At 59.2% G+C, this 52,005-nt stretch carries 66 protein-coding genes (1 of these 66 only partly in view); 27 read left to right on the plus strand and 39 right to left on the minus strand.

Translation table 11 applies throughout. The annotated features are described in order from the left end of the window. The 4 genes in view from ccmB to HY29_RS04510 are tightly spaced (at most 21 nt apart) and all read left to right on the plus strand, a layout consistent with a single transcriptional unit that may run on beyond the window. Positions 1-4 carry the end of a heme exporter protein CcmB gene (gene ccmB / locus HY29_RS04500; RefSeq protein WP_034793056.1) on the plus strand. The gene continues 662 nt to the left of window position 1, outside the view, so only the last 4 of its 666 coding nucleotides appear in the window; the start codon falls outside the window, past its left edge; the stop codon is at positions 2-4. A 21-nt stretch (positions 5-25) separates the two neighbouring features. Further along, positions 26-757 (plus strand): heme ABC transporter permease CcmC, encoded by a 732-nt coding sequence (gene ccmC / locus HY29_RS04505; protein WP_034793059.1) that lies wholly within the window; start codon positions 26-28, stop codon positions 755-757. A gap of 4 nt (positions 758-761) precedes the next feature. Then, the gene (gene ccmD, locus HY29_RS18795; protein ID WP_081811222.1) at positions 762-926 is read left to right on the plus strand and encodes a heme exporter protein CcmD; all 165 of its coding nucleotides are present in this window, start codon (positions 762-764) and stop codon (positions 924-926) included. Continuing rightward, positions 923-1,447: a redoxin family protein gene (locus HY29_RS04510; protein WP_034793061.1), complete on the plus strand. Its 525-nt coding sequence runs from the start codon at positions 923-925 to the stop codon at positions 1,445-1,447. Before ccmD ends, HY29_RS04510 begins: the two co-directional genes overlap by 4 nt. Positions 1,448-1,463: 16 nt before the next feature. Here HY29_RS04510 and HY29_RS19570 read toward each other — a convergent pair whose 3' ends face one another. Then, positions 1,464-2,156 (minus strand): MarR family winged helix-turn-helix transcriptional regulator, encoded by a 693-nt coding sequence (locus HY29_RS19570; RefSeq protein WP_051601129.1) that lies wholly within the window; start codon positions 2,154-2,156, stop codon positions 1,464-1,466. 128 nt (positions 2,157-2,284) lie between these two features. Here HY29_RS19570 and HY29_RS04525 point away from each other — a divergent pair, with 128 nt between their 5' ends. Further along, a complete protein-coding gene (locus tag HY29_RS04525) occupies positions 2,285-2,836 on the plus strand; it encodes an NUDIX hydrolase (RefSeq protein WP_051601130.1) in 552 nt (183 codons plus the stop codon). On the opposite strand, the gene HY29_RS04530 is transcribed toward HY29_RS04525, so the two are convergent. Beyond that, on the minus strand, positions 2,833-3,474 hold the full coding sequence (locus tag HY29_RS04530) for an inner membrane-spanning protein YciB (protein ID WP_034793063.1): 642 nt from the start codon (positions 3,472-3,474) through the stop codon (positions 2,833-2,835). The genes HY29_RS04525 and HY29_RS04530 overlap by 4 nt on opposite strands. Positions 3,475-3,589: 115 nt before the next feature. After that, entirely contained in the window at positions 3,590-4,450 is an 861-nt protein-coding gene (locus HY29_RS04535; protein ID WP_034793064.1) for a DMT family transporter, read from the minus strand. A 104-nt stretch (positions 4,451-4,554) separates the two neighbouring features. Between HY29_RS04535 and HY29_RS04540 the strand changes: the two genes are divergently transcribed. The 3 genes from HY29_RS04540 to HY29_RS04550 all read left to right on the plus strand — a co-directional run bounded on the left by HY29_RS04540 (position 4,555) and on the right by HY29_RS04550 (position 7,000). Further along, a complete protein-coding gene (locus tag HY29_RS04540; RefSeq protein WP_034793066.1) occupies positions 4,555-6,294 on the plus strand; it encodes an N-acyl-D-amino-acid deacylase family protein in 1,740 nt (579 codons plus the stop codon). Between the two features lie 80 nt (positions 6,295-6,374). Beyond that, positions 6,375-6,779 (plus strand): hypothetical protein, encoded by a 405-nt coding sequence (locus HY29_RS18275; RefSeq protein ID WP_051601131.1) that lies wholly within the window; start codon positions 6,375-6,377, stop codon positions 6,777-6,779. Positions 6,780-6,784: 5 nt separating this feature from the next. Continuing rightward, the gene (locus tag HY29_RS04550; protein WP_034793068.1) at positions 6,785-7,000 is read left to right on the plus strand and encodes a helix-turn-helix transcriptional regulator; all 216 of its coding nucleotides are present in this window, start codon (positions 6,785-6,787) and stop codon (positions 6,998-7,000) included. A 50-nt stretch (positions 7,001-7,050) separates the two neighbouring features. On the opposite strand, the gene ftsY is transcribed toward HY29_RS04550, so the two are convergent. Continuing rightward, a complete protein-coding gene (gene ftsY / locus HY29_RS04555; protein WP_034793071.1) occupies positions 7,051-8,436 on the minus strand; it encodes a signal recognition particle-docking protein FtsY in 1,386 nt (461 codons plus the stop codon). Next, the gene (gene mtaB / locus HY29_RS04560) at positions 8,433-9,710 is read right to left on the minus strand and encodes a tRNA (N(6)-L-threonylcarbamoyladenosine(37)-C(2))-methylthiotransferase MtaB (protein ID WP_034793074.1); all 1,278 of its coding nucleotides are present in this window, start codon (positions 9,708-9,710) and stop codon (positions 8,433-8,435) included. The genes ftsY and mtaB overlap by 4 nt, the downstream gene beginning before the upstream one ends. A 162-nt stretch (positions 9,711-9,872) precedes the next feature. Here mtaB and HY29_RS04565 point away from each other — a divergent pair, with 162 nt between their 5' ends. Continuing rightward, positions 9,873-10,217 (plus strand): hypothetical protein, encoded by a 345-nt coding sequence (locus HY29_RS04565; protein ID WP_155838202.1) that lies wholly within the window; start codon positions 9,873-9,875, stop codon positions 10,215-10,217. Here HY29_RS04565 and dapF read toward each other — a convergent pair. The 6 genes from dapF to HY29_RS04595 form a co-directional block, all read right to left on the minus strand. Beyond that, positions 10,214-11,023 (minus strand): diaminopimelate epimerase, encoded by an 810-nt coding sequence (dapF, locus tag HY29_RS04570; protein WP_034793080.1) that lies wholly within the window; start codon positions 11,021-11,023, stop codon positions 10,214-10,216. The two genes, HY29_RS04565 and dapF, sit on opposite strands and share 4 nt — an antisense overlap. A 54-nt stretch (positions 11,024-11,077) precedes the next feature. Then, the gene (locus HY29_RS04575; protein ID WP_034793083.1) at positions 11,078-11,494 is read right to left on the minus strand and encodes a hypothetical protein; all 417 of its coding nucleotides are present in this window, start codon (positions 11,492-11,494) and stop codon (positions 11,078-11,080) included. 41 nt (positions 11,495-11,535) lie between these two features. Continuing rightward, positions 11,536-12,588, minus strand: coding sequence for a MaoC family dehydratase (locus tag HY29_RS04580; RefSeq protein ID WP_034793086.1), 1,053 nt, complete (start codon positions 12,586-12,588; stop codon positions 11,536-11,538). A gap of 37 nt (positions 12,589-12,625) precedes the next feature. After that, entirely contained in the window at positions 12,626-12,883 is a 258-nt protein-coding gene (locus HY29_RS04585) for a hypothetical protein (protein ID WP_034793089.1), read from the minus strand. Between the two features lie 105 nt (positions 12,884-12,988). Next, the gene (locus HY29_RS04590) at positions 12,989-13,336 is read right to left on the minus strand and encodes an ArsC/Spx/MgsR family protein (protein ID WP_034793277.1); all 348 of its coding nucleotides are present in this window, start codon (positions 13,334-13,336) and stop codon (positions 12,989-12,991) included. Positions 13,337-13,377: 41 nt separating this feature from the next. Further along, entirely contained in the window at positions 13,378-14,262 is an 885-nt protein-coding gene (locus tag HY29_RS04595; protein ID WP_034793093.1) for an HpcH/HpaI aldolase/citrate lyase family protein, read from the minus strand. Positions 14,263-14,352: 90 nt separating this feature from the next. Here HY29_RS04595 and HY29_RS04600 point away from each other — a divergent pair, with 90 nt between their 5' ends. Both HY29_RS04600 and HY29_RS04605 read left to right on the plus strand, forming a co-directional pair. Beyond that, on the plus strand, positions 14,353-15,456 hold the full coding sequence (locus HY29_RS04600) for a serine hydrolase domain-containing protein (RefSeq protein WP_034793097.1): 1,104 nt from the start codon (positions 14,353-14,355) through the stop codon (positions 15,454-15,456). A gap of 4 nt (positions 15,457-15,460) precedes the next feature. Further along, entirely contained in the window at positions 15,461-16,081 is a 621-nt protein-coding gene (locus HY29_RS04605) for a LysE family translocator (protein ID WP_034793100.1), read from the plus strand. Positions 16,082-16,175: 94 nt separating this feature from the next. Here the strand turns inward: HY29_RS04605 and rarD are convergent, their stop codons facing one another. Next, positions 16,176-17,084 carry an EamA family transporter RarD gene (gene rarD / locus HY29_RS04610; protein ID WP_034793104.1) on the minus strand — a complete coding sequence of 303 codons (909 nt, stop codon included), beginning with the start codon at positions 17,082-17,084 and terminating at the stop codon, positions 16,176-16,178. 134 nt (positions 17,085-17,218) lie between these two features. Further along, positions 17,219-18,262: an aspartate-semialdehyde dehydrogenase gene (locus tag HY29_RS04615; RefSeq protein WP_034793112.1), complete on the minus strand. Its 1,044-nt coding sequence runs from the start codon at positions 18,260-18,262 to the stop codon at positions 17,219-17,221. 123 nt (positions 18,263-18,385) lie between these two features. On the opposite strand from HY29_RS04615, the gene HY29_RS04620 reads away from it, so the two are divergent. Both HY29_RS04620 and HY29_RS04625 read left to right on the plus strand, forming a co-directional pair. Further along, a complete protein-coding gene (locus HY29_RS04620; RefSeq protein WP_034793115.1) occupies positions 18,386-18,757 on the plus strand; it encodes a nuclear transport factor 2 family protein in 372 nt (123 codons plus the stop codon). A gap of 5 nt (positions 18,758-18,762) precedes the next feature. Further along, positions 18,763-19,563 carry a TIGR03084 family metal-binding protein gene (locus tag HY29_RS04625; protein ID WP_034793117.1) on the plus strand — a complete coding sequence of 267 codons (801 nt, stop codon included), beginning with the start codon at positions 18,763-18,765 and terminating at the stop codon, positions 19,561-19,563. On the opposite strand, the gene leuB is transcribed toward HY29_RS04625, so the two are convergent. The 11 genes from leuB to HY29_RS04675 all read right to left on the minus strand — a co-directional run bounded on the left by leuB (position 19,560) and on the right by HY29_RS04675 (position 27,401). Then, on the minus strand, positions 19,560-20,612 hold the full coding sequence (leuB, locus tag HY29_RS04630; protein WP_034793120.1) for a 3-isopropylmalate dehydrogenase: 1,053 nt from the start codon (positions 20,610-20,612) through the stop codon (positions 19,560-19,562). The two genes, HY29_RS04625 and leuB, sit on opposite strands and share 4 nt — an antisense overlap. 113 nt (positions 20,613-20,725) lie before the next feature. Then, a complete protein-coding gene (locus tag HY29_RS04635) occupies positions 20,726-21,022 on the minus strand; it encodes a putative quinol monooxygenase (protein WP_034793123.1) in 297 nt (98 codons plus the stop codon). After that, positions 21,019-21,192, minus strand: coding sequence for a hypothetical protein (locus tag HY29_RS19150; RefSeq protein WP_155838203.1), 174 nt, complete (start codon positions 21,190-21,192; stop codon positions 21,019-21,021). Before HY29_RS19150 ends, HY29_RS04635 begins: the two co-directional genes overlap by 4 nt. A 22-nt stretch (positions 21,193-21,214) precedes the next feature. Next, positions 21,215-21,844 carry a 3-isopropylmalate dehydratase small subunit gene (gene leuD / locus HY29_RS04640; protein WP_034793134.1) on the minus strand — a complete coding sequence of 210 codons (630 nt, stop codon included), beginning with the start codon at positions 21,842-21,844 and terminating at the stop codon, positions 21,215-21,217. 11 nt (positions 21,845-21,855) lie between these two features. Continuing rightward, complete coding sequence (locus HY29_RS04645; RefSeq protein WP_034793136.1) at positions 21,856-22,698, minus strand: VOC family protein; 843 nt, start codon at positions 22,696-22,698, stop codon at positions 21,856-21,858. 9 nt (positions 22,699-22,707) lie between these two features. Continuing rightward, complete coding sequence (gene cysK, locus HY29_RS04650; RefSeq protein WP_034793280.1) at positions 22,708-23,691, minus strand: cysteine synthase A; 984 nt, start codon at positions 23,689-23,691, stop codon at positions 22,708-22,710. Positions 23,692-23,768: 77 nt separating this feature from the next. Further along, positions 23,769-25,166, minus strand: a complete 1,398-nt coding sequence (leuC, locus tag HY29_RS04655; RefSeq protein WP_034793138.1) for a 3-isopropylmalate dehydratase large subunit — start codon at positions 25,164-25,166, stop codon at positions 23,769-23,771. A 69-nt stretch (positions 25,167-25,235) separates the two neighbouring features. Then, positions 25,236-25,661, minus strand: coding sequence for a SecDF P1 head subdomain-containing protein (locus tag HY29_RS04660; protein WP_034793140.1), 426 nt, complete (start codon positions 25,659-25,661; stop codon positions 25,236-25,238). A gap of 96 nt (positions 25,662-25,757) precedes the next feature. After that, positions 25,758-26,315 carry a 50S ribosomal protein L19 gene (rplS, locus tag HY29_RS19860; RefSeq protein WP_034793142.1) on the minus strand — a complete coding sequence of 186 codons (558 nt, stop codon included), beginning with the start codon at positions 26,313-26,315 and terminating at the stop codon, positions 25,758-25,760. Next, entirely contained in the window at positions 26,302-27,027 is a 726-nt protein-coding gene (trmD, locus tag HY29_RS04670) for a tRNA (guanosine(37)-N1)-methyltransferase TrmD (RefSeq protein ID WP_034793143.1), read from the minus strand. Before trmD ends, rplS begins: the two co-directional genes overlap by 14 nt. A gap of 47 nt (positions 27,028-27,074) precedes the next feature. Then, on the minus strand, positions 27,075-27,401 hold the full coding sequence (locus tag HY29_RS04675; RefSeq protein WP_034793283.1) for a DUF6614 family protein: 327 nt from the start codon (positions 27,399-27,401) through the stop codon (positions 27,075-27,077). Between the two features lie 91 nt (positions 27,402-27,492). Between HY29_RS04675 and HY29_RS04680 the strand changes: the two genes are divergently transcribed. Both HY29_RS04680 and HY29_RS04685 read left to right on the plus strand, forming a co-directional pair. Next, positions 27,493-27,672: a hypothetical protein gene (locus HY29_RS04680; RefSeq protein WP_034793145.1), complete on the plus strand. Its 180-nt coding sequence runs from the start codon at positions 27,493-27,495 to the stop codon at positions 27,670-27,672. A gap of 39 nt (positions 27,673-27,711) precedes the next feature. After that, positions 27,712-28,458 carry a glycosyltransferase family 2 protein gene (locus HY29_RS04685; RefSeq protein WP_034793148.1) on the plus strand — a complete coding sequence of 249 codons (747 nt, stop codon included), beginning with the start codon at positions 27,712-27,714 and terminating at the stop codon, positions 28,456-28,458. A 14-nt stretch (positions 28,459-28,472) separates the two neighbouring features. Here the strand turns inward: HY29_RS04685 and HY29_RS19575 are convergent, their stop codons facing one another. The 9 genes from HY29_RS19575 to HY29_RS04735 form a co-directional block, all read right to left on the minus strand. Then, on the minus strand, positions 28,473-30,077 hold the full coding sequence (locus HY29_RS19575; RefSeq protein ID WP_051601132.1) for a beta/gamma crystallin-related protein: 1,605 nt from the start codon (positions 30,075-30,077) through the stop codon (positions 28,473-28,475). Positions 30,078-30,160: 83 nt separating this feature from the next. Further along, positions 30,161-30,694 (minus strand): ribosome maturation factor RimM, encoded by a 534-nt coding sequence (rimM, locus tag HY29_RS04695; protein ID WP_034793152.1) that lies wholly within the window; start codon positions 30,692-30,694, stop codon positions 30,161-30,163. Between the two features lie 48 nt (positions 30,695-30,742). Beyond that, the gene (locus HY29_RS18285) at positions 30,743-31,438 is read right to left on the minus strand and encodes a beta/gamma crystallin-related protein (RefSeq protein WP_051601133.1); all 696 of its coding nucleotides are present in this window, start codon (positions 31,436-31,438) and stop codon (positions 30,743-30,745) included. A gap of 202 nt (positions 31,439-31,640) precedes the next feature. Continuing rightward, positions 31,641-32,075 (minus strand): 30S ribosomal protein S16, encoded by a 435-nt coding sequence (rpsP, locus tag HY29_RS19865; RefSeq protein WP_034793155.1) that lies wholly within the window; start codon positions 32,073-32,075, stop codon positions 31,641-31,643. Between the two features lie 40 nt (positions 32,076-32,115). Beyond that, positions 32,116-32,430: a chorismate mutase gene (locus HY29_RS04715; protein ID WP_034793158.1), complete on the minus strand. Its 315-nt coding sequence runs from the start codon at positions 32,428-32,430 to the stop codon at positions 32,116-32,118. Continuing rightward, positions 32,427-33,896, minus strand: a complete 1,470-nt coding sequence (gene ffh / locus HY29_RS04720) for a signal recognition particle protein (protein ID WP_034793161.1) — start codon at positions 33,894-33,896, stop codon at positions 32,427-32,429. Before ffh ends, HY29_RS04715 begins: the two co-directional genes overlap by 4 nt. A 190-nt stretch (positions 33,897-34,086) precedes the next feature. After that, the gene (locus HY29_RS04725; protein ID WP_155838204.1) at positions 34,087-34,689 is read right to left on the minus strand and encodes a GNAT family N-acetyltransferase; all 603 of its coding nucleotides are present in this window, start codon (positions 34,687-34,689) and stop codon (positions 34,087-34,089) included. Between the two features lie 92 nt (positions 34,690-34,781). Further along, positions 34,782-36,890 carry a prolyl oligopeptidase family serine peptidase gene (locus HY29_RS04730; RefSeq protein ID WP_241765132.1) on the minus strand — a complete coding sequence of 703 codons (2,109 nt, stop codon included), beginning with the start codon at positions 36,888-36,890 and terminating at the stop codon, positions 34,782-34,784. Positions 36,891-37,083: 193 nt separating this feature from the next. Then, positions 37,084-37,674, minus strand: a complete 591-nt coding sequence (locus HY29_RS04735) for a hypothetical protein (protein WP_034793168.1) — start codon at positions 37,672-37,674, stop codon at positions 37,084-37,086. 136 nt (positions 37,675-37,810) lie between these two features. Between HY29_RS04735 and HY29_RS04740 the strand changes: the two genes are divergently transcribed. The 3 genes from HY29_RS04740 to HY29_RS04750 all read left to right on the plus strand — a co-directional run bounded on the left by HY29_RS04740 (position 37,811) and on the right by HY29_RS04750 (position 40,186). Continuing rightward, the gene (locus HY29_RS04740) at positions 37,811-38,953 is read left to right on the plus strand and encodes an AGE family epimerase/isomerase (RefSeq protein WP_034793171.1); all 1,143 of its coding nucleotides are present in this window, start codon (positions 37,811-37,813) and stop codon (positions 38,951-38,953) included. Between the two features lie 67 nt (positions 38,954-39,020). Next, a complete protein-coding gene (gene gpmA, locus HY29_RS04745; RefSeq protein ID WP_034793173.1) occupies positions 39,021-39,734 on the plus strand; it encodes a 2,3-diphosphoglycerate-dependent phosphoglycerate mutase in 714 nt (237 codons plus the stop codon). After that, entirely contained in the window at positions 39,731-40,186 is a 456-nt protein-coding gene (locus HY29_RS04750; protein ID WP_199285820.1) for a bifunctional diaminohydroxyphosphoribosylaminopyrimidine deaminase/5-amino-6-(5-phosphoribosylamino)uracil reductase RibD, read from the plus strand. Before gpmA ends, HY29_RS04750 begins: the two co-directional genes overlap by 4 nt. Here HY29_RS04750 and HY29_RS04755 read toward each other — a convergent pair. Continuing rightward, positions 40,183-41,232, minus strand: a complete 1,050-nt coding sequence (locus tag HY29_RS04755) for a glycosyltransferase (protein ID WP_034793294.1) — start codon at positions 41,230-41,232, stop codon at positions 40,183-40,185. The two genes, HY29_RS04750 and HY29_RS04755, sit on opposite strands and share 4 nt — an antisense overlap. Before the next feature lie 112 nt (positions 41,233-41,344). Here HY29_RS04755 and HY29_RS04760 point away from each other — a divergent pair, with 112 nt between their 5' ends. Further along, on the plus strand, positions 41,345-42,355 hold the full coding sequence (locus HY29_RS04760) for a glutathione S-transferase family protein (RefSeq protein ID WP_241765133.1): 1,011 nt from the start codon (positions 41,345-41,347) through the stop codon (positions 42,353-42,355). Between the two features lie 76 nt (positions 42,356-42,431). Here HY29_RS04760 and HY29_RS04765 read toward each other — a convergent pair whose 3' ends face one another. Beyond that, positions 42,432-42,911, minus strand: a complete 480-nt coding sequence (locus tag HY29_RS04765; RefSeq protein ID WP_034793176.1) for an Hsp20 family protein — start codon at positions 42,909-42,911, stop codon at positions 42,432-42,434. 204 nt (positions 42,912-43,115) lie between these two features. On the opposite strand from HY29_RS04765, the gene HY29_RS04770 reads away from it, so the two are divergent. Both HY29_RS04770 and HY29_RS04775 read left to right on the plus strand, forming a co-directional pair. Then, on the plus strand, positions 43,116-44,051 hold the full coding sequence (locus tag HY29_RS04770) for a class I SAM-dependent methyltransferase (protein WP_241765134.1): 936 nt from the start codon (positions 43,116-43,118) through the stop codon (positions 44,049-44,051). 95 nt (positions 44,052-44,146) lie between these two features. Next, positions 44,147-44,764 (plus strand): TIGR02466 family protein, encoded by a 618-nt coding sequence (locus HY29_RS04775; RefSeq protein ID WP_034793182.1) that lies wholly within the window; start codon positions 44,147-44,149, stop codon positions 44,762-44,764. Between the two features lie 4 nt (positions 44,765-44,768). Here HY29_RS04775 and HY29_RS04780 read toward each other — a convergent pair whose 3' ends face one another. Then, positions 44,769-45,179 carry an MAPEG family protein gene (locus HY29_RS04780; RefSeq protein ID WP_034793183.1) on the minus strand — a complete coding sequence of 137 codons (411 nt, stop codon included), beginning with the start codon at positions 45,177-45,179 and terminating at the stop codon, positions 44,769-44,771. 171 nt (positions 45,180-45,350) lie between these two features. On the opposite strand from HY29_RS04780, the gene ppa reads away from it, so the two are divergent. Beyond that, on the plus strand, positions 45,351-45,878 hold the full coding sequence (gene ppa / locus HY29_RS04785) for an inorganic diphosphatase (protein ID WP_034793185.1): 528 nt from the start codon (positions 45,351-45,353) through the stop codon (positions 45,876-45,878). A gap of 83 nt (positions 45,879-45,961) precedes the next feature. Then, the gene (locus HY29_RS04790) at positions 45,962-46,585 is read left to right on the plus strand and encodes a LysE family translocator (protein WP_034793187.1); all 624 of its coding nucleotides are present in this window, start codon (positions 45,962-45,964) and stop codon (positions 46,583-46,585) included. A 13-nt stretch (positions 46,586-46,598) separates the two neighbouring features. Here the strand turns inward: HY29_RS04790 and HY29_RS04795 are convergent, their stop codons facing one another. Continuing rightward, positions 46,599-47,222: a carbonic anhydrase gene (locus HY29_RS04795; RefSeq protein WP_034793215.1), complete on the minus strand. Its 624-nt coding sequence runs from the start codon at positions 47,220-47,222 to the stop codon at positions 46,599-46,601. A gap of 149 nt (positions 47,223-47,371) precedes the next feature. On the opposite strand from HY29_RS04795, the gene HY29_RS04800 reads away from it, so the two are divergent. Then, positions 47,372-47,971 (plus strand): TetR/AcrR family transcriptional regulator, encoded by a 600-nt coding sequence (locus HY29_RS04800; protein ID WP_034793218.1) that lies wholly within the window; start codon positions 47,372-47,374, stop codon positions 47,969-47,971. A 57-nt stretch (positions 47,972-48,028) separates the two neighbouring features. Then, positions 48,029-49,093 (plus strand): acyltransferase family protein, encoded by a 1,065-nt coding sequence (locus tag HY29_RS04805; protein WP_034793221.1) that lies wholly within the window; start codon positions 48,029-48,031, stop codon positions 49,091-49,093. 10 nt (positions 49,094-49,103) lie between these two features. Here the strand turns inward: HY29_RS04805 and rcdA are convergent, their stop codons facing one another. Together rcdA and HY29_RS04815 are read right to left on the minus strand one after the other, a co-directional pair. After that, on the minus strand, positions 49,104-49,652 hold the full coding sequence (rcdA, locus tag HY29_RS04810; RefSeq protein WP_034793225.1) for a protease adaptor protein RcdA: 549 nt from the start codon (positions 49,650-49,652) through the stop codon (positions 49,104-49,106). Positions 49,653-49,715: 63 nt separating this feature from the next. After that, positions 49,716-49,901, minus strand: a complete 186-nt coding sequence (locus HY29_RS04815; RefSeq protein WP_034793229.1) for a DUF1192 domain-containing protein — start codon at positions 49,899-49,901, stop codon at positions 49,716-49,718. Between the two features lie 91 nt (positions 49,902-49,992). Here HY29_RS04815 and HY29_RS04820 point away from each other — a divergent pair, with 91 nt between their 5' ends. Together HY29_RS04820 and HY29_RS04825 are read left to right on the plus strand one after the other, a co-directional pair. Further along, positions 49,993-50,970: an NAD(P)H-quinone oxidoreductase gene (locus HY29_RS04820; protein WP_034793232.1), complete on the plus strand. Its 978-nt coding sequence runs from the start codon at positions 49,993-49,995 to the stop codon at positions 50,968-50,970. 136 nt (positions 50,971-51,106) lie between these two features. Next, entirely contained in the window at positions 51,107-51,781 is a 675-nt protein-coding gene (locus HY29_RS04825; protein ID WP_034793235.1) for a DUF1013 domain-containing protein, read from the plus strand. The last annotated feature ends 224 nt before the right edge of the window (positions 51,782-52,005 follow it).

The raw sequence follows: 52,005 nt of genomic DNA on the forward strand, positions 1-52,005 counted from the left end.
CTGAAGCGAGGGTATTCCGAACGCGATGTTTTCCTGGTTTGCAAACCCCCACCGGTTCCTCACCCTGTCCAGCTGGCTGGCGCCTGTCTGCTATGCGCTGGGCGCGCTGCTGATTGCCTGGGGGCTTTGGCAGGGCCTCTGGATTGTTCCGAAAGACGAATATCAGGGCGGTGACATCATGCGTGTCATGTTCCTGCATGTTCCCGCCGCCTGGCTGGCCATGGCCAGCTATATGGGCATGGCGATGATGAGCTTCATCTGGTTCATCTGGCGCCACGAAGTCGCCGACATCGCCGCCAAGGCCATCGCCCCCCTTGGCGCGACCTGGACAGCTCTGTGCCTTGCCACCGGCTCGATCTGGGGCAAGCCGACCTGGGGCACCTGGTGGCAATGGGATGATGCGCGGATGATGTCCGTGCTCTTCATGTTCTTTCTTTTCCTGGGATACATGGCGCTGCGCGCCGCCATGGACACCCGCCAGAAGGCCGCCCGCGCCGGGGCTATCCTCGCCATGGTTGGCGCAATCAATGTACCCCTCATCAAATTCTCCGTGGACCTCTTCACCTCCCTCCATCAGGACGCCAGCGTGATCACGGTCGACGGGCCCAAAATGGCCGCTGTCTATCTCTGGCCCCTTCTGGCCAGTGGTCTGGGACATTCCTTATTGTTTGCCGGCCTGGTCATGACATTGATGCGCGCAGAGATCTGGCAGAGACGCGCCGCGCAAATCCGCGCGCGGCTGATGGCAGGAGACTGACGCAATGCTCCCCGAATTCGACAAGAACGCCGCCTTTATCTGGGCAAGCTATGCGCTCGGCGCCATCATGATTGGCGGCGCAATCCTCACCGTGATGATGAAAGCCCGTCTTGCCAAAGCCGAACTTGCCCGCACGCAAGCACGCGCTGAGGAGGCCAGACAAAAATGAAACGCTGGCTGGCTGCAATCCCCGTAGCAGTCCTTCTCATTTTCAGCGTTCTGGCTGCGAACCAGCTGATGAATCCCGAAAAGGGGGATTTTGAACGTGTGCTACGCGATGCGCCCGGTACGACTTTCGAGACGATGGACGGCCAGAAAATCCAGTTCGCACCCAGCCCGACTGGCGGCGCAGTTGCGGTGAACCTCTTCGCCAGCTGGTGCGGCCCGTGCGAAGCAGAGCACAAATACATCATGGCGCTGTCAGAAGCGCATCCCGGCCAGGTTTTCGGTGTGCTCTACAAGGACAAGATATCCGCCGGGCAGGAGTTTCTGGACCGGCTGGGCAATCCCTATACGCAGGTCGCGCTGGACCCGGATGGTCAGGGTGGGCTTGAATTCGGCCTCACTGGCGTGCCGGAAACATTTGTTATCTCTCCAGCAGGCGACATCATTCTGCATATTGATGGGCCGTTGAATGAAAGCTCCGCCAAAAAAATAGGCGAGGCGCTGGAAAGCGCCCCGCCCAATTAAATCCGTCAGGTTCGGATTATTTCTTTGCCTTGGTAGCTTTCTTGGCCGGAGCCTTTTTAGCCGGGGCTTTTTTCACGGTCGGCTTGGAAGCCGTTGCAGCTTTAGCCTTGGACTTTGCCGGAGCTTTCTTGGCCGGAGCCTTTTTGGCTGCAGGGGCTTTCTTAGCTGCAGGCGCTTTCTTGGCAGCAGCCTTTTTGGCCGGGGCTTTCTTAGCCGGAGCTTTTTTCGCGACCGGAGCAGGTGCAGCAGCAGCGGCAGGGGCCGGAGCAGCAGCGGCCTCAGCTTTCTCAGCTTCGGAAACCATGTCTTTCAGACCGGAAACGAGAGCGGACTGCTTCGTTTTCGGCAGGGCTTCGAAGATGGCAGCGTCAGCTTTTTCGACAGCCGGCAGAGCTTTCTCGTAGGCTTTTTTGCCTTTGGCCATCAGCGACACGACTTTTGCGCGCTTGTCGGTTTTGGAAGCGACGCGCTTGATCAGGCCAGCTTTCTCCATACGGGCGACCATGTCAGCCAGTGTGGAACGGTCGATACCGGTTGCGTTGACAAGGTCAGACTGGCTGACGCCGTCATTACCGGACAGAGCAGCGAGAACGGAGAACTGGCGAAGCGTGATGCCAGCAGATGCCAGAGCAGAGGCAGACTCGTTTGCAGCAATCTGCTGCGCGCGGTGAAGCAGGTGGCTCGGGGAAGTATTGAGGTTATAAGACATGATAATAGTACCTTTCAGTATTCAAAAATGCGTTGGGCGCCTAGAAAATCCGGTTTCCAGTCTGTTAATGAGCAGACCCGTGTGCGGATCAACATGGTTCTCCATATACGCGAGAGGATTAAGGTTCGATGACGGATCAATTAGCAAATGGTTTCATTTCGCAAGATTTCAAGCATGAAATACCTGATGGAGACGACCGAATACGCCGTGTTTGCTCACATTGCCAGTTCGTAGACTACATAAACCCCAAAATTGTCGCAGGTTCCGTTGTCACAAAACGGGACAAGATCGTACTTTGTAAACGTGCGATTGCTCCGCGTAAGGGATTCTGGACCTTGCCAGCTGGTTTCATGGAGGAAGGGGAATCTGTAGAGGAAGCTGCTATGCGCGAAGCCAGGGAAGAAGCCAATGCCGATATTCGGCTGGACCAGGTACTGGCGATATATTCCGTACCGCGCATCTCGCAGGTTCAGGTGATGTTTCGGGCCGAGCTTTTTTCGGAAATTTCAGCTGGCCCGGAAAGTGAAGAAGTTGGCCTGTTCGCGTGGAAAGATATTCCCTGGGCGACTCTGGCCTTCCCAACTGTCGTATGGGCCCTGACCCATTACGCTCAAACGCGGCACCTCAGTGCATTTCCGCCTTTCACAAATCCGCCTGGCACGGAAACCATTACGCGTTAGTCTTCCGCCTCTTCCGTATTACGAAGGTGCTTCAGCGTGTACGGCGTATTTGCCAGCGCAAACAGAAAACCAAGGACCAGATTGCCCAGCTTCCAATTGGCCCATGTCGCCTCTGAAAAGTTACGCCAAAGGATTTCATTCCAGATAGCCATAGCTACGAAATAAAGCCCCCAGCGAATAGCAAGGGTCTTCCAGGCGAAGTCCGGAAGGTCAAACAAGGAGTTGAACAACATCTTCCAAACATTCCGGCCAACCGCCAGCCCGCCAAAAATGACGCCCGCATAGAGCAGATTGATAATGGTCGGTTTGATGAAGAGGAACAGTTTCGACTGAAGCAGAATACCGGCAGTGCCGAATGATCCGATGAGGAGCGATGAAATGATCAGGAAGGGCGGAATCTTCTCACCCCGGACCAGTTTCAATACGATTAGGCAAAGCGTTGCGACAATCAGGATACCCGTCGCCCAGTAAAGCGCAGTCGACTTGGTAAACAGACCATCGCCATCTGGAAACCTTAGCATCACATTGTAGATCACGATGAAGGCCAGGGTCGGCCCAAGCTCGGTCCAGATGCCACCTGCCTTGCCTGCTGCATCCCCGAGGTCTGCGGACGATTCTTTGGTCTGTGTGTCTGTCATCTACTTTATACGCAGCAATGCCGCTTCCGGTTTTGTTGATCGGCTTACGCCGCGCATCCGCTCACTCGCATGCACGGAGCTAATAAATCACGAACGTACTGTTTGTGCGTGAACCTCATGCGCCTACCTGCATCATCACAAGGCCCGTCGCGAGGACACCCGCCGCAATAATACGCCTGCGCCCAAAGCCTTCCTTCAGCAGGATTGCGCCCATTATGGCCGCAAAGACAACAGAGGTTTCTCTCAGCGCTGTCACGATCGCGGCATCTGTCAGTGTATAGGCATAGATTGCCATCCCATAGGACAACGTTCCGGCAACCCCGCCAATAAGCCCGGCCTTCCATTGCAGCCGCACCGCTTCGCGTATGCGGCCGTGTCTTTGCCACAGCGCCACCACCGTTACGCCAATCCAGTCGATCAGGAATAACCAGACAACAAACGTCATGGGAGTGGACATGGCCCGCGCGGCTTTTGTGTCGGCCACCGCATACATGCCGACCCCAAGCGCCGTCAGAGCTGCCCAAACCAGCGCCCTACGGTCCAGGCTGCGCCTGGAAGGATCACTCGCTGTTGGCAAGGCAAAGATAATTATCGCCAGGCTCGCCGCCAGCAAACCCAGCGTCTGCACAAAGCTAAGCCGCTCATGCAGTATGAAAGTCGCGAAGCATGCTGTCGCCAACGGAGCCAACCCGCGCATCACAGGAAATACAAGCGAGAGATCCCCCCGGTGGAGGGCGCGGACAAGGCAGAACTGATATGCCCAGTGCACGACCATGGAGATCGCAATCAGATGCCAGGTCTCCTTCGGCGGCAAAGGCACAAAGGGCACAAATGGAAGAACACTGATCGCCATAGCAACGGCGACAGTCATCCGCGCCGTCAGGACGTCCCCACCACGCTTCACCAGAACATTGGTCAAGGCAACCGTCACTGCGGAAAAGAGACACAGCGCAACAGGGAGGAGAGCAGACGACATTATGCGCGCCTATGCACCACTTCCTGCCCCGTGGGAAGGATTTGACTTAGGCCTCCTCGGGCCCATGATCGCCACAAAACACGGACAAAAAAGTGGAGGAAGAGATGGCGACGCATGATCTGGTTATACGAGGCGGCACAATTGTGGATGGCACCGGGGGGGAAACCTATGAAGCGGACGTTGCCATATCCGATGGCCTGATCGCTGAGATCGGAAGCGTACAGGCCCGCGGCATTGAGGAGATCGATGCGCGCGGACAAATCGTGACACCCGGCTTTGTCGACATCCACACCCATTATGATGGCCAGGCCGCATGGAGCGATACGATCAGCCCCTCTTCCCTGCACGGTATCACGACCGTTGTGATGGGAAACTGTGGCGTCGGCTTTGCCCCTTGCAAACCGGAAGACCATGACAGGCTTATCCGCCTGATGGAGGGCGTGGAAGATATTCCGTTCCCGGTCCTGTCAGAAGGCTTGCCATGGAACTGGACAAGTTTCCCGGATTATCTGGACAGCCTGTCATCGCGTCATTTCGATACAGACATCTGCGCGCAATTGCCTCATGCCGCGCTGCGCGTTTTCGTCATGGGAGAACGCGGTGCCAATCGTGAAGACGCAACCGAGGCAGATATTGCCCGCATGAAGGCGCTGACCACAGAAGCTATCAAGGCGGGCGCTATGGGCTTCTCCACCTCCCGAACGCTGAACCACCGGACCAGCGATGGTCAGCCCACCCCGACACTGACCGCCAGCGAAGCCGAGCTCACCGGCATCGCGCAAGGTGTGGCAGAGGCTGGCTCTGGCGTGTTGCAGTTTGTGTCTGACTTCAATGATCCGGAAAAAGAGGCCGCCATGCTGCGCCGAATTGTTGAGGCGAGCGGACGACCACTATCGGTTTCGCTTGCACAGGCCGATGTCGCGCCAGAAGGTTGGCGCAAATTGCTGGGGGCCATTGAAGCCGCCGTGGAGGACGGGCTTCCCATGCGGGCCCAGGTCGCGCCGCGTCCTGTGGGCGTGCTGCTCGGATTGGAACTCACCCTCAATCCGTTCAGTGCGCATCCCGCCTACCGGGAAATCGCAAACCTTCCCTTTGAGGCGCGTGTCGCTAAGCTCCGCGATCCAGACTATCGCGCACGTCTGCTGGCGGATGCCCCGGATACAGATAACCCATTCCTGAAAGTGATGCTGCGCAGCTTCGGCAAGATGTTCCAGCTGGACGAAACGGTAAACTATGAACCGACGCAGGACAGAACACTCGAAGCCATTGCCGCACAACGCAGTATCTCCCCGGAAGAGGCCGCGCTTGACCTGATGCTGGAACGCGAAGGCCGCGGCATGCTATACCTGCCCTTTCTGAATTATGCCGACGGAAATCTTGAGCCTTCACGCGAAATGATGCTTAGCCCGGCCACCCTGCCAGGCTTGTCAGATGGCGGGGCGCATGTCGGCATGATCTGTGATGGCTCTTTCACCACAACCATGCTGACCCATTGGGTGCGGGACCGGACACGTGGGGCCCGTGTGCCTTTGGAGCATATTGTTCACAGACAATCCCGTGCCACGGCACAATGGATCGGGCTGCATGACCGCGGGCTGATCGCTCCGGGATATCGCGCAGACCTCAACGTGATCGATCTGACGAACCTGAAACTCCACCTGCCGGAAGTGCGCTACGATTTGCCCGCAGGCGGTCGCCGCCTGATGCAACGCGCAGATGGTTACACTGCAACCATCCTGAAAGGCGTGATCACTCACCGTGATGGAGATCCCACCGGCACGAAACCCGGCCGCTTGGTACGCGGTGCACAGCATCTGGACGCCCCGGCCATGGCGGCTGAATAAGTTTTGTAAAGCACGCTTGACTGACAAGCTCACTTGTCATACTGTCAATGAAACTTGATAAACAGACAAGGAGCTTTGTCATGACTCAACGCGGATTTCGTACTGCCAAACGTCGCTACCATTATCTCTTCTGGCCTTTGATGGCCGCCTATACAGTGCTCGTGTTCGCGACCAGCTTTCTGGTCGACACCGATACAGCGCCCACCTGGCTGAAGGTGACCAGTGCTCTGGCAGTCACCTTGCCTCTGTTTGGTGTCCTCTACGCCATGCGGCGGCAGACAGAAGAAACTGACGAATATACGCGGATGCGCCAATTGCAGGCGATGCGCGATGGTGGCCTGATCACGGCAGGCTTCGCCTTTATGATCGGTTTCCTGCAGATCTTTGAAGTGGTCGACTTGATTTCGGTCTTCTGGTTCGGTCCGCTTTTCTTCATCAGCTACGGCCTGTCCTTCTGCACGCAGAATTTTGGAAAAGTGGTCTAAGTCAGATGAAGAACATCCTGAAGATACTACGAACGGAGAAAGGGTGGAGCCAGGCAGCCTTGGCGGAAAAACTCGACGTGTCCCGCCAATCGGTCAACGCCATCGAAACGGGGAAGTATGACCCATCCCTGCCACTGGCTTTCGCCATCGCCCGCCTTTTTGGCCGCCCCATTGAAGAAATCTTCGATGATGGAGTCGAACTTGCCAGCGCCGCAGAATAGGCGCCAAAGCAAAAAGCCGGTCATCAAAGTGACCGGCTTTTTTCTGTCTTCTATTCAGCGCCGACCAGGGCTTTCGAAAAGGCCTCGGCGCTGAAAGGACGAAGGTCTTCTGCCTTCTCACCAATCCCGATAAAGTGAATCGGCAGATCATGCGCTTCCGCAATCGCGACCAGCACACCGCCCTTTGCCGTACCGTCGAGTTTGGTCATGACCAGTCCCGTCACACCGGCAGTATTCCTGAACGCCTCAACCTGAGACAGGGCATTCTGGCCCACAGTCGCATCCAGAACCAGGATCACATCATGCGGGGCATCCGGATCAAGCTTGCGCGTTACACGGACGATCTTCTCCAGCTCCGACATCAGCTCTGACTTGTTTTGTAGGCGCCCAGCCGTATCGATCAGAACAAGATCCAGATCTTCCGCCTTCGCCTTTTCTATGGCCTCATAAACAAGCCCCGCAGCATCAGATCCGATCGGCTTTGACATAACCGGAATATCGGCGCGCTCACCCCACACGGTCAGCTGCTCAATGGCTGCGGCACGAAATGTATCGCCTGCCACAAGCAAGGCCTTCGCGCCCTGCTCCTTCAGCTTCGAGGCGATCTTGCCAATGGTCGTTGTCTTGCCGGAGCCATTCACGCCGACAAACATCACGATGCGCGGACGTGGCCCATCGGAGAAATCGACGACCTTTTCGCGCGGACGCATCACATCGGTAATTTCTTCGGCCAGCGCCAGACGAATTTCGTCTTCTGTAATTTCCTTGTCGAACCGCTCCTTGGCCAGATTGCCAGCCACTCGCATGGCAACTTTCGCGCCGAGGTCTGACGAAATCAGCAAGTCTTCCAGTTCTTCCAGCGTGTCATCGTCCAGCTTCCGGCGCCCGAAGACAGCCAGACCCGTTGTCAGGCGAGAGGATGACCGCGAGAGTCCAGTGCCAAGCTTCGCCATGAAGCCCGGATCATTGGCTTCCGCCTCCAGGGCCGCGCGGGCGGCGGCCTCGCGTTCTGCCCTCAGTCGTTCGGCTTCGCGGCGGTCTTCCAGAAGTTTCAGTTCGGCGGCGGCCTTGGCCTGGGCGGCTTCGCGCTCCTCCTTGGCCTTGCGGGCGCGCTCGGCTTCTTCTTCAAGGCGCTTGGCTTCGGCTTCATCGGCGCGGGCCTGTGCAGCCTCGCGGGCTTCATCAGCCTGGCGGGCTTCCTCTTCCAGCCGCTGCGCCTCTTCAGCCGCTTCTTTGGCTTCACGCGCCTGACGTTCTTCCCACGCCTTGTTTGCCTCGGCGACCTTTCGCTCGATCTCTTCCTTTTCGGCGGCGAGCCGTGCCTCTTCGGCTTCCTTGGCCGCAAGTTCCTCAGCCGACAGTTCTGGCGACTCCATCGCGGCGCCAGCCTGCTTCAGCTCTTCTTTTTTCTTCTTTTTTCCGAACCAGAGGATCATGCGGTCAGGGCTCCGATCAGCTGTTTACCGTCCTGCCCGACTATACGGGCACGCACCACACGTCCAGCTTCACCGGGATCGGCCTCGAACTGGACAGGCGTAAAATCTGGCAGGCGCGCAGATGTGCCGCGCTCAATCAGCGCGTCGACACTCCTGCCGTCATATTTGGAAAGATGCCTGGCGAGGGCCCCAGCGCCAATTTCGCGCAACCGCGCCGCACGCGCCTTTACCTCAGCCTTGGCGACTTGAGGCATTCGGGCCGCAGGGGTGCCGGGCCGCGGTGAATATGGAAAGACATGCAGGAAAGACAGGCCGCACTCTTCGACCAGACGAACCGAATTCTCAAAATGCGCCTCCGTCTCCGTCGGGAAGCCAGCAATGATATCCGCGCCAAACGCGATATCCGGACGAACTGAACGCAGCCTGTCCGTCAGCGCGATGGCATCGGCGCGGGAATGACGCCGCTTCATCCGTTTCAGGATCAGGTCATCCCCATGCTGCAGGGAAAGGTGCATAAATGGGGCGAGCCGCGGCTCTGCCATCGTCTCCATCAACGCATCATCAATCTCGATCGCATCGATGGAGGAAATGCGCAGCTGTTTAAGCTCCGGCACCAATTTCAGGATGCGCTGCACCAGATTGCCAAGCTGTGGTGTGCCCGGCAGGTCTGCGCCCCAACTGGTCAGGTCCACCCCCGTCAGAACGACCTCGTAATGCCCTGTCTCGACCAGGCGCCGCACCTGGCCGACCACTTCCCCGGCCGGGACTGACCGAGAATTTCCGCGGCCATAGGGGATAATGCAGAAGGTGCAGCGATGATCGCAGCCATTCTGCACCTGAACATAGGCCCGCGCACGGCCTTCCATCCCATCAATCAGATGGGCTGCCGTTTCCTGAACCGACATGATGTCGTTGACGCGTACTTTTTCATGGCCCCCCAGAAGCTCAGCTGGCTTCCAGGTATCGGCCTGCATCTTTTCATGATTGCCGATCACACGGGTGACTTCCGGCATCTTCGCGAACATGTCCGGATCAATCTGCGCGGCACATCCGGTCACCAGGATAGGTGCCCCTGGATTGTCCTTGGCTGCGCGGCGGATCGTCTGGCGGGCAGAGCGGACGGCTTCGGATGTGACCGCGCATGTATTGATGATCACCGCATCATTCAGGCCAGCTTCGGCCGCATGACCACGCATCACCTCGGATTCGTAGGTGTTCAAGCGGCATCCGAGCGTGATCAGCTGCGGGCTGGAAGGGGAGGCAGGCTTGGTCATGGCGATATCGTTCAGCGCACATCGCGCCTGTGAGCCAAGGAATCAAGGATTTACATCACAGCTGCCAAGAATGGACCAGGTCTCAAGCGAGAAACAGAAAACGATTACGCTTGCTGAAGCTGTAGCTTGTGAGTATATATTCACACACATATGGAGATTATCATGCTTTTACTCTTTGCGCCGGTCCCGTGTTTTCTTCTGTTAAGCGTAGGCACTTTCCTCGTCAGAAACAGGTTCTGGCTCTTTGCTTGGATAACCTATTCGGTAGTTCTAACCGCTAATGTCGCCCACTCTTTAGATGGCGTGATTGACGGCATGGCCTCTGGACCCTTGATTGCTTTAGTCATCATCCCGATGATTTTAGCAATCATCGCCAGCTTTATACCTGCTTTGATCCGGATAGAATCAAACGATGAGGTCGCGCTCACAAAGAGGAACCTGACCTTTCCTCTGGTATATGCGGTGATCGTCGGCGGCCTGTTTTTGCGATTTGCGAACGCGTTCTAAATCTCGGTCTCGAATTCCAGTTCCACCGGCCCGGTCATGTAAACTCGGTCGTCGCTTTCGCGCCATTCGATCAGCAATTCGCCGCCATCGACGATGACCTTCGCCTTGCGCCCGGTAAGCTTCGCGCGCGCCGCGCAGACAAGCGCAGCGCAAGCGCCGGTGCCGCATGCCCTGGTCAGGCCGGCTCCACGTTCCCACACCCGCAGACGAATGGTCTGGCGGTCAAGTACCTGCGCGAAACCGACATTTGTTCCTTCCGGAAAGGTCGGGTGCCACTCGACCAGCGGACCGAGAGCAGGAATGTCGTAATCATTCACATCATTTACGAAGAATACGGCATGCGGGTTGCCCATGGAGACGACGGCAGGACGGGACAGAATTGGGTTGTCCATCGGGCCGATTTTCACATCAACACCGCGGACATCCATTTTTTCTGAAAGCGGGATATCTTCCCAGCCCATCAAAGGCGAACCCATATCGACCGTGATGAGCCCGTTTTCTGCATTGAATGCCTTCAGCATGTCGGCTTCGGTCTGGATCGTCACCTGTGACTTGCCCGTCTCATCCAGCAACAATTTACCAACACAGCGTGTCGCATTTCCGCAAGCGGAGACCTCACTGCCATCCGCGTTCCAGATGCGCATGAAAACGTCGCGCGCGACATCCCGCTCCAAGGCGATGATCTGGTCAGCCTTCAAATCTTCGGCAATCTGGCGCACCTGGTCTGCACTCGGCACAAAGGAGGTCGAGCGTGCATCAAAAATGGCAAACGCGTTGCCAGCGCCATTCATCTTCCAGACTTTCATCGCATTGCCTTTAGTGTGTTTCCAGAAGGGGGGAAAGAAGAAGTTCGCCGCGCCTTACTTCGGCAGACCTACCGCTGCGACCCAGCCTGATATCTGGACCAGCAGGGCGAGCACGATGGCCCCGCCAATCAGCGGATGAGAGACAAACAGTGCCAGGGCCACGACACCAAAACACGCATAGTCCACAAGATCGCTCGACATCAGCCAGCCGCCAGCCTCACGCGCACGGCGTACCTCAAGCAGCGTCACCGTGCGCCAGACCCGGCCCATATCGGGTGGCCCGAATATTTCCTGAAGTCTTTTGGGATCCCGGATTCCCGTCATTTCCGCCAGATCTGTCGCCGTCGCCCGCCCTAATGCGATATTCCGCTTGCGGGCAGACGTTCCGACCAGGCTGACAATAGCTGACAGAACCACGGCGATGGCCATGGCAAACAGTGTGAAATCGTCAAAAGGCCCATACCCGCTCATGGCTGCTCATATAGGAAGCCGGAGCGCGCAGCGAAAGCGGCTTACCGCTTGCGCGGGATGGCGGTCCAATAGTCGAAGTCCAGCAAAACGCCACCAGCGTATTTGCCGTCCTCGCCCTTATAGGCGAAGGCTCCCGGATCCTGATCTTTCACGGCAACAAGGCGCAGGCGCAGCGCCCCCACCTTGTCTGAAAGCTCAGCGGTCTCCAGCACTTCACTCCAGGCATAGATCGTGTCACCCGCGAAGAGCGGGCTGACATGGCTGCCTGCATTGATGGCCAGCATGTGGCCAGCATTGGCGAGCCCATTGAAGGAGAGGGAACGGGCAATCGAAATCACGACGCCGCCATAGATCAGACGCTTGCCAAAGCGGCTGTCTTTCTGGCCATGGGCATCAAAATGCACCTTGGCTGTATTCTGGTAGAGGCGCGTCGCAATCTGATGCTCGGCCTCTTCCACAGTCATGCCATCGACGTGATTGATCTTTTCGCCGACCGCATAATCCTCAAACATGTATTCGCTGCCGGAAAGCGTCGCGTCCCAGCTGTCCATACCAGCAAACCCGGTCAATTCTGCGCCCGGCACGGCTTTCGGCAGTTCCGGGATTACGGTCTCTGGCGCAGCAGAACTCGCATCGCGCTTGTTCACCATCACCCAGCGGACAAAGGACATGACCTCCTCATCCCGTTGGTTGAAGCCATTTGTGCGAACCCAGACAACCCCAGTTTTGCCATTGGAATTTTCTTTCACGCCGATGACTTCCGACACTGTGCGCAGCGTGTCGCCCGGCATGACGGGCAAAGACATGCGCCCATCCGCATAGCCCAGATTGGCTACCGCATTCAGTGAAACGTCTGGCACGGACTTGCCAAAGACAACGTGAAACGCGTGAAGGGGATCGATCGGCAACCCGGGATAGCCCGCACCCTTGGCAAACTCGGCAGAGGAATACTGGACAAAACGCCCGCCGGTCAGCGCACGATACAGGGCGATGTCGCCTTCTGTCAGCGTCTGCGGCGTTGCGTGATTGAGTGGCATCCCAAGGGAAAAATCCTCGAAAAAATGCCCCGGATTGGATTTGGATGTGCTGGCCATGTGCCCCTCATTAGGATCGGGGCAATGTTTTGCCGGATCAGCTCCAGCCTTGCCCCACAAATGTATCGGCCATCACCTGCACTTGGCCGGCGGTAGAAATCAAGGCCGATGAGGCAAAAGGCGACACCAGGAGCACCATGATTGCGCCAACAATGACGCCGCCCATGATTTGCTGTTCGCGATTGTCACGCCATTCATCAAACATGCGCGGGCCAACCAGCATGTAAGGCAGTCCGAATGCGCAGAAAGCGGCGAAGGCGATGAAAAGCGCAGCGAGGATCAGTAACAACATCATGGTTACTGATATCCCACACAGATATTGCGCCTTCGCGTGAGAGATCGATCAAATTTCACCGAATCCGGCCTGAATTCACATGCTTCAGGCCGGATTCAGCCGGAATTAGACGAGTTTCAGGAGGTCTTCGATTGGGCGGCCCAGCACGGCCTTCTTGCCGACGATGCCGATCGGGCGCTGGATAATCTTCGGATTGGCCGCCATGGCCACGAAGATCGCCTCGTCGGACGTCGCGTCATCAATCCCAACGTCAGCGGCATTCTTGTCGCGCAGGAAGGCCCTTGGCGAAGATGCCCCCATCTTTTTGGCAATATCCTTCAGCTCATCCACGCTCAGCGCCTCTGAAGCGTTCATGTATTTGCGAATTTCCGGCTCGACGCCATTCTCCTCAAGTAAGGCAAGCCCTTTGCGGGATGTGCTGCAGCCTGAATGGTGAAGCAGAATATAGGTCATATCCATTCTCTCATGTTCACAGATACGGGGGATGTAAGGCGTTAGTCTTCGAATTCACGGATGGCTTCGTCCATGGCGACAGTCCGGCGCGCTTCATCCAGATGGAGCAGTTCGGTCATCTTGCCATTGACCTTCAGAACACCCTTGCCGGCGTTTTCCGGATCGGCAAACGCGTCGATCACGGCCTTAGCGTGTTCCACATCATGCGGGCTTGGCGCGAAAATGCGGTTGGCCGCAGCCAGCTGGGAGGGGTGGATCAGTGTCTTGCCGTCAAAGCCCATATCCCGGCCTTGCTCGCACTCGGCAATTAGACCGTCTTCATTCTTGATATCATTGTAGACACCGTCGATGGCGATGATGTCATAGGCCCTTGCCGCGGCAATGCTGAGGCCCAGCGCGGTCTGGAAGGCCAGTCGGTCCGGCGTCATGCGCGCGCGGTATTCCTTGGCCAAATCATTGGTGCCCATGACAAAGGTGGTGAGGCGTGTGCGGCCCACAGCCTCCGCAATGTCCTGAATATTGAGGATCGCCTTGGGCATTTCGATCATGACCCACAGGCCCATCGTGTCAGGGGCGCCTGCCCGGCTCATCGCATCATCAAGGCGGTCAATATCGCCGCCATCAATGACTTTCGGAGCAAGGATCGCATCCGCGCCGGCTTCAACGGCCATCTTCAAATCGGACTGCCCCCAGTCCGTGTCCAGGCCATTCATGCGGACCACAATCTCGCGATGCCCATATCCCCCAGCCTTAACAGCGGCGCGGATCGACTCGCGCGCGGCTTCCTTTGCCTCGGGGGCGACAGCATCTTCAAGGTCCAGGATCAACGTGTCGGCCGGCAGACCCTTGGCCTTTTCAAGGGCACGCTCATTGGCGCCCGGCATGTAGAGACAGGACCGACGGGGACGATGGTGCGACGTAGACATTGGCGGCAGCTTCCTTGACTGTTTGACGTGTGCGCGGGAAGGGGTGAACTGTCGAAACGCAAAGATCAAGAGCGCTAAAGGTCATCCTGAATGAGTGATTTCCCTATTTCCGGACACACAGATCCCGCTTTCTCCGCAGTGCGAGAGGTGTTTGAGGCCAATTTCGCAGACGGTGAGGAGCTTGGTGCCGGCTTCGCGGTCTACAAGGATGATGAGCTTGTTGTCTCACTGGTGGGCGGCTGGGCAGACCGGCAGAAGACAAGCCCCTGGAACGACCGCACCATTGTGCCAGTCTATTCCACAACCAAGGGTATCGCCGCCCTGGTCCTCGCCACTTTGGTAGAACGCCTTCCCGCCGGATACGAAACCCCTGTTTCCGAGGTCTGGCCGGAATTCGCCGCCAACGGCAAGGAAGCCGTCACGATTGGCGAGCTTGCCAGCCATCAGGCTGGCCTGCCCGGCTTTCCGGAAGAGATCGATCCAGAGCTCTGGCTGGACCCACCCGCCTGCGCCGCTGCGCTGGCAGACCTGGCCCCGATGTGGCCGCCGGGAACAGCGCATGGCTACCACCCACTCAGCTGGGGCTATCTCGTCGGAGAGATCGCCCGGCGCATCAGTGGCGAAACGCTTGGGACGACGCTGAAAACACTTTTTCCGGATCAGGACTTTTTCATCGGCACCCCCGCCACCGAACATGACCGCTGCGCCGATATCCAGCGACCCCGTGCCCTGGCAGACCTTGGCGAGATAAATGATGCAAGGCGCGCCGCCTTTGTCAGCAAATGGTCTGCGCCCAATCGCGGCGGTGCTATCTGGCGCGAGATCGAGATCCCCTCAGCAAATGGTCACGGCACGGCTGTTTCCGTCGCGGGCATCTACAACGCTTACACAAACAAGGGCTCCGGCCTGATGCAGCCCGGCACGTATGACGCCCTGACCGAAGCCCGCACACATGGCCCCGACCTTGTCCTGCCGATGATCACCAGCTTTGGCGCGGGCATCATGCACAATACGCATGGCCTGTTCGGGCCGGAACCGACCACGCTCGGCCATTCCGGCTGGGGCGGATCCATGGCGACCGCCGATACGCGCCATGGGCTGACCTGCGCCTATGTGATGAACAGGCAATCCAATGTGCTGGTGGGTGATCCGCGTGCGGTGCGTCTGGTCGAAGCTGTGTACGAGGCACTCTGACGCAATGCTTTCACATGTCGACTGGCCCGCTTTTCTAATCGCCATGGCAGCGGTTGAGCTGACGCCCGGCCCGAACATGGGCTGGCTGGCGGCCTTGTCGGCACAGCGTGGCCGACGCGTTGGGCTGACAGCTGTTGTCGGCGTGACGATAGGACTGTTCGTACAAATCCTGGCGGCGGCAACTGGTTTATCGGCTGCACTCTCTGAAATGCCGATCCTCTATGAAGGCCTCAGATGGGCTGGTGTAGCCTTCATGCTGTATCTCGCCGTCGAAGCCTGGCGCGATACCGGGATCGCCTCGCCACTGCAAAGAGACAGCTATGCCGGGTTCCGACGCGGGCTGATCGCCAATCTGCTGAATCCGAAGGCTCTAGTCTTCTATCTTGTGATCGTCGGTCAGTTTGCGAGCGAATCTGCCGGCCCGCTCTGGATACAGATCATTCTGCTCGGTCTGATCCATCTTGCCGTCGCGGTGACGGTCCATGTCGCCATCGTTCTTGCCGGAGACCGTCTGGGCGCAACGCTGGAGCGCTACCGCAAGGATGTATGGGTTCGCGGCGCTTTTGCTCTGACACTGGCCAGCATTGCCATCTGGATTGCCTTCTCGACCGGCCGGCCCAGCTGAGGCGTGGCACAAGGCTTGCGGAGGTGCCGTCAGGATATTCCCATCCTGAAACGACTTCGCCCCGGTCCGTCAAAAGACCGGGGCTTATTTTTTATCAGGCAATACGCGCGGCGCGCGCCAGTCGTCTGGCCTTGGCTTCGCCCATCACGCTGTCAGATGTGAAGATGATCAGCGCCAGCCAGATGAAACCGAAGGCGACACCATGCGTCCAGCTGAACGCCTCGCGAAACACAAGTGTGGCAATCAGGAACTGAAGCGTAGGGCCAATATATTGCATCATGCCAAGTGTTGAGAGCTTCAGACGTCGCGCTGACAAGGCAAACAGGATCAGCGGCACGGATGTGATCGGACCTGCCGCCATCAGCAGAACGACGTCCCATCCACCATCTCCCATCAGCGTATTGCCGGGCTGAGACGAAAACCAGCCAAGCCAGGTCAGCGCCAAAGGCGCCAGCAGCGCGATCTCCACAAGAAACCCGGCCCGGCTGTCGACAGCAACCTGCTTGCGAATGAGCGAGTAGATCGCGAAAGTCACACACAGGAACAAGGCGACCCATGGCACATGACCATATGCCATCGTCATGATCCCGACGCCAATGGTCGCCAGAACGACCGCAACCCATTGCGCCTTGCGCAGGCGCTCGGAGAAAATGAACATGCCGAACAGCACATTCACCAACGGATTAATGTAATAGCCAAGAGAGGCCTCAACCGTGCGGTTGACGTGCACGGCCCAGATATAACAGGCCCAATTTGCGCCGATCAGCAGGCCCGAAATAGCCAGCCAGCGAACATTTTGCCATTGGAAGGCAACGCGGACATCGCGCCACTTGGCGGCGACAGCGATCAGGATCAGAGCTGTTGGAACAGACCAGACAATGCGCTGCGCCAGCAATTCCGTGGCGCTGATATGGTCCATCAGCCGGATGTACAGCGGCAGACTGCCCCAGATGAAATAGGCCCCCAGGCCAGCGAAAAATCCAAGGCGTGTCTCAGCGTTCATGCGGCAACGCTCTATCTGCCGTTGTTGCTCGGCACTACCCCTTTTTTCTCACTCAATGAAATAGCCCAGCTCCCTTGGGAGCTGGGCTATTCAAAATCATGCAACATATGTCAGGTGAAGAAGACGCCTGACACCTAGTTCGTTGTGACCGGTTGCTTTTCGGGTTTCAGCACACCGCGATTAAGCAGCTCTTCGGCAATCTGCACCGCGTTCAACGCCGCGCCTTTGCGGAGATTGTCCGAGACACACCAGAACATGATGCCATTCTCGACGGTCGGGTCCTTACGCACGCGGGAAATGTAGGTCGCCCAGTCACCAACGCATTCTTTCGGCGTAATGTAGAGGTCTTCCTTCGGATCATCGACCAGCATGATGCCGGGGCTCTCGCGCAGGATTTCTCTTGCCTTCGCAGCCGTCATCGGCGCTGCCAGCTCAACATTCACCGCTTCGGAGTGACCGACAAAGACGGGCACCCGCACACAAGTCGCCACCAGCTCGATGGACTCGCCGAGGATCTTCTTGGTCTCGACGCGCATTTTCCACTCTTCCTTGGTGAAGCCGTCATCCATGAACACGTCGATCTGCGGGATCACGTTGAACGCGATTTCCTTCTGGAAGATTTCCGGGGTCGGCTCGTCATTGACGAACACGCCGCGCGTCTGGTTCCACAACTCGTCCATGGCGTCCTTGCCGGCGCCGGAAACGGACTGATAGGTCGAACACACCACGCGCGTAATGCCGACAGCGTCATGCAGAGGCTTCAGCGCCACAACCAGCTGCGCCGTGGAGCAGTTGGGGTTGGCGATGATCATCTTTTTCTCATAGCCCATGACGGCTTCGCCGTTGCACTCAGGCACGACCAGCGGCACGTCCGGGTCCATCCGCCACGCGGAAGAGTTATCGATCGTGATGGCGCCCGCCTTGGCGATCTTCGGACACCACTCCTTGGACGCGGCGCCGCCAGCCGACATCAGAACGAGGTCGACCTGGGAAAAATCAAAATCCTCAATAGCATGGCATTTAAGCGTCTTGTCCCCGTACGAAACTTCCTTGCCGATGGAACGGCGCGATGCCACGGCGAAAACTTCGTCTGCCGGGAACATGCGCTCGTCCAGAATGTTCAGGAGTTCGCGTCCCACATTACCTGTGGCGCCAACAACTGCGATCCGAGTAGCCATGATATTCCTGCTCCTAAAATGAAGTGGGGCTTATGACGCATCTTTGCATGTTACGAAAGCCTGTTGCTAAAGTGTCGCTGCTAAGGCAGACCAAAAACAACACAAACTCTGGAGGTTGCCGTCGTGCTAGATGACGTGATCAACCGTTACATCGCCAGTTACAACGCCCGCGACATCGACGGAATGCTCGATTGCGTGACGGAAGATGTTGTCTTCGAAAACATCTCCAACACGGGTCAATCCATGCGCCTTGATGGCAAGGACATGATGCGCCAAGTGGCCGAATTGTCCGGTAATGCCTTTACTTACCGGCGGCAAAGACTGGTGAACATCGTCTCCGGCGCGGGCAAAGCCGCGGCTGAAATCGAATTTGAAGGCAAGGCCGCCGTGGATCTTCCAAACGGCATCCGCTCCGGTGAGACCGTTAAAGTGCGCGGGGCCAGCTTTTTTGAATTCCGCGGAAACCTGCTCTGCCGCATTGCGGACTATAGCTAGGCGCGATGCAGCAAGCGCTGGATTTTCTCGCAGAGACACGCGCCCTCGGTGATCTTATCGCGCCGCTTGAAGACGCGGACTATCTTCAGAAGACCGGCTTCAAGGCGTGGACCATTGATATGGTACTCCGTCATTTGCATTTCTGGAACAAGGCCGCCCTCTATTCCCTGAAAGACGAAGCAGCATTCCATACTCTCGTTTCGGATTTGATGAGCGCGCTGAAGGCCGGTTCGCTGACTGAAAAGGAAGCAGCGCATTTCGATGGCCTGTCGGGCAAAGCACTGCGCCAAGACTGGCTACAACTGGCCGAGGAGACCGCAGATGCCTTCGCTGAGGCAGATCCAAGTCAGCGCCTCGCCTGGGTCGGCCCTTCGATGAGCTCACGGTCTTCCATCACGGCGCGCCTGATGGAGACATGGGCACATGGTCAGGAAGTATACGATCAGCTAGGCATTGTCCGGCAAAATGAAGACCGGATACGGAATATCGTCGTGCTGGGCGTCAACACCTACGGCTGGACTTTTCTGAACCGCAAGGAAGACGTCCCCCAGCCCATGCCACATCTTGTGCTAACTGCCCCCTCCGGAAAGATCTGGACTTATGGGGATGAGAGCACCGCCGAACGCATTGACGGCACTGCCGAAGAGTTCTGCCAGGTCGTCACGCAGACTCGCAATATTCAGGACACGAACCTGAATGTGCAGGGCAGCAAGGCAAACGCCTGGATGGAAAAGGCCCAATGCTTTGCGGGCCCGCCGCAGGACCCGCCTGCGCCCGGCACCCGCAAAACAAGGGAAAAACCCTAAAGCGCTGCGATGATCGCGTCTGTCATTTCGCGGGTACTCAGCTCACCGCCGAGATCTTTCGTGCGCGCGCCCTTGTCCAGCGCAACGCCCACAGCGGCAAACAGTGCGTCGGCAACTTTCGCGCGGCCTAGAGACCAGCGCAGCGCCATTTCAAAGGACAGAATTGCCGCGCATGGGTTTGCGATGCCTTTGCCCGCGATATCCGGCGCAGAACCATGGACTGGCTCATACAGGCCGGGCGTGCCTTCTGCGCCAAGAGAGGCAGACGGCAGCATGCCGATGGAACCGGTCAGCATGGCGGCTTCATCGGACAGGATGTCTCCGAACAGATTGTCTGCCAGGATCACATCAAATTGTTTCGGTGCACGGACAAGCTCCATGGCGCACGCATCCGCATACATGTGGGAAAGATCTACACCTGCGCCCAGCTCAGCATGCGCGAGCGTCACTTCCTGACGCCAGAACAGACCGGAATCCATGACGTTGGATTTCTCGACAGAGCAAACGCGGCCAGAGCGGCCACGAGCAATCTCGAAGGCAACGCGAGTCACGCGTTCGATTTCAGGGTGCGTATAAATGGCTGTGTCATACCCGCGGCGCAGCCCACCCTTCTCATCAATGCCGCGCGGCGTGCCGAAGTAAACGCCTCCGGTCAGCTCACGGACAATCATGATGTCCAGGCCTTCAACCACTTCAGGTTTCAGGCTGGATTCGCTGACCAGTGCAGGAAAGCAGAAAGCCGGGCGAAGATTGGCAAACACATCAAGACCCTTGCGCAGTGCCAGCAAACCCGCCTCGGGGCGTTTGTCGCGCGCCGTGCCAACCCATTTCGGGCCGCCAACAGCGCCCAGCAGAACAGCGTCAGAAGCCAGCGCGCGCTTCAAGGTCTCATCCGTCAGCGGCGTGCCATGCGCATCATAGGAGGCGCCGCCGACAAGCCCTTCTTCAATCTGCAGATCCGGCGCGAGCAAATCCACCAGCCGCGTCACCTCGGCGATAACTTCCGGGCCAATTCCGTCACCGGGCAGCAGCAAAAGGGTCTGTTTCACGTCTTACACTCCACTGAGTTTGGGCCTGCGCCGCCAACAGGCACAGCTATTTGCGGTTTCTAGTAACGGGGGGACCGCGTCAGCGCAACGGGGTAGGCCGGAATGGTCACGCGTCAGATCGGCTCAGCATCGGCCTCATAAAGGCGAAGCGAGCGGTCTGTAATACCGAGAGCAGGGAAAGACTGACGCCACTTTGCCATGTGAGACGTCTTGAAATGCGCCTCAAGAGCGGCGCGGCTTTCCCATCTTTCTGTCACGCGCACAAGGCCCGGATCGACAAGATCGAAAGCATAAGCGTAATCGATACAGCCCTCTTCGGCGCGGCTGGCCGACACCATGGCAAGCATTGCAGGCCTCGCCGCATCAATATTCGCGACGGGCAGTCGCACCGTGCCCTCAATGACGATCATGACTGTGACGGGTTCTTTTCGTCTGCATCCTCAGTCTTATCATCTGCAGGGGCCTTCTTGGCCGGCAGTTTGACATTCACTTCCGGCTTTGTGCTGAACGGGTCTGTATGGCAGGCGCTCAGCGCCCCCAGCAGAAACAGCCCCGCAACAAGGCCTGTCAGTTTCCGCATCTGCCTTGCCTCCTGCACACGTTTACTGGGCTGGCTCCAGCCAGGGTTTGGTCAGCTTGCGCTCGGCTTCAAAGGCATCAATCCGGGAGGCAGCGGTCAGCGACGCGCCAATCTCATCCAGACCGGCCATCAGATTCGCCTTGCGACCTTCATCGACCTCAAAACCATAGCTTTCGCCATCCGGCCCTGTGACGGTCTGCGCTTCCAGATCCACCGTAAACACATGGTTCGAACCACCCGCCTGTTCCGCCAGCTTCTGGCAGACGTCTTCCGGCAGACAGACCGGCAGGATGCCGTTCTTGTAGCAATTATTGTGGAAGATATCGGCAAAGCTCGGTGCGATCACGCAGGTGATCCCCTGATCCAGTAGCGCCCAGGGTGCGTGCTCGCGAGAGGAGCCGCAACCGAAATTCTTGCCCGCGATCAGAATGCTGGCCGTCGCATATTCCGGACGGTTCAGTACGAATTCAGGGTTTTGCGAGCCATCTGACAGGGTTTTCAGTTCGTGAAACAGCCCCTTGGAGAGGCCTGTGCGTTCCGTTGTCTTCAGGAACTGTTTCGGGATGATCATGTCGGTGTCGACATTCGACATCGGCTTGCCCTTCTCCAGCAGAGGGGCCGCCGTTCCGGTCAATTGAACAAATGCTTTCATGGGGACGTGTCCTATCCTGAAGTGTGTGCGATGAACAGGGTGGGAACCCCCATTGTGCCGTCGCGCACCGTGAAAACCGCGGAGCCGGGTTTGCGCCCCTTGCGCAGCTCCGAAACATTGAATCCGGCTTCAGATAGCCGGTCATGCGCCGCCTGCAAATCCTCCACCTGCCAAGTCAGGCCCCAGATCCGGTCAACAGCCTCAGGATCATGCGCTTCGCCCAACCGGTGGATCACTTCAAAGGTCAGCCCGCCTGTGCGGAAGAACAGAAACCGCGTCTTCCACTCTTGCCTGGTCCGGTCGAGCGCCAGATCGAGGCCGATCCGCGCACCATAGAGGCCGAGAGCCCTGTCAGGATTCGGCGTATCAATGACGATATGGTCCAGGGAGACTGCCTGTCCGGCCTCAGCAGGCAGCACCGGAAGAGGTGCATCCGGAGCGATGACGAATACTTTGACGCCAGCAGTCTCCGCATCCGAACAGCGAAAACGGCTCCATTTGCGCGTTTTTCCGTCGATTTCGTTTGTACTGCCCCCCTCGCTGATCTCATCAGGCTTCAGGCCCCGGCGGGTCAGCTTGTGATGGGCAAAGCCAATATCTTCCGTTCCGAAGGCAAGGCTCTTCAGCCCCGGCCCCTCTTCCGTGATGATCTCCCGCAGGCGATCTGCCACCGGGCCGTCACCGTCCGGAGCCATCAGCTCAAGCGCAGTGTTCGCGACACGAAAGATCGCCGTGGCCGCGCCATCTGACGAAGCACGCCAGTCCGGCTGCCGCCCCAACAAGGCCGAATAGACGCCCGTGGCTGCCTCTATCTCCGGGCAAACCAGCACAAAATGGTCGAGACCTGTAATCATGCGGTCAGATTACAGTCCGTCAAACAGCGCTGTCGAGACATACCGCTCCGCAAAGCTCGGCAGGATGGCGACAAGTGTTTTGCCTTCCATCTCGTCGCGCTGGCCGATCTTCACGGCCGCCGCTGCTGCCGCGCCAGAGGAGATGCCGCCCGGAATGCCTTCCAGCATGGCCAGTTTGCGGGCGGTGGCGAAGGCCTCATCATTCGATACTTTCACCACTTCATCCAACAGCGATGTATCGGCATTGTCTGGAATGAAGCCTGCGCCGATCCCCTGTATCATGTGCGGCCCCGGCGCTCCGCCAGACAGTACCGGGCTGCCCTCCGGTTCCACGGCATACATTTTCAGCTCTGGCTTGCGCGTCTTCAGCAGTTTGCCACACCCCGTAAATGTGCCGCCCGTGCCAATTCCGGCGATCACAGCATCAACAGCGCCGTCTGTATCGGTCCAGATTTCCTCGGCCGTCGTCACTTCGTGAATGGCGGGGTTTGCCGGATTGTCGAACTGGCTGGGCATGACTGCGCCATCCGTTGCCTCAAGAATCTCCTGGGCCTTGGCGATGGCGCCGCCCATGCCTTTTTCCTTGGGCGTCAGTTCAAGTTCCGCACCCAGATAGGCGAGCATGCGCCTCCGCTCGATCGACATGGATTCCGGCATGGTCAGGATCAGGCGATAGCCCCGGCTGGCCGCCACAAAGGCCAGCGCGATACCCGTATTGCCTGAGGTTGGCTCCACAAGTGTTCCGCCGGGCTTCAGCTTTCCGGTCGCCTCCAGCTGCAGGATCATGTTCAGGCCGATCCGGTCCTTCACGCTCGCCAGCGGATTGAAGAATTCGCACTTGAAGAGAAGGGTCGCCTTCACGCCCTCAGACTCGGCGAATTTGGGCGCGGCCACCAGCGGCGTTGCCCCCACAGTGTCAAGAATGGACGCATAGGTCCGCCCGCGCGGACCGTCCAGCGTTACGTCACCGGGAAGAGAAACAGTTCCAGCCATCAGGATCTCCATGATCTGGGTTACATTTTGGCCGGACTATCCTCTCCTGCTGCCAGTGAGGCAACTTAAAGCTCGGTTTAGCCAATCACGCCATTGATTGCCGCACGTGCCGCCAAGGCCGGGCTCATCAGATGCGTACGGCCATCGCGGCCCTGACGGCCTTCGAAGTTGCGGTTGGACGTTGAGGCACAGCGCTCACCCGGGGCCAGCGTATCCGGGTTCATGCCGAGGCACATGGAACAGCCCGGCTCGCGCCATTCAAAGCCCGCCTCGATGAAGACCTGGTCCAGACCTTCCTCTTCGGCCTGCGCCCGCACGAGGCCTGAGCCTGGCACGACCATGGCCCGCACACCCTCGGCCACCTTGTTGCCCTTGGCCACATCGGCCGCGGCCCGCAAATCTTCAATCCGGCTATTGGTGCAAGACCCGATGAAGACGCGTTGAACCGGCGTGCCCTTGATCGGCTTGCCACCTTCCAGGCCCATATAGGCCAGCGCCCGTTCACAGGCGCCTGCCTTGACCGGATCGTCAAAGTCTTCCGGCTTCGGGATAATGCCTGACAGGGCAATGCCCTGCTCCGGGCTGGTGCCCCAGGTCACCGTCGGCTCAACGTCTTCGCCCTTGATGTGGACAGTCTCGTCGAACACGGCGTCATCATCGCTGTGCAGCGTGCGCCAATAGGTTTCGGCCAGATCCCAGGCGCCAGCCTTCGGCGCGGCCGGGCGGCCTTTGATATAGGCGAAGGTTTTCTCATCCGGCGCGACCAGGCCTGCGCGCGCGCCGCCTTCGATCGACAGATTGCACAGCGTCATCCGCCCTTCCATCGAGAGCTTGCGGATTGCATCGCCGCGGAACTCCATGACATGGCCCGTACCGCCAGCCGTCCCGATGACGGAAATGATGTGCAGCGCCAGATCCTTCGCGGTGACGCCCTCTTTCAGCGAGCCGGAGACCTCGATCGCCATGTTCTTCATCTTGCGGGCCCGCAGGGTCTGCGTGGCCAGAACATGCTCCACTTCACTTGTGCCGATGCCATGGGCCAGCGCGCCAAATGCGCCATGCGTAGAGGTATGGCTATCCCCGCAAACGATTGTCATGCCGGGCTGGGTACGTCCCTGCTCCGGGCCAACCACATGCACGATGCCATTACGAATATCGCCCATCGGGAAATACTCGATTTCATACTCAGCAACATTGCGGGTCAGCGTTTCCAGCTGATTGCGGGCCTCGGGGTCTTTCACCCCGGCAAGGCCTGCCGACTGGTTTTCCGTTGGGGTATTATGGTCTGCGACGGCCAGTGTCAGATCGCGGCGTCTCACGCCCCGCCCGGCCGCTTTCAAACCGGCAAAGGCCTGAGGCGTCGTCACTTCGTGGATAAGGTGCAGATCGATGTAGAGCAGGCTTTCACCTGTATCTACATCCGTGTGCACCACGTGCGCGTCCCAGATCTTGTCGTAAAGCGTCTTGCCGGCCATTGAACCCTCATCTCTTTATGTCGCGGCGCACAATAGCGGCGAAAGCGCTGGTGGAAAGGGGCAACTGCCTTAACCCGCGTCTTGGTCGCATGGTGGAGACAGTCGCAGGGCCAGAGTTTCCAGTTCGGCCTTGTCGAAATCGCCTGCCACTTGCAGCATTCCGCCGGAGATCACCTCCGTTACGATAGGAGACATGAGAACCTCATCGCCCACACGCAAGGGCAAGGTCTGTCCAATATTGTCCCGCGTCAGAACGGCCAGCTTCTCGGCCCCTGCCGTATCCAGCCGGATCGACAGGGCCGGACGGCCAAGGGCGTCTTCTATTGCCTCGGCCTCTACCTGGCCGGGGTCAAAGCTCACATCGCCTATCGACAGGATACCCTGCTCCACACTGGGCGGTCGGCAGGCTGGCACGGTAATGCTGAGTGTTTTCTCGGGGACATCACAGGCGGCCAGCAGGCCCGCACACAGAATAGAAAGACAGATATTTCTCATGCCCCAAGCGTGGCACAGAATCCTGCGCCCCAAAAGAAAAGCGCCCCTGCTTTTGGCAGAGGCGCTGTTTCAAATCCTGGCCTTGGGCCGGGCAGTCTATTCCTCGGCAGCGCCTTCAGCGGCAGAAGCTTCGGCCTCAGCAGCTGCAGCGGCAGCAGCCTCTTCAGCGGCTTTCGCCTTGGCAGCTTCATCGCGAGCCTTAGCAGCAGCTTCCTTGCGGGCAGCTTTTTCTGCATCTTTCTGACGGCGACGCTCGGTCTTGGAAACGGCGATCTCGACCGTTTCGATGCCGTGGCCGGTGGTACGCTCTGCGATACGGGCAGATTTACCGCGACGGTCGCGCAGATAGTAGAGTTTCGCACGGCGCACACGGCCCTTGCGCTTCACTTCGATGCTTTCGATCATCGGGGAAGCAAGCGGGAATACACGCTCTACGCCTTCACCGAAGGAAATCTTGCGAACCGTGAAGCTCTCATTGATGCCACCGCCTGCGCGGGCAATGCAGACGCCTTCGAAACGCTGCACGCGCTCACGGTCGCCTTCCTTAATGCGGACGTTCACAGACAGCGTATCGCCCGGGGAGAAGTCCGGAATGTTCTTGTCGCCGACAACGCGGGCGAACTCTTCCGCTTCAAGCTGTTCAATCATGTTCATCGCCTGTCTCCGGCGGTTGGAATTCGTGGGTCTTGGAGTAAGCGGCGTATAAATCGGGACGGCGTTCTTTTGTCAACGCTTTTGCGCTGTTAAACCGCCATTCTTCTATACGTTTGTGATCTCCTGACAGCAAAACCTCAGGAGTCCCGCGTTCCCCCCACTGTCTGGGCAGGGTGTACTGGTCATGTTCCAGCAGGCCATTCTCGAAAGATTCATCCGTCAGAGAGGCCTCATTCCCCGCGACACCGGGCAAAAGCCGCACCACGGCCTCTACCATCGCCATGGCAGCCACTTCTCCGCCCGCCAGCACATAGTCGCCCATGGAGACCTCTTCCATGCCATGCGCATCAATAGCGCGCTGGTCTAGGCCTTCAAACCGGCCACAAAACAGGACCAGCCCCTTGCCGCCCGCATATTGATGCGCCTTTGATTGGGTAAACGGCACGCCGCGCGGCGACAGATAGACAAGATGCTTGCCAGCGGTATCGATGCTGTCCAGGGCCGCGCTGGCCACATCCGGACGGATCACCATGCCGGCCCCGCCCCCTGCGGGTGGCGCATCGACATTCTTGTGCTTGCCGAGGCCAAAGGGCCGCAGATCCACCGTCTCCCAATTCCAGATACCTTCCTTGCGGGCGCGCTCCAGAATGGAAACGCCCAGCGGGCCTGGAAAGGCCTCAGGGAACAGGGTGATGAAACTTGTCTCGAACATGGGGCGAGCCTTTAGCGCAGGCGGGCCCCGCCGTCACGCATATGCTGTCACGTCCAGTCCGGCCAATCACGGAACAGGCCGAACTTGACGTTCGTTACCATCGCATTGGCCGAAAAGTGTAGTGTATCGGTTTCACCGGAGCGGGCCGCCGCTGCCTTGAAGGCCTGATCAAGCTGCGCCAGGTCGCGCGTTTCGATCATGATGTGAAACTCCCGCACATCATCCGGCCGAAGCCCCAGCTTGCAGCGCATCATGCGCCACGCCTCGATCCGGCCTTCGTCTCGCATGTGAGACAGAAAAGCTGACAGGGCTGGCGCAAAGGCCCGCTCATCCGTGCCCGGCTTCAGATCGAACCAGATATGATAAATATCCATATCACCCTCCCGAATGCCCGCCTTCTCCACCTTTCCGGATCGGCTGACAACAGGCATAGTTGGCCCTGTCAGGAATCGGGAAGGATCAGGCATGGGCATTTTTGCCAGCGTCATTGCACTTTGCATGGGGCGCAAACCCGGCACGGCCTCTGCCGAGCCGCCGGAAGCCTATGCCCGCATGACGCCGGCCGAGCTGAAACAGGCCGCCATGTCAGGAGACCACAAGGCAGAGGTGGAGCTGCGCCGCCGCGCCGAGGCGACAGAGAAATGAGGCTGGACCGCGCCTGCAGCAAGCTCTAGTCCAGACAGGATGGAAACCCGCCCCGCCCTTTCCGTTCTGATCCCCTTCTTCAATGAAGAGGGCAATGTGCACCCTGTCATAGATGAAGTGCATGAACAGCTCTCCGGCATCGCGTTTGAGGTCATTTGCGTGAATGACTGCTCAGCTGATGCAACCGAGACAGAACTGGCAGAGGCCAAGGCGAAGCATCCGGACACGGTGACGGTGCTGAACCATGTCGCGCGACGCGGCAAATCTGCGGCGCTGTTCACCGGCCTGAAATCGGTGCGCGGTGAGTGGGTGCAATTGCTGGATGGCGACGGCCAGAATGATCCGGCCGATACGGCCAGGCTGTGGCAGGAAATCATCCTGCCCGGCGCCCCGGCCCGGCTGGGCATCATTGCCGGAAAGCGAAACAGCCGAAACGATTCCGGTTTCAAATGGGTTCAGTCCCGTGTGGCCAATGGCGTGCGCAGGTTTGTGCTGCGTGATGACGCGACCGATACGGGCTGCGGCTGGAAACTGATCCGCACGGCCGCCTTCCGGGATCTACCCTTCTTTGCCTCCATGCACCGCTTCTTGCCAGCCCTGATCAAACGGGCGGGCTGGGATGTACGCGAAGAAAAGGTGAATGACCGCAAACGCCTGGCCGGACAGTCCAAATATGGCTTTCTGGGCCGCCTGGGCGCCGGCATGTTTGACCTGATCGGCATGTTCTGGCTGACCCGCCGCGGCGGATACGGCATCGCCCGCGAGTGGAATGACCCGCGGGCATAAGCTCGGCTGAAATCCTAGTTCTGCTGTGTATTGTCGCGAGCGCGCAAAGCCGGAGACCGCGTATCCTTGTTTCTTTGCGGACGTGGCTGTGGCCGTGGACGGGGCTGAGGCCGCGCCTGCGGCTGGGGCCGGGGTGCCTGAACCTGCTGCGCACGCTGAGGCCGGGCCGGGGCTACCTGCGGACGCTGCGTTTGAGGTCTGGCCTGGGGACGAGGCCGCACAGGCTGAGATTGCGCATTTGCTCTTTGCGGCGCGGCCTGGCGTTGCGGGCGTACGGGCTCAGCACGGCGCTGGACAGGACGAGCCTGTTGCGGACGCCGCTCGACCGGGCGGATGTCACGCGGACGCTCTACCCGGCGCTGCACAGTGTCTGCCGGACGCTGGCGCTGGACATCCTGACGGTTCCGGAAGGCAGGTGACTGCGGAACCGCGCGGGTTTCCTGAACGCGTTCTCGCCGCTGGCGGATCTCCTGCCGGGCCTGTTCTTCCCTTTGCGGACGATTGATATCCGCACGCACAGGCTGGCCTGGACGGGCCACCCGCTCTGAGGCTGGCCCACCCGCCAGATCATCTCCGCGCGTGCGGGTCACGACACCCGCCTTATGGGGGCGGCGCTCACCTCCGCGAGAATCTTCCCGGTCGCCACGATGATCACGGCCGCCGCGCGGGCCATCATAGCGACGATCACCGCGATTGCGGTCTCCCCTGTGGCCACTTCCATCGACCGGGCGAATGGACGAAATATTGTCGTTCAGGCGAATGCCATTCAGCTTGTCATTCGACGCATCAATGATCTGGCACCGGCCCTTGAAGTTCGCGTGCTCGCACACTTCCCATTTGCCGCTGCGGATCTTGATTGAGGAGACATTGTCGTTGAACCGGTACCGGCTGAGATCGGACACCCCATCATTCAGGCCTAGCGACGGCCCGCGGCCATAGGAATCGACATACAGCGTCACGTCACCATCGCGCGCGCCATAATGGCCCCTCAGATCCGGCCTGTGATGACGATAATCGCGGCGGTAATCCCGACCATAATGGCGGTTCACGCCATGCCGGGTCCAGGCAAAGCCATACGGACCATAGCCATAGCGCGGGTCATAATATCCATAGGACCGGTAAGTCGGCGAATAGCCATAATGATAGACGCTGACACGCGTGCTGACACCATACCCCTGAGAGTAATCGTCATAACCATACCGGTTATTGTCAGCGTAACGGATATACCCCTGATCATCCCGCACGAACATCAGGCCATGCTCGGCCTCGGTATATTCATAGATCGGACGCGCTGAGCTGATCTCATAGTCGAGCCCATACCAGTCGAGATCTGCCACATCATGACGGATAAAGACGCAGCGACCTGTAAAATCGGAATGCTCGCACAGCTCCCACGCGCCTGACAGTACGGCGACGGAGCGGGCCCGGTCATTGAAGCTGTAATCATTCAATGTGTAGACCGGCTCGAACACTTCACGGACTTCGCCGCGATAGTCCTGGCCGCTGAACAGCATCAGTCCCGCCGGTTCGCCTGCGGCGTCATATTGCGCAGATGCGGCTCCAGCAGCGGAAAGCGGCAATGCCAGCATCGCGCCAAGGCGGATCAGTTTCGCAAACATGGGCAAGATACCTCGTTTCTTAACCCATACCTTATGCCAGTTCCTGCCTGAACAGGCGGCAACATGGCGCAAAGCCTGAAAAACTACTCGCCGGACGCCTCCTCCGCCCAAGTGGCAAGATCAGGAATGACGATCCGGCCAGAGGCCAAATCAACCGTTGGCACATCCACAAGCGTGAACGGCACAAGTATCGTGCCACCGCGATCCTTCAGGCGGATTTCCAGCAGATCATCCGCGCCGAAATTCTGCAAAGCGCGGACCATGCCGGCCGGTTCATTGCCGCCTGCAAAGACGGTGAGACCAATCAGGTCTTCAATATAGAACTCGTCATCTTCCGTTTCGGGCAAACAGGACCGGGGCACATGCAAAAGCGTGCCCTTGATGGCGTCCCAGTCTTCCTTCTGCTTGTGCTCTTTCGGGCGGACGATGAAGTGATCCTTACCGGGACGCGCATTGACCGGTGTGAGAACCGGCTTGCCCGCCTCATCCAGCAGGGGGCCATAGTCGAACACGTCTTCGGGAATGGCGGTGAAGCTTTTCACCCGCACTTCACCGCGCACGCCATGGGCGCCCTTGATGGCGCCCACAACAATCAGCCTGTCTTGATCTGCACTCATTCTGCCTTCTGTAGCGAGACGGCGGCGCAGAGCAAGCATCAGTTACGGCTACCTGCGGCCAGAGAACCTGCGGATCGAGGAAATATTGTCATTCATCCGGATCGGTTTGAGCTCGCCCTCGCCGCCAGAGATAATTTCGCACCGCCCGCGAAAGTTCGCATGCTCGCAGACTTGCCAGGTTCCGCCAGTAACCAGGAAGGAACTTGCCTTGTCATTAAAGCGATAGGGGCTGAGGTCTGGGACATCCTCGCCGATCTCGACGGACGGCCCCCGGAGCTGAGAGTCGGCAAACAGGACAAGGCCACCATGCCCCCTGCGGCCGCCGCGCCAATCACCGCGATGATCCGGGCGATCACGCCAATCCCCACGCCGGCTGACAGGCCGGACAGAGGAAATATTGTCATTCAGCCGGTAAGCGTTGAGGCGGGCAACATCAGCATCAATGATTTCGCAGCGCCCCCGAAAGTTCGCATCCGTGCAGACTTCCCATGCGCCGGAGCGCAGGCTGATGGAAGACACCCTGTCATTGAAGTGGAACCGTGAGAGATCGGGCTCGGCGCCCTTCAGGCGAATACTCTCACCCGAAAAGCGCGCATCCGCATGCAGAACAATCCCGCCCCCATGGCCTCGCGCTCCATAGCTATCCTGCCCACGCTTGGAATGATAATCGGCTGCTGCAGGCAAGGTAAGGGCAAGCGCGCCAGCGGCCAGGGCAGCGCTACGCATGTGGCGGATATTCAGCATGTCAGTCTCCTTTCGGCTTACAGACCCTTGCTAGACCATACTGCCTGAACGCTTCCGGGTTCCTCTGTTGCTGAATGTTCAGGATTGAACCGCCTGCAAAGGGCGAGCGCCTCAGCAGGGTCGCAAAACCTGAACCGGCCCACGAAAAAGGCCGGCACCCAGAAGGGCACCGGCCTTGAATCTCCGAGACTGTTAGCCAGCCTTATTCGGAAGCAGCTTCTTCAGCGGCTTCTTCAGCTGCCGGAGCTTCTTCCTCTGCCGGAGCAGCGGCGGCCTCAGCGGCAGCAGCAGCCTTCTCGGCTTTCTCGTTAGCGCGCTCTTGCGCTTTCTTGCCTGGCTCACCCTTCTTCGGGTTGTTGCCATGTTCCCAGGCGATGATCGGCTTGCCGTCAACTTCGATCTGGGACAGGAAGCGTGCGACGCGTTCGGTCGGCTGGGCGCCCTTGCGGACCCATTCAGCAGCTTTCTCGCCGTCGATGTTCACGCGGTTGTCGGAATCCTTCGGCTGGCGCGGATCATACGTGCCGATTTTCTCGATGAAGCGGCCATCGCGCGGGGCGCGAGCGTCAGCAACAACGACGGAATAGAAGGGGCGTTTCTTGGACCCGCCACGGGCGAGTCGGATCTTGAGGGCCATGTGTGTATCTCCTGTAAGTCTGGCGTCTCGGATGTAATTCTCAGTCGTCCGCTTCTAAATCGCGGATCTGCTCATGATGGCGGATCACTTCCGCCACGATGAAATTCAAAAGCTTCTCGGCAAAGGCCGGGTCCAGCCCACTCTGCTGGGCCAGGGTACGCAGGCGCTCGATCTGGCGCGCTTCCCGGGCTTTATCCGCAGGCGGCATATTGTGCACGGCCTTCAGCTTGCCAACTTCCTGGGTCGCCTTGAAGCGCTCTGCCAGGGTGTGGATGATGATGGCATCCAGATTGTCGATGCTGGAGCGCAGCTTGGTCAGCTGCAGCATGGCCATGGCGTCTGTGTCAGTGTTCATTTCTTCTTGCCTCCCCCAAGGCCGGGCAGTCCGCCCATACCGGGCGGCAGCGATCCGCCGCCGAGACCAGGCATACCGCCCTGTCCACCCATTTTCGCCAGGTCTGCCTGAGACAGACCCGCCGCCTGCGCAGCACCCAGCATGTTCTTCATGCCGCCTTTCTTGCGCATCTTCTTCATCATGCCGGCCATCTGCTGGTGCATCTTCAGCACCTTGTTGACCTCTTGCACGGTCACGCCGGCACCCGAAGCGATCCGTTTACGGCGCGATGCATTCAGAACGGCCGGCTTGCGGCGTTCCTGCCGGGTCATGGACATGATGATGGCTTCCTGACGCTTCAGGACATTGTCATCCAGATTGGCAGACTCCATGGCCTGCTTGGCCTTGCGCGCGCCCGGCAGCATGCCCATCAGGCCGCCAAGGCCGCCCATGCGCTGCATCTGGCGGAACTGTTCTGCCATGTCTTCCAGGTCGAACTCACCCTTGCGGAGTTTCTCCGCCATGCGTTCGGCCTTCGCCGCGTCCATCTGCTCGGAAGCCTTCTCGACCAGAGAGACAATGTCGCCCTGCCCCAGAATGCGCCCGGCGACGCGCTTGGCATCGAAAGCATCCAGACCGTCCAGCTTTTCGCCGACACCCATGAACTTGATCGGCAGGCCGGTTACCGCACGCATGGAGAGCGCAGCGCCGCCGCGGCCATCACCATCCATCCGTGTCAGGACCAGGCCGGTCAGCGGCAGGCGCGCATGGAAACGGCTGGCTGTCTCAACGGCGTCCTGACCGGTCAGGGAGTCTGCGACCAACAGAGTCTCGGACGGGGTTGCGATCTCCGCAATCTCCGCCACTTCATTCATCATCTGCTCGTCGATGGTCGTGCGGCCGGCGGTATCAAGGATCAGCACGTCATATCCGCCGATCTTCGCAGCATTCATTGCGCGGCGGGCAATATCGGTTGCCAGCTGGCCCTGAATGATCGGCAGGGAGACGACATTGTCGCCGCACTGATCCGCCAGAATGGCCAGCTGCTCCATGGCGGCCGGACGGCGCGTATCGAGCGAGGCGAGCAGGACTTTCTTGCGCTCTTTCTCAGACAGGCGCTTGGCCAGCTTGCCGGTCGTCGTCGTTTTACCTGAGCCCTGAAGGCCGGCCATAAGGATCACGGCGGGCGGGCTGTCGATGCGCAGGCTGCCGTCACTGTCTTCCCCGCCCAGCATTTCGATCAGAGCGTCATAGACGATCTTGATCACTTGCTGGCCTGGCTTCACGGAGCGGATGACTTCCTCGCCAACGGCGCGGGATTTCACATTCCCGATAAAGTCCTTCACCACCGGCAAGGCGACGTCAGCCTCCAGCAGGGCAACGCGGATCTCGCGCAGCGCAGCGCTCACATCCTTTTCGGATAGTGCGCCGCGGCCTGTCAGACCGTCAAAAATCCCGCCAAGGCGTTCGCTCAGTGTGTCGAACATCTTATCGCTCCTTTGCCATGTGTCAGAACCTCTGACATAGGCGCTCCAAACCACCACACAAAGCAGAAGAGCCCCGCTGAGCGACACTTCGCCGGGCGGGGGGCCTCGCTGACCTCACGGGTTCAGTCAAAGCGCGCTTCTCTATTTTGCGCAGATGTTCGCGGGGCTAAAGCACGCGCGGGCCCGACCGTCAAGCCAATTGCAGCTGACGCACCCGGTCCGCCAGCACGTTCATAGCGGCTTTTATCTCGTCGGTGATGAGCGATAGCACGACGACATTGCTCCAGGTGCCATTGGCCGCGCGCATATAATGACGGATCACACCCTCCCGGCGCGCCCCGATCCGGTCAAACGCGCGCAAGGCTCGTTCATTCTCTTCCGGAATATAATAGGAAATCCGCTGGAATCTCGCCTGCACGGCCCGCTCCAACAGGGCCAGCTGCGTCGCCGGAACGACATCCGTTCCGCGCACATGTTCTGGATGCCACAGAAAGCCGACGCCCAGCCGCCGGTGCGTGCGCGAAACGCGCTCATACGCGACGAGACCCGCAAAACTGTTGTCGGACTTGCGATAGACCACGAAGGGGTAGAATGAATCCCCCTTCATTTCGGACAGACAGTAATCGATATATGCGTCCAGGCTGGTGCCGGTCGAAATAACCGGCATCCATTCCCACATCGAGGCCGCAGCAGTGGAATCCTGCAGATTGCTTCTGTGGGCTTCTGACAGGCTTTCAAGGCGGACCACGTCATTCTCAGGCGGGGGCGCATTCAGGTACATATTAGAAGTCATGAGCCCCATCTGGAGCGCGCGCAAGAAAAATCGAATCCCTTCTGGTTGAGTTCTATTTCGAAACTCCGCCAGAAGGGTTCTTTAATCAGACTTTAGTTCTCACTTGTTTGCGGGAACAATTTTTCCGTCAGATAGGTAAACTCCAGCGCAGAGCGTTTTGCCCGCTCCTGCTGGTTCGCCGCCGCAGAGTGACCGCCATCGGTATTTTCATAATAATAGAAAGGCAGGCCTGCGGCTTCGAACTTCTTGGCCATCTTGCGGGCATGCCCCGGATGCACGCGGTCATCCTTTGTGGACGTAACAAAGAACGGCACCGGATAAGGCTTTGACGCATCAAAATTCTGATAGGGAGAAATCGTCTCCAGGAATGCACGCTCTTCCGGCACGTCAGGAGAGCCATACTCGTCCACCCAGGACGCCCCTGCGAGCAGCAGATGATAGCGCATCATGTCCAACAGCGGCACCTGAACGACAACAGCATTCCAGAGATCGGGGCGCTGGTTCAGCATCACGCCCATCAGAAGGCCGCCATTCGAACCGCCCATGATGCCCAGATGCTCAGGGCTGGTCACGCCGCTCTCCACAAGATCCTCGCCCACAGCGATGAAATCATCATAGATGCGCTGGCGGTTCTGCTTCAGGCCAGCCTGGTGCCAGGCCGGGCCGAACTCACCGCCCCCGCGAATATTGGCCAGCACATAGGCGCCGCCCTTTTCCAGCCAGAGGCGGCCTGTCACCGCGCTATAGGACGGGTTCATGGAAACCTGAAAACCACCATAGCCGTACAGCAGCGTCGGCGTGGTCCCGTCCATCGGAATATCTTCCTTGCTGACAAGGAAATACGGAATCTTTGTGCCATCCTTGGATGTCGCAAAATGTTGCTCCACTTTCAGGCCTGTCGCATCAAACTTGGGCGGCAGGCTTTTCAGCGTCGTTACATCCTCAGTCGACGTATTGTAGCTGAGCAGGGAATCCGGCGTCAGGAAGTCTTCGTAATTGATGAAGACCGTTTCCTCCCGGTCGCTGGCAAAGGCGATATTCGCCTGTCCTGTCCCCGGCAGTTCCACCGGACGAACGACCCAGGTCTCTTCCACCGGCTCGGCCAGCATCACCTTGCCGACGGCCGTATCGCTCACACCCAGAAGAAGCGCATTCTTGGCAATCGCCACGCCTTCCAGGGCCTGCGCCTCATTCGGATGGAATACCAGAGACACTGGCGGCAATTCGCGCGTCTCAAGGAACGTATCAATATCAAAGGCGACGAGATCACCGGACTTGAAGGCGACATCCTGTCCTTCCGGCGCCCAATCTTCCTGCAAGGAGACAAGCAGCTGACCTTCATACACGCCCTGCGGGCTTGATTTCAGCGGGATCGGGAATTGTACCGGCACGGTTTCCCCTCCCGGGAACCACCAATATTTGGAGGTGAAGAATGTGTCGGCTTCGACAGCGCCCTGAAGCACGCGGCCGTCTTCCAGCTCCAGCGCCATAGGCCACACGCCGACATCGGTCTCATCCCCGCGGATCAGCTCTTCGGCAGAGTCCAGCGGCGTGCCACGCTCCCAACGCTTCACGACAAAGGGATAGCCAGACTGCGTAACTGTCCCCTCGCCCCAATCGGTCGCGATCAGCAGCGTATCGGGGCTGGCCCAGGCCGAACCTTGCTTGGCTTCCGGGGTGACGAAACCGTCTTCCACGAATTGCTTGGTGACCAGATCAAATTCACGCTGGATGACGGCATCCTTGCCGCCATTCGACAGAGAGACCATGCATTTATAGTCCGAACTGCCCTTCGGCGCGAAACAATCGGCACCTTTATAGACCCAGTTCTTGTCCTCATCGGCGGCCAGCTTGTCGAAATCGAGCACGGTTTCCCACTCTGGCGCATCGGTCGCATAGCTCTCAAGGCTCGTCCGGCGCCACAGGCCACGAACGTGGGTATCGTCCTGCCAGAAATTGTAGACCATGCCATTGCGGATACTGCCATAAGGGATGCGCTCAGCGGACGTCAGCGCTTCGATCGCATCTGCCTCGAAGGCCGGATAGTTCGGATCGGACTGCAAGTCCGCCAGCGTGCGCTCATTCTGGCTGCGGACCCAGGCAAGTGCGTCTTCGCCCTCCACCTCTTCCAGCCAGAGATAAGGGTCTGTCGCTACCACTTCAGTCTCCGCCTGCTCCGGTGTTTCTACCGTGTCTGCCAAAGGGGTCTCCATAGACGCTTGTGTTCCACATGCCGCCAGCGCCAAAAGGCCTAGCGGGGCAAGATATTTGCGCATTTCATCTCCTGCTTGTCAGGCTCACACCGATAAGACAGTTCCATCCGGCATGAAAATTCCATTTCGCAGAGATTAAACAGGTAAGCCTGCCCAGGCAAAGCGCTTATCGCGCTTATTGTCAGCCAGCAGGTCCAAGCCGTTCGAACATGATCCGCTCAACCAGGATGGCCCGCTCCTTTGAGGGGACAACCGGACGAATGCCCAGATAGTCATAGCCCTGATCGCCGGTACGAACCGGAACATTGTACTCAAAGCTGAAATCGCTGAATTCCGGCACAAGGTCGAAAGTCTGCCAGCCCGAATCGCCAGATCGTCCCGTTGAGTAATTCAACTTTGCCTGCATGGCGCCCTGTGTATCGGCCGGACGCATCCGGACGGTCACACGAATGTGCATACCAGAGAATTGCTGCTCCAGATCGCTGGCCAGCCTGAAATGCGGCCCCTCTTCCGGATCCGGCCCCAGCGTCTCGGCATCAGACCGAATGTAGAGCAGATATGTCCCGCTCTTGTCGCGTACCAGTTCGGTAATCGCGTCACCACCAGCCAGAACCTTGTTGAGATAGGCTCCTTCGATCGTGATTCGTTCATAATTGGCACCGTCGCCCGTCACAGGTCCGCTCGGCAGACGGCCGATGCCGGGCCATATCGCCACCAGCACCATGACCACTGCCAGCAACAGGGCAAGCGGGAAGAAAACCTTGTCTCTCATAAGGCTCGGAACTCTTTCGCAGTTTCAGGCCGGCAGCCGCTGGCCAATTCATGGCACTCCTGTTAGCAGGAAGCCGGATGGTTTGGCGAGCCACAGACGCTGCCTGACGTGACATTTGCCAGGGGGTGTGAAGTCCATGTCCATATCGGCATTGAGACGCAGGGCACGCGAAGCCCGCTTTTGGCTGTTTGATGCCTGCTTCCCGCTATGGAGCGAGAAAGGCAGCGGAGACGGCGGCCTGTTCCGCGAAGGCCTGAGCCTCGACCACTCCCAGATGCCGGAAGACACCACACGCGTGCGGGTTCAGGCGCGTCAGACATTCGTCTTTGCGCAGGCCGCCATGCTCGGCTGGAAACCTGACGCAGCGATGGAAGATGTCGAACAGGGCGTGCGCATCCTCAGCGGCCTTGCGCGGCGTCCGGATGGGCTGACCGGACACCGCATTCATTGCGATGGTTCCGGCCTCGCCGATGACACGCCAGATCTCTACGATCTGGCCTTCACGCTTTACGCGCTCGCCAATGCCAGCATGGTGATAGAAGATGGCGGCAGCGTTCTGGCCCCAGCGCGCGCTCTGATCGACGCCGCAGAGGGACGGCTGAAAGATCGCACGAATGGCGGATATGCCGAGCGCCTGCCCCCGCCGCAAACCCGCAGCCAGAACCCGCACATGCATATGCTCGAAGCGTTCCTCGCCCTGCATGTGGCGGATCCGGAAGGCGGCTATCTCGGCAAGGCGGCAGAGCTGATCCAGCTCTTCGAAACGAAATTCACCGCAGGCCCCGGCAATCTGCTGGGCGAAACCTTCAAGGCAGACTGGAGCGAACCGGACGGCGAAGCTGCGATGGTGGTTGAGCCAGGGCATCAATTCGAGTGGGTCTGGCTGCTGGACCTCTACAGCAAGCTGAGCGGCGAAGCCCTGAACCCGGCGGCCGGCCGCCTCTACAGCTTCGCCACCGGGACGCTGGATCCCTCAGGCCGCACCCTGCTGGAAGTGAAGCGCGACGGCAGCGTCCACAATGCCGGGCGCCGCACCTGGGGCCAGGCAGAGGCGCTGCAAGCTCATCTCATGATGCTGCGCCTGACAGGAGAGGAAAGTTTCGCCGCCGCCGCCTGCACCAGTTTCGACATTCTGATGGACGAACACCTCACCCCTGAAGGCGGCTGGATCGACCATATCGACGCGACCGGACAAACCCTCTCGCACTTCATGCCAGCCTCGACCGGCTACCATGTCGTGTTGGCCTTTGCAGACCTGATCCAGACGATGGAAGCTTGAATCACCGCCTGTTTGCCCCGAAATGAACGCCGAAGAGACATTTCGCCCGACACAAAGGATAACATCCATGCCCAAGCTCGCCCTTGTCCGCCACGGACAATCCGAATGGAATTTGCAAAACCGCTTCACCGGCTGGTGGGATGCAGACCTGACCGAGAAAGGCGAAGCCGAAGCAAAAAAGGCTGGCGAACTGCTCAAGGCCTCTGATGCGGATTTCCGCGCCGCATTTACCAGTGTGCAAATCCGCGCCATCCGCACCATGTGGCTGGCGCTGACCGAAATGGGCCGCGCCTGGTTGCCGGTCGAAAAAGACTGGCACCTCAATGAGCGCCACTATGGTGGCCTGACCGGCCTCGACAAGGCAGAGACCGCCGCCAAGCATGGCGACGAACAAGTCCATGTCTGGCGCCGCTCCTATGACATTCCCCCGCCGCCGATGGAAACCGGCAGCGAGTTCGATCTGTCGACAGACCCACGCTATGATGGCGTGGATGTTCCCGCCACCGAAAGCCTGAAGCTGACGCTGGAACGCGTGCTGCCCTACTGGAACGACACGATTGCCCCGGTTCTGCAATCAGGCAAGGATGTTGTCATCGCCGCGCACGGTAACTCCCTGCGCGCGCTGGTGAAGCATCTCTTCAATGTGCCGGACGAAACTATTACCGGCATCGAAATCCCGACCGGCAACCCGCTCTTCATTGAGCTGGACGACGATCTGAAGCCAGTCTCCGTTCAGTATTTGGATGCAGATCGCGGCAAGCCGCTGCCAGAGCTGCCATGAACAACCGCCCTTCCCGGCGGCGTGACCGGCGCAGAATGAACCGCGCCCTCGGGCTGGCGCGGCTTAATCAGGGCCTGACTGGTGTGAACCCGTCTGTCGGCTGCGTTCTGACGGATGCGGACGGCCATGTGGTCGGCGAAGGTGTCACCGGCATCGGCGGTCGCCCCCATGCTGAGGAGGTCGCCTTGCAACAGGCTGGCGACCGGGCACGCGGCGGCACCGCCTATGTCACGCTGGAGCCATGTCGTGAGCGCTCCCAGGGCAACAAATCCTGCTCTCTTCTTCTGCGCGAGGCTGGCATTGCGCGCGTGGTCTGCGCGGTGGAAGACCCCCACCCTGTCGCCAATGGCGGAATCCGCGCCCTGCGCGATGCCGGGATCGACGTTCAGATCGGCCTTGGCCAGCGCAGCAGCCAACAACTCTACAAAAAGTTCTTTCAGAGCATACTCTAGTCGCTGAACGGCCCGGCATGCGCGATGATCTTCTCATAGAAGGTAACGGAATCGCGCTGGAAGGCCGCTTTGGTGAATTGCTGCTCGTATGAGGCACGCCCGCCATCGACCAGCTTTTGCGCCAACGCCTTGTCCGTGATTACGCGGCTGAGCGCAGTGGCCAGGGCGTCCACATCATTCTTCGGGATCAAAAGGCCGTTGACCTCATCCTTCACATAGGCGGCCGGGCCGACAGCATCTGCCGCCACCAGCGGGCGTGACGCCGCCCAGGCATCGACCGTCACCGTGCCGAATGGCTCATAGCGCGACGGGAAGGCCACCACATCGCAAGCTGCCAGCAAGGCGCCGCGATCATTGCGCCAGCCAAGGAACCGCACCCGGTCATCCAAGCCCAGCTCTGTGCATTGCTTTTTCAACTCGGCTTCCAGCGGGCCATCGCCGGCGATCCAGACATAAAGGTCCGGCACCTTGACGGTCGCTTCCAGCAATGTGTCTAGCCCCTTCTTCTCGTGCAGGCGCGCCAGCGCCAGTGCGACGGGCGCATCTTCCGGCGTGTCCAGCGCCGCGCGGCTGGCCGGGTCTGCGCCTTCAAAGTCTGCATAAGTGTGGATGATGGCAGACCGGTCTTCCGGCACGCCCTGCTCGCGGATATGGCGCAACAGGTCGATGGTGAGGCCGACATGCCATTCGCAATTCACAAAGCGCGCCAGCTTGTAATAGCCGCCATACCAGCCGATTGAGCGATTGCGGTATTCCTTCGGCGCGTACTGTCCGGCACGGCCCATCCAGTATTCGATGACATCCGGTTTGAAAGCCTTGATTGCGTCGCCGATCACACGGCGGGTCGGGAAGGGCCAGGTATTGTTGAAGGCGGCCACATCGACGCCAATGCCCGCTTCCTTGTACTTCTGAATGCGGAAATCATTGTTCGGCCGGGTGACGACATGCTGGGTCAAACCCGCTTCCGCCAAAGCCATAACGGACTCCAGCATGATGTTCTCTGCGCCGCCTTCTGCTGCGCCCGCCATCACGTGCATGATCCGCATTTGCCGCTCCTTCATTCGTAAAATGCCTGCTGCAGCGCATACCCATTATCAGCACCTGCGGCAAACGCTCCTTGGCAGTGCAGCCCGAAATGCCTACAGACAGGGGCAAATCATGACGAAGGCCAACCTCATGTCCGATTATCGCCTGTTCGGCGCAGATACCTCACCCTACTCCCAGAAAGTGCGGTCGTTCCTGCGCTACAAGAATATCGATTTCGACTGGATCTCTCGCGACCGCGGGAATGAGGAGGAATTCCAGGCCCAGGCAAAGACGCCGACTGTGCCGCTGCTGATCTCTCCGGAACGCCCGGCCAGCCAGGATTCCACCGCCATTCTGGCCGCAGTTGAAGCAGACCATGCCGAACCATCTGCTGTGCCGGATGATGCCGCCGCCTCTGCGCTGGCGCTGATCCTGGAAGACTATGCGGATGAATGGCTGAACAAATGCATGTTCCTGGAACGCTGGGGCCAGAAGCCTGACCGCGATGCCGCGGCCCTGCGCGTGCTGGTGCAGCTCTATGGCGGCAAGCGTCCGCGCGCCTACAAGAAAGCGCAAACCCAGATTGGAGAGCGTATGGCAGACCGCCTGCCGCTGGTGGGCGCGACACCGGAAAATGCAGACACGCTGAAAGCCTCCTGGCAGCGCTTTGCCACCCTGCTGAACGCACACCTGAAAGAGCATCTCTATATTTTCGGCGGCCGTCCGTCTGCGGCGGATTTCTCGCTCGCCGCGCAATTCCAGCAGATGCTGATGGATGAGACCCCTGCGGCCTGGCTGAAGGAAAACACGCCATTCCTGGTCGCCTGGTGCGAAAACATGGAAGACCCGAAACCGGGCGCGCCGTTTGAAGATCTTGAAAAGCTGAAGACCACGCTCGCACCGGTCTTCGCCGAGGAACTGTCGAAGACCTATCTGCCCTGGGCGAAGGCCAATGCCGCCAGCGCCGGCCGCCGCAAGGACAAGGTTTCCGCCACCGTGGCAGACACGAGCTTCGAGCAGACAACGCAGACTTATGCCGGCGCAGCTTTCGACTCCGTCCGCAAGGCCGTCAAATCCTGCCTGTCAAATGATGATCTGAATACATTCCTTACAGAGACTGAGTGTGTGAGCGTCTTTTCCTGAGGCCATCATTCTCAGTTAAATAAAAAACGGCGCGCCATGGGGGACGCGCCGTTTCTGTAGGGAGGTTCGCTAAGGCTTAGGCGGCGTTGGAGGCCGCTTTCTTGCCGATCAGTTTCGGTTCGGACTTTTCCGGAGCACCGATTTCGATCTTGCGCGGCTTTTTCTCTTCCGGCAGTTCACGGATCAGCTCGATGCGCAGTACGCCATGGTCAAGGCTCGCGCCGGTCACGATAACATGGTCCGCCAGCTGGAAGCGGCGAATGAAGCTGCGCTGGGCAATGCCGCGGTGCAGATAGTTGCGGCCTTCGCCGTCTTCGCTTTCGCCGCGCTTGCCGGCAACCGTCAGCAGGCCTTCTTTGGTCTCGATGTCGAGATCGTCTTCGGTAAAGCCGGCGACGGCAATCTCGATGCCGAAGGCGTTATCGTCGACACGTTCGATATTGTACGGCGGATAGCCCTGCGAGCCGTCGAGGCGTGATGCCTGATCGATCATGCTGGCAAGACGGTCAAAGCCGACAACCGTGCGGTAAAGGGGGGTAAGGTCAATATTGCTCATAGAATCAGTCCTCTTATTCAAGCAACTGCGGGCAACCCGTCATCACAGGGAGCGCCCGGATGGATGTTCGGCATCTGTTTTGATCCAGCCCGAATTCGGCGCTGAGGCAGATACCGGTCACGACCCGATTGTCGGCATCGTGACATGAACTATGTGGGTAGCGTAAAGTGTGGTTCAAGAGGCCAGTTGAGAAGAGGAAAGCCCGTGAAACATCTGACCCCAATGATTGCCCTGTCGGCCCTGTTGCTGACGGCCTGTGGTGCGCAGGAAACACCCCCGACAGAGAAAACCGTCGAGGTGGAGAAAGCTGCAGAAGCCTTTACAGAGGCAAGCCCCCTGCAGGCCGCCATTGAAGGCGAGCATCGCACAGAGGCTGAAAAGGCCCGCGATCAGTATCGCCACCCCAAGGAAACCATCGAATTCTTTGACATCGAGCCCAGCGACAAAGTCGTTGAGCTGTGGCCCGGCGGTGGCTGGTACACGAATGTGCTGGCGCCTTATCTGGCCTCCGGAGATGGCGTGCTTGTGGCAGCCGGGTTTGACCCCGAAGGCGGCGATGAAGAGCGCCGGGCGCGTATTGAAAGCCGTCTGGCAGAATTCCAGGCCGAACATTCCGACGCGATCTATGGCGATATCGAATATTCCGCCTTTTCCGGCACGACCGGCCCGCTGACAGAGCCGGGCACAGCCGATGTCGTGCTCACCTTCCGCAACCTGCATAACTGGATGTCAGGCGGCTATGCCGAGAAATTCTTCACCGATGCCTATGCGGCCCTGAAGCCGGGCGGCGTGCTGGGCGTCGTCGAGCACCGCCTGCCGTCGACAGAGACGCAGGACCCGACCGCCTCCAGCGGTTATGTGCATGAGGATTATGTCAAATCCCTCGCAGAGGCTGCCGGCTTTGAATTCGTCGGAGCCAGCGAGATCAACGCCAATCCGGCCGACACGGCAGACCACCCCTTCGGTGTCTGGACGCTGCCCCCCAATAGCCGCACGACGGACCGCGACGGCAACACGCCGGACGGTTTCGATCCGGAAACCTACGCCAATATTGGCGAAAGTGACCGCATGACGCTGAAATTCGTCAAGCCGGTCCAGGACGCCGCCCCGGCCGAGGACGCCAGCGCAACAGAGGAATAGGCGCCGCCTCTCCCCTGATCTGAACATGTGCCCGCCGCGCCTTCGTGCATGGCGGGCACTTTTCTTTGGTCGCCACCGCGCCTAAAGACGCGCACATGACCACACGCACCCTGTTCCCGACCCTCGTACGCGAGGAAAAAGTGTCCGATCTGGACTTTGCCGAGCAGCTTGAGAAAGTCTGCTGGCTGCTGGCTGAAGAAGACGATGCCGGCAATACCTGGTGCGAAGAGCAAGGCTATGGCGGCTACACGTCCTACGCCTCGCTGGATGACTTGCCCGAACGCTTTCCGGAATTTGCCGAGCTGAAAAGCCGCCTCGCGCCAATCGCCGACGATTTCGCGAAAGAGCTCCATTGGGACATGGACGGTCTCGCCCTTCAGCTGGATGCGATCTGGGTGAACATTCTGGAGCCGGGTTTCGGGCATTCCAACCATATTCACCCCGGCAGCGTGCTGTCCGGCACCTATTATGTCTCCGTTCCGGAAGGCTCAGGCCGGCTGAAACTGGAAGATCCGCGCCTGTCAAAGATGATGGCCGCCCCGCAGCTCGTCGATGACGTGCCGGAATCTGCCCGCCGCTTCATTTACCTGCCCCCCAGCATCGGCCATGCCTTTTTCTGGGAAAGCTGGCTGCGGCATGAAGTCCCCGCCGGGCCGGACGCCGAGGAACCGCGCGTCTCAATCAGCTTCAATTATGCGCTGAAACGCCTTTAAGGCCTCACAACACCTTAACGAGTACGATCAGCGCCAGGGCGAGCCCACCCAGATACGTCACCAGCGCGCCAACCGCTTTCAGCGGATGCGGCCGCTCCAGCGTCACGCAGACCAGGAATCCGATCGCATGCAGAATGCGCGCGGTCGTGATCGCGATCACCAGAATGGTCACCGTCAGGCCCAGGTCGCGGCCCGCATAAACCAGTCCCGTCAACAGGAAGAGCCCGATCAGGACACCGGCATATTCGGCGGAATTCCCGTGCGCCCGCTGCGCTTTCAGCATCGGTCCGGCCGGGTCTGTGGCCGCGTCATAAGCGATGGTCTTTGTGCGGGCGCGCGTGATCGATGTCCAGAACGCCAGCAGCAGCGTCAAAATCACCAGAATCGCACTGCAGATTATCAGGATTGTATGCATCAAAGTCCCCCCTCCAGAAGGTTAGTCTAACGTCGCCGCAGTGCCCCTGGAAGCCTTTTCAACCCAACGCCGTTAACGAAACCGTGGCACCGTTGCTCTTGACGAAACGGGCTTCTGACGTCATCGCCACCCCCACATCGTTTCAATTTGCAGCCAGATACGAGCCGTCTCATGGACCTTTCCAAAATACCGACCGGGAACAACCCGCCAGATGACATCAACGTTCTGATCGAAGTGCCGCTGGGCGGCGATCCGATCAAGTACGAAATCGACAAGGATTCCGGCGCGATGTTCGTTGACCGCTATCTCTACACAGAGATGCGCTATCCGTGTAATTACGGCTTCGTCCCGCACACGCTGAGCCTTGATGGCGACCCGATTGACGTGATGGTTGTTGGCAACCGTCCGCTGGTTCCCGGCTCGGTCGTGCGTGCGCGTCCTGTCGGCGTGCTGATGATGACGGACGACAAGGGCCCGGACGAAAAGATCCTGGCCGTGCCGCACAACAAGCTGACCTCCTATTACGACAAGATCGCCACCTATCACGATCTGCCGCAGACGCTGATCGACAAGACGGCCCACTTCTTCGAGCATTACAAGGATCTCGAAAAAGGCAAATGGACCCGTATTGAAGGCTGGTATGGCATCGAAAAGGCCCGCGAGCTGATCGAAGCTGCCGTCGCCCGCGGCAAGGAATAACAGCCTGATTTCCGCATTGGCCGGACGGGCATGACCCGGCCGGCCATGCCCTTGCGGCGCCTGACAAGGTGAGGCCGTAATCCATGGACATTTCTGTCTGGCTGGCCTTGCTGGCCCTGTTCTTTGCCGGTGGCCTGACGCCTGGCCCAGCTGTCATGATGGTGATGAGCGCATCCCTGCGATACCGCGCGCCGACCGCCATGATCCCTGCCCTTGGCGTTTCCACCGCAAATCTTCTCTGGATCAGCCTGGCCGCAACCGGCATTGCCGCTTTTGCCGCGCAACTGCCTGTCGTGCTGACAGCGCTGAAGATTGCCGGCCTGTGCTTTATCGTCTGGCTGGCCTGGACGATGGCGACCGCAGATCCGCATCGGCCGCGCGCCCGGGCTGAGCAGGCCCCTGCCCGCGCCAATCTGTTTGGCCGCGGCATTGCCCTGCAATTGCTGAATCCGAATGCGCTGGTCTTTTTCGGCCTGCTGCTGCCCAGTTACTTCGATCACGAAAAGCCGGTCTTGCCACAGGCCCTGATCATTATGGCGACCGTCACGGTGACGGAAATGCTTGGCCTGACCTTCTATGCCTGGCTGGCAGACGCCATGAACCAGCGCCTGCAATCGCCTGTCTTTTCGCGCTGGTTCAACCGGCTGGCCGCCGCCGCCATGGTGGGGTCTGCCGCGTTCGCCGCCGTCATGACAACGACAGCTTAAAGCCCACGCAGGATTAAGGCTCGATCACCTCGAACCGGCCGGTCTGATGGTTCCGCCAGTGCAGTTCGCCATGCTTGATGGCAAACCATGCACCGTGGATTTCCAGGTCACCGGCATCAACGGCGCGCTTCACAAAGGGGAAGGTCATCAGATTGTTGATCGATGTCTCGATCCCCTCAAGTTCCAGGGCAAATTGCGGATTGACCGAACCGCTCGCGACAACACGCTCGCGCGCCTTTTCCAGCAGGCGCACCCAGGGCGTCACGAACTCGCCAATCTCCGGATTGCCCTCGCCCTCCAGAGACGCAGCAATCCCGCCACATCCCCCATGGCCCATGATAACCAGATGGTCGATCTTCAGCACATTCACCGCATATTCCAGCGCCGCGCTGACCCCGTGCAGGCTGTCATCCGGCTGATAAGGCGGCACAAGATTGGCCACATTGCGCACGACAAAAAGCTGGCCGGGCGCTGCATTGAAAATATCCGATGGTTCTGCGCGGCTGTCGGCGCAGGCGATCAACATGATGCGCGGGTTCTGGCCTTCGCCAAGTTCCCGATAGAGGGCCGCCTGCTTTGCATATGTCCCTTTGCGAAACCGTCGATACCCCTTCAGAAGATCCTCAACCGAATTCATGCAAATGCTCCTGTTTCTCCGGAGCACTGACTAGTGCATATTGTCTACGCTGCAAGCGTGAATCGGGATATTGTTTACCTCTTGGCGCTTATACTGGCTTTGCAAACGCTGTATTGGTTGCAGTTGAGCGCTGATTTCTGGAGTTGAACATGTCCACGCCGGCAGAAGCCAAGAAGTCATCCCGGAAGGGGCCAACACGCAGCGAAGCGTCAAAAGCCGCCATTCTGGATGCAACGCGCGAAGAAATGGCCGAAAATGGCTGGCGCAGTTTTAGTGTTGATGCCGTTGCAAAGCGGGCCAGCGCGTCAAAACAGACCATTTACAAATGGTGGCCCTCAATTGGTGCCATGTGCGTGGAATCCGCCCTTGCCCTGATCCCGGACAGTCCGGATGGCGGGCGTGACCCGCAAGAACGCATTACGGCGCTGATTGTCCCGCTGGAAGCCGCCGCCCGGACAGGCGCGGGCCATGCCGTGCTGCGTGTCGCGCTTTGCGCCGCCGCTGACGACAAGGATGCCGGGGAACTCTGGCGCGCCTGGATGAACCGCGACATCCGCATGCCAATGCGCATGCTGCTTGCTGAACTCGCCAGCAAACGCGTCATTCGGCGCGATTTTGATCTGGATGAAGTCATTGAAGAGCTGCTCGGCCCCCTCTGGCACCGCATCATGATCATGCGCGCGCCGGTCCGTGAGGGCTTCTGCAGCACCCAGGCACGTAACTTTTTACGGGTATACGCCACCTTCTGATACGCCTTTGGCGCGAATGTTGCACAGCCGTTTCCCTGATTTGAACTGGGAAACGCCATGCCGACGCGCAGAATAGACTGGATCGACAACGCAAAAGGGATCTCAATCCTGCTGTTTGTCCTCATGCAGGCCACGTTCAATTACGAGGCATTGCTACAGAAACACAGCTGGATGCACCTGCTGGCAGCCTGGGCAGCGCCTTTCACTGTGCCGACCCTGTTCGTGATTGCAGGACTGTTCCTGAATCGAACACTCTTTGGCTCGAAATCCACGTTTTTTGACCGGAAAGTGCTCAGATTCGTCTATCTTTATGCCATCTGGCTGGCCATCCAGACCCTCATTCTGAATGCCGGAACCCTGATGACATCTCCCCTGTCGGTTCTGGGCAGCTATGTCATGGCCTGGGTCCAGCCAGCCGCCGGCCTCTGGCTGATACCCATGCTGATCGTGTTTTCGGTGGTTACCTGGCTGCTGCGCTTTGTCTCTGTGCCGCGACTTCTGATCATGGCGATCGTTCTGCAGATCATGCATTCCGCCGGTCTGGTCCATAGCGGCTGGGTCCTGGCAGACCGCTTTGCCGAATATTACGTCTTCTTTTATGCCGGGTATGCAGGCCTCAGCCTGATCAAGCGCTATGCCGACACGATCACCACCGGTTTTGATGATGTCCCGGCTGCCCTGCTCGTCTGGGCCACAATCAATACGGTGATCGTCATACAGGGCACAGACACACTGCCGATTATCAGCCTCGTTCTGGGCATGGCGGGGGCCTTTGCAGTGATCGCAGCGGCCACACTGCTGACGCGCCGTAACTGGAAATGGGGCGAGTTCGTGAAATATACCGGCCGCAACTATCTTGTGATCTATCTGGCCTATTTCATCCCGCTGGCCCTGTTTGAGACCCTGCTGGCCTCGACAGGCTTCCGGACAGAATCCGGCCTGACCATTCTGTTCCTGACAATCGCGTCCCTTGGCGCGCCCCTGTTGCTGCACCAGTTGCTGCGCAAGACGCCCCTGATCGCGCTTTACCGCCGACCCGCCACATTCCGCTTGCAGGAAAAAGGCGCTCTCCCGAAGGGACGCCTGCTGACACCGCCGCAAAGAAATACCGGGGAAGCGTGATTTCTGCGCGCTATTTCGCGCGGGTCCACACCATCAGCGGGTCGAATGCGCCGGTTTCGGCGGCTTTCTGAAGCTGGCTGATCTGCTCATTCACCGGGTTCGGGGCTGAGGCCGCGGCGCGCTGGCCGTAGAGCGCATCATCCAGACGACAGATCTGTTCGAACAGCGCTTCTGACCGCATCACGAGATCCAGGAAACGCTGGGGCAGACCCAGCCCCTGCTGCGCGGCAGCATCCAGCGGCGGCTCTTCACGGCGAATACGGTATTTGCGGGCAGCCGCTTCCTCGCGGCGCATTTCTCCATCGCGCACGGCTTTTTGCATCACCAGCCAGCTCGCAGCCTGCATCAGGCGCGTCGTCAGCTCCATGCTCCAGGCCGAATAGGTCAGGCTCGCTTCCCGGGGCAGCGTCTTGGCATTCTCCCGGCCCGGGCCATCCAGATAGGTCGCGGTCTCTTCGACCAGCGCCATGCCGCGCGCAAATACGGTGTCGAACAGCTTTCCGCCGGTAAATCCGTCCTGACTGTCCCCACCTTCGTGCGGTGATTTATCTGCCGCCATTTATTGCGCCCTCGCTCGCGTGCATACGTATTTGGAATTTATCAACTTAGCCTTTATGGCCGCTTAATTATCGCCGCCGAACAAGGCATGCGCTGCAGATTTCTGCGCCTTCTTCTTCTCTATTTCGGCTTCGCAGGCCGCAATGCCGGCCTGCAGCGTCTCGATCCTCGCCTGCAGCTCCTCGACAGACATCTGCTCCAGTGTCTGGGGCGTATTCACCAAGATCGGCTCTTCGTCGAATGCGGCCATTGGGGGTCACCTTCCAATTCGTGCTACAGCCCTTATCAAAGCAGAAACCTTACCAGGATGCGACTCGGAAACCGAAGGGAATACAGACCATATGTCAGCTGAAACGATGAAAGCGGTGATTGCAGAAGACGGCCAGCCCCTCAAACTGGCAGATGTGGCCCGGCCCAGCCTGAAGCCCGGCGAGGTGCTGGTCAAAGTGGCCGCCTCCGGTCTCAACCGCGCAGACCTTGTCCAGCGCAAGGGCGCCTATCCCCCACCGCCTGGCGCCTCCTCCATCATGGGCCTGGAAATCTCCGGAACTGTCGTGGAGACAGGCGAAGGCACCGCGCGCTTTGCGCCGGGAGACCGCGTGGCCGGTCTGCTGGCTGGCGGCGGGTATGCGGAATATTGCGCCGTTGATGAAGGCTCCCTCCTGCCCGTGCCGGACGGGATGAGCTGGCAAGACGCCGCCTGCTTCCCGGAAGCGCTGATGACTGTCTGGGCCAATGTGTTTGACCGCGTCGGCTTCAAATCCGGGGAGGCGTTTCTCTGCCATGGCGGCACCAGTGGCATCGGCGTGATGGCCATCCAGATGACGAAGCTGGCCGGCGCCTCAAAGATCTTCGCCACCGCTGGCACTGACGAGAAATGCGCCCTGATCCGCGACCTCGGCGGTGATCGCGCCATCAATTACAAGACCGAAGACTTTGAAGCCATTGTTCGCGATGAAGGCAGCGTGGATGTCACGCTGGATATGGTCGGCGGAGACTACATCCAGAAGAATATTTCGGTGTCGCGTCCTGATGGGCGCATCATCAACATCGCCTATATGAACGGCTTCACGGCCGAGGTGAATTTCGCGCCCGTGCTGATGAAACGCCTCACCCTTGCCGCCACCACGCTCCGCGCGCGGCCCGTGGACGAGAAACGCCGCATACGGGACGCGGTGGAAAAGGATTTCTGGCCGCATGTGGTCTCCGGCAAGATTCGTCCGGTTCTGGAGAAGGCTTTCCCGGCCTCTGAGGCCGAAGCCGCGCAGGCCCTGATGGGCCAGGGCGGGCACTCCGGCAAGATTGTGTTGACCTGGTGAGGCAGGCACCTTTCCTTTTGCCGGGCATGGCATTATAAAAGCCTCAAGGTTTTTCAAGCATGTCTGGAACCTGACCGCCCGGCACGATGTGTCGGGCGGCTGCATTTCAGGCACAATTAAAGTCAGGGAGTTCCCCATGTCCGAAGTTCTGATGCCCAAGGCAACCGCCGTTTGGCTGCTCGATAATACCAGCCTTACCTTCAGCCAGATCGCGGACTTCTGTGGCCTGCACAATCTGGAAGTCAAAGGCATCGCTGATGGCGACGTCGCCGAGAACATGCGCGGCGTGGACCCGATTGCCGGCGGCATCCTGTCCCGCGCCGAAATCCGCAAGGGCGAGGAAGACGAAGGCTACAAGCTGAAAGTCGCCGAATCCAAGATCGCGCACATCCCTCAGCCGAAGCGCAAGGGCAGCCGCTACACGCCGGTTATCCGCCGCCAGGACAAGCCGGATGCCGTCGCCTGGTTCATCCGTAACCACCCGGAAGTGTCTGATGCGCAGATCTCCAAGCTGATCGGCACCACCAAGTCGACCATCAACAATGTGCGCGACAAGTCTCACTGGAACTCTCCGAACATCCGTCCGGTTGACCCGGTGACACTGGGCCTGTGCACACAGATCGAGCTGGACGAAGTGATCGCGAAATCCGCTGAGAAGCGCCGCAAGATGGAAGCTGAAAAGGCCGAGAAGTTCGAAGGCCCGGGCATCGCGCCTGCGCAAGATGAGCCGGCCGCCTTTGAGCCCCAGGACGATGATACCCCTTCCGGCGCAGAACCGTCTGCAGACGACATCTTCAAGAATTTCAGCTAGACTTTGTGTCAGCCATTCTGTTTCAAAAGCCGGCAGTTTTGCCGGCTTTTTTATGTTTGCAGCATATACAGCAGGAACAAACTTCGGCGGACAACGCCCACCCTCTCCCCCGCCAATGCCTGCGAAGGCAGCTGAGAGGGCACAGTCCCCAACCCCTCCGCCCCCAACCCAATCCGTCTGATACCGCCTCAGCCCATACTTCAGGTCTGCTCACACGGGGGCCG

Origin of the sequence: Hyphomonas beringensis (assembly GCF_000682755.1) — a bacterium.
GTDB lineage: Bacteria > Pseudomonadota > Alphaproteobacteria > Caulobacterales > Hyphomonadaceae > Hyphomonas > Hyphomonas beringensis.

Excerpts from the sequence above, each read along its gene's own strand:
- ccmC (WP_034793059.1), top strand. The coding sequence starts at position 26 with ATGTTTTCCTGGTTTGCAAACCCCCACCGGTTCCTCACCCTGTCCAGC.
- ccmD (WP_081811222.1), top strand. The coding sequence starts at position 762 with ATGCTCCCCGAATTCGACAAGAACGCCGCCTTTATCTGGGCAAGCTAT.
- HY29_RS04510 (WP_034793061.1), top strand. The coding sequence starts at position 923 with ATGAAACGCTGGCTGGCTGCAATCCCCGTAGCAGTCCTTCTCATTTTC.
- HY29_RS19570 (WP_051601129.1), bottom strand. The coding sequence starts at position 2,156 with ATGTCTTATAACCTCAATACTTCCCCGAGCCACCTGCTTCACCGCGCG.
- HY29_RS04525 (WP_051601130.1), top strand. The coding sequence starts at position 2,285 with ATGACGGATCAATTAGCAAATGGTTTCATTTCGCAAGATTTCAAGCAT.
- HY29_RS04530 (WP_034793063.1), bottom strand. The coding sequence starts at position 3,474 with ATGACAGACACACAGACCAAAGAATCGTCCGCAGACCTCGGGGATGCA.
- HY29_RS04535 (WP_034793064.1), bottom strand. The coding sequence starts at position 4,450 with ATGTCGTCTGCTCTCCTCCCTGTTGCGCTGTGTCTCTTTTCCGCAGTG.
- HY29_RS04540 (WP_034793066.1), top strand. The coding sequence starts at position 4,555 with ATGGCGACGCATGATCTGGTTATACGAGGCGGCACAATTGTGGATGGC.
- HY29_RS18275 (WP_051601131.1), top strand. The coding sequence starts at position 6,375 with ATGACTCAACGCGGATTTCGTACTGCCAAACGTCGCTACCATTATCTC.
- HY29_RS04550 (WP_034793068.1), top strand. The coding sequence starts at position 6,785 with ATGAAGAACATCCTGAAGATACTACGAACGGAGAAAGGGTGGAGCCAG.
- ftsY (WP_034793071.1), bottom strand. The coding sequence starts at position 8,436 with ATGATCCTCTGGTTCGGAAAAAAGAAGAAAAAAGAAGAGCTGAAGCAG.
- mtaB (WP_034793074.1), bottom strand. The coding sequence starts at position 9,710 with ATGACCAAGCCTGCCTCCCCTTCCAGCCCGCAGCTGATCACGCTCGGA.
- HY29_RS04565 (WP_155838202.1), top strand. The coding sequence starts at position 9,873 with ATGCTTTTACTCTTTGCGCCGGTCCCGTGTTTTCTTCTGTTAAGCGTA.
- dapF (WP_034793080.1), bottom strand. The coding sequence starts at position 11,023 with ATGAAAGTCTGGAAGATGAATGGCGCTGGCAACGCGTTTGCCATTTTT.
- HY29_RS04575 (WP_034793083.1), bottom strand. The coding sequence starts at position 11,494 with ATGAGCGGGTATGGGCCTTTTGACGATTTCACACTGTTTGCCATGGCC.
- HY29_RS04580 (WP_034793086.1), bottom strand. The coding sequence starts at position 12,588 with ATGGCCAGCACATCCAAATCCAATCCGGGGCATTTTTTCGAGGATTTT.
- HY29_RS04585 (WP_034793089.1), bottom strand. The coding sequence starts at position 12,883 with ATGATGTTGTTACTGATCCTCGCTGCGCTTTTCATCGCCTTCGCCGCT.
- HY29_RS04590 (WP_034793277.1), bottom strand. The coding sequence starts at position 13,336 with ATGACCTATATTCTGCTTCACCATTCAGGCTGCAGCACATCCCGCAAA.
- HY29_RS04595 (WP_034793093.1), bottom strand. The coding sequence starts at position 14,262 with ATGTCTACGTCGCACCATCGTCCCCGTCGGTCCTGTCTCTACATGCCG.
- HY29_RS04600 (WP_034793097.1), top strand. The coding sequence starts at position 14,353 with ATGAGTGATTTCCCTATTTCCGGACACACAGATCCCGCTTTCTCCGCA.
- HY29_RS04605 (WP_034793100.1), top strand. The coding sequence starts at position 15,461 with ATGCTTTCACATGTCGACTGGCCCGCTTTTCTAATCGCCATGGCAGCG.
- rarD (WP_034793104.1), bottom strand. The coding sequence starts at position 17,084 with ATGAACGCTGAGACACGCCTTGGATTTTTCGCTGGCCTGGGGGCCTAT.
- HY29_RS04615 (WP_034793112.1), bottom strand. The coding sequence starts at position 18,262 with ATGGCTACTCGGATCGCAGTTGTTGGCGCCACAGGTAATGTGGGACGC.
- HY29_RS04625 (WP_034793117.1), top strand. The coding sequence starts at position 18,763 with ATGCAGCAAGCGCTGGATTTTCTCGCAGAGACACGCGCCCTCGGTGAT.
- HY29_RS04635 (WP_034793123.1), bottom strand. The coding sequence starts at position 21,022 with ATGATCGTCATTGAGGGCACGGTGCGACTGCCCGTCGCGAATATTGAT.
- HY29_RS19150 (WP_155838203.1), bottom strand. The coding sequence starts at position 21,192 with ATGCGGAAACTGACAGGCCTTGTTGCGGGGCTGTTTCTGCTGGGGGCG.
- leuD (WP_034793134.1), bottom strand. The coding sequence starts at position 21,844 with ATGAAAGCATTTGTTCAATTGACCGGAACGGCGGCCCCTCTGCTGGAG.
- HY29_RS04645 (WP_034793136.1), bottom strand. The coding sequence starts at position 22,698 with ATGATTACAGGTCTCGACCATTTTGTGCTGGTTTGCCCGGAGATAGAG.
- cysK (WP_034793280.1), bottom strand. The coding sequence starts at position 23,691 with ATGGCTGGAACTGTTTCTCTTCCCGGTGACGTAACGCTGGACGGTCCG.
- leuC (WP_034793138.1), bottom strand. The coding sequence starts at position 25,166 with ATGGCCGGCAAGACGCTTTACGACAAGATCTGGGACGCGCACGTGGTG.
- HY29_RS04660 (WP_034793140.1), bottom strand. The coding sequence starts at position 25,661 with ATGAGAAATATCTGTCTTTCTATTCTGTGTGCGGGCCTGCTGGCCGCC.
- rplS (WP_034793142.1), bottom strand. The coding sequence starts at position 26,315 with ATGAACATGATTGAACAGCTTGAAGCGGAAGAGTTCGCCCGCGTTGTC.
- trmD (WP_034793143.1), bottom strand. The coding sequence starts at position 27,027 with ATGTTCGAGACAAGTTTCATCACCCTGTTCCCTGAGGCCTTTCCAGGC.
- HY29_RS04675 (WP_034793283.1), bottom strand. The coding sequence starts at position 27,401 with ATGGATATTTATCATATCTGGTTCGATCTGAAGCCGGGCACGGATGAG.
- HY29_RS04680 (WP_034793145.1), top strand. The coding sequence starts at position 27,493 with ATGGGCATTTTTGCCAGCGTCATTGCACTTTGCATGGGGCGCAAACCC.
- HY29_RS04685 (WP_034793148.1), top strand. The coding sequence starts at position 27,712 with ATGGAAACCCGCCCCGCCCTTTCCGTTCTGATCCCCTTCTTCAATGAA.
- HY29_RS19575 (WP_051601132.1), bottom strand. The coding sequence starts at position 30,077 with ATGTTTGCGAAACTGATCCGCCTTGGCGCGATGCTGGCATTGCCGCTT.
- rimM (WP_034793152.1), bottom strand. The coding sequence starts at position 30,694 with ATGAGTGCAGATCAAGACAGGCTGATTGTTGTGGGCGCCATCAAGGGC.
- HY29_RS18285 (WP_051601133.1), bottom strand. The coding sequence starts at position 31,438 with ATGCTGAATATCCGCCACATGCGTAGCGCTGCCCTGGCCGCTGGCGCG.
- rpsP (WP_034793155.1), bottom strand. The coding sequence starts at position 32,075 with ATGGCCCTCAAGATCCGACTCGCCCGTGGCGGGTCCAAGAAACGCCCC.
- HY29_RS04715 (WP_034793158.1), bottom strand. The coding sequence starts at position 32,430 with ATGAACACTGACACAGACGCCATGGCCATGCTGCAGCTGACCAAGCTG.
- ffh (WP_034793161.1), bottom strand. The coding sequence starts at position 33,896 with ATGTTCGACACACTGAGCGAACGCCTTGGCGGGATTTTTGACGGTCTG.
- HY29_RS04725 (WP_155838204.1), bottom strand. The coding sequence starts at position 34,689 with ATGACTTCTAATATGTACCTGAATGCGCCCCCGCCTGAGAATGACGTG.
- HY29_RS04735 (WP_034793168.1), bottom strand. The coding sequence starts at position 37,674 with ATGAGAGACAAGGTTTTCTTCCCGCTTGCCCTGTTGCTGGCAGTGGTC.
- HY29_RS04740 (WP_034793171.1), top strand. The coding sequence starts at position 37,811 with ATGTCCATATCGGCATTGAGACGCAGGGCACGCGAAGCCCGCTTTTGG.
- gpmA (WP_034793173.1), top strand. The coding sequence starts at position 39,021 with ATGCCCAAGCTCGCCCTTGTCCGCCACGGACAATCCGAATGGAATTTG.
- HY29_RS04750 (WP_199285820.1), top strand. The coding sequence starts at position 39,731 with ATGAACAACCGCCCTTCCCGGCGGCGTGACCGGCGCAGAATGAACCGC.
- HY29_RS04755 (WP_034793294.1), bottom strand. The coding sequence starts at position 41,232 with ATGCGGATCATGCACGTGATGGCGGGCGCAGCAGAAGGCGGCGCAGAG.
- HY29_RS04760 (WP_241765133.1), top strand. The coding sequence starts at position 41,345 with ATGACGAAGGCCAACCTCATGTCCGATTATCGCCTGTTCGGCGCAGAT.
- HY29_RS04765 (WP_034793176.1), bottom strand. The coding sequence starts at position 42,911 with ATGAGCAATATTGACCTTACCCCCCTTTACCGCACGGTTGTCGGCTTT.
- HY29_RS04775 (WP_034793182.1), top strand. The coding sequence starts at position 44,147 with ATGACCACACGCACCCTGTTCCCGACCCTCGTACGCGAGGAAAAAGTG.
- HY29_RS04780 (WP_034793183.1), bottom strand. The coding sequence starts at position 45,179 with ATGCATACAATCCTGATAATCTGCAGTGCGATTCTGGTGATTTTGACG.
- ppa (WP_034793185.1), top strand. The coding sequence starts at position 45,351 with ATGGACCTTTCCAAAATACCGACCGGGAACAACCCGCCAGATGACATC.
- HY29_RS04790 (WP_034793187.1), top strand. The coding sequence starts at position 45,962 with ATGGACATTTCTGTCTGGCTGGCCTTGCTGGCCCTGTTCTTTGCCGGT.
- HY29_RS04795 (WP_034793215.1), bottom strand. The coding sequence starts at position 47,222 with ATGAATTCGGTTGAGGATCTTCTGAAGGGGTATCGACGGTTTCGCAAA.
- HY29_RS04800 (WP_034793218.1), top strand. The coding sequence starts at position 47,372 with ATGTCCACGCCGGCAGAAGCCAAGAAGTCATCCCGGAAGGGGCCAACA.
- HY29_RS04805 (WP_034793221.1), top strand. The coding sequence starts at position 48,029 with ATGCCGACGCGCAGAATAGACTGGATCGACAACGCAAAAGGGATCTCA.
- rcdA (WP_034793225.1), bottom strand. The coding sequence starts at position 49,652 with ATGGCGGCAGATAAATCACCGCACGAAGGTGGGGACAGTCAGGACGGA.
- HY29_RS04815 (WP_034793229.1), bottom strand. The coding sequence starts at position 49,901 with ATGGCCGCATTCGACGAAGAGCCGATCTTGGTGAATACGCCCCAGACA.
- HY29_RS04820 (WP_034793232.1), top strand. The coding sequence starts at position 49,993 with ATGTCAGCTGAAACGATGAAAGCGGTGATTGCAGAAGACGGCCAGCCC.
- HY29_RS04825 (WP_034793235.1), top strand. The coding sequence starts at position 51,107 with ATGTCCGAAGTTCTGATGCCCAAGGCAACCGCCGTTTGGCTGCTCGAT.